Genomic DNA, 42490 nt, shown 5'->3' with positions numbered 1-42490 from the left:
GCTGTCTTGCGTTTCCGACTCTATCAGACGCTTTCCAGTGTCTGACTCCCGGTCGAAGCGGGCCGTGCAGTTTCGCTTTCCAGGTTCTTCGCTTTTGCGTTTTCCCTTTCCGGCGGTTCCAACTTTACCAGACTCTTTTCGTTCCGTTTCCGGTCCGAATGTGATTTCCGGTGGCCTGTGGAGCGGCCTTGCCTTTCGGCGGATCCGACATTATCAGAGATTCTGAGTCGGAATTCCCGCCCCGTTGAGGTGCTGCCGACGCACAGATGCGCGCGGTGCTTCCCGTTCAGGCGGAGCCGTAAACGTACTGGAGCGGGGCTCCCCGATGCAAATCGGGGGCCCCGCTCCAGGTCAGGCGGTCGTGAGGGGTCAGACCTCGACGACGACCGGAAGGATCATCGGGCGCCGGCGGTAGGTGTCGGACACCCACTTGCCGACCGTCCGGCGGACCATCTGCTGGAGCTGGTGGGGCTCCATCACGCCGTCCTGCGCCGACTTGTCCAGGGCTTCCTGGATCTTCGGAGTCACGCCGACGAAGGCGTTGTCGTCGATGCCGGAGCCCCGGGCCTGGATGTGGGGGCCGCCCACGATCTTGCCGGAGGAGCTGTCGACCACGATGAACACCGAGATGATGCCCTCGTCGCCGAGGATGCGGCGGTCCTTGAGGGAGGTCTCGGTGACGTCCCCGACGGAGAGTCCGTCGACGTAGACGTAACCGGCCTGGACCTTGCCGACGATCTTGGCCTTGCCGTCGATGAGGTCGACGACCACGCCGTCCTCGGCGATGACGATGTGGTCCTTCGGCACGCCCGTGAGCGCGCCCAGCTCGGCGTTGGCCCGCAGGTGGCGCCATTCGCCGTGGACCGGCATCAGGTTCTTCGGCTTGCAGATGTTGTAGAAGTACAGCAGCTCGCCGGCCGAGGCGTGGCCCGAGACGTGGACCTTGGCGTTGCCCTTGTGGACGACGTTGGCGCCCCAGCGGGTCAGGCCGTTGATCACGCGGTAGACCGCGTTCTCGTTGCCCGGGATCAGGGACGACGCGAGGATCACCGTGTCGCCCGGGACGATCCGGATCTGGTGGTCGCGGTTGGCCATCCGGGAGAGGGCCGCCATCGGCTCGCCCTGCGAACCCGTGCAGACGAGTACGACCTCGTCGTCCGGGAGGTCGTCGAGGGTCTTGACGTCGACGACCAGTCCGGCGGGAACCTTCAGGTAGCCCAGGTCGCGGGCGATGCCCATGTTGCGGACCATCGAGCGGCCGACGAAGGCGACCCTGCGGCCGTACTCGTGGGCGGCGTCCAGGATCTGCTGGATGCGGTGCACATGGCTGGCGAAGCTCGCCACGATGATGCGCTTCTGGGCGTTCGCGAACACCGTGCGCAGGACGTTGGAGATGTCCCGCTCCGGCGGCACGAAGCCGGGGACCTCGGCGTTGGTGGAGTCGGAGAGGAGGAGGTCGATGCCCTCCTCGCTCAGCCGCGCGAAGGCGTGCAGGTCGGTGAGACGGCCGTCCAGCGGAAGCTGGTCCATCTTGAAGTCACCGGTGGCCACGGCCATGCCCGCGGGGGTGCGGATGGCGACGGCGAGGGCGTCCGGGATGGAGTGGTTGACCGCGATGAACTCGCAGTCGAAGACGCCGATGCGCTCCCGCTGTCCCTCCTGCACCTCAAGGGTGTAGGGGCGGATGCGGTGCTCCTGGAGCTTCGCCTCGATGAGCGCGAGGGTCAGCTTCGAGCCGATGAGGGGGATGTCCGGCTTCAGGCGCAGCAGGTAGGGGACGCCACCGATGTGGTCCTCGTGGCCGTGCGTGAGGACGATGCCCTCGATGTCGTCCAGGCGGTCCCGGATCGTCGTGAAGTCCGGCAGGATCAGGTCGATGCCCGGCTGCTCCTCCTCGGGGAAGAGGACGCCGCAGTCGACGATGAGCAGGCGGCCGCCGTACTCGAAGACCGTCATGTTGCGGCCGATCTCGCCCAGGCCGCCGAGCGGGGTGACCCGCAGGGCGCCCTTCGGGAGCTTCGGCGGGGTACCGAGTTCAGGGTGCGGATGACTCAAAAGACTCTCCTTACCACGCACGCCACGTACCGCTGAGGCACGTGGCGCGCATGTCATTCGTGCACTTGCTGTTGTCTTGGGGTGGTGCTCGATGCGAGTCGCCTCGCGTATTCAGTTGTGAAGTCTGTGATTAGAGCTGTACCCCGCCGGCGGCGAGATCGATCTTGAGCTGGGCCGTCTCCTGGACGCTGAGCTCCACCAGGGGCAGGCGCAGCGGTCCGGCCGGGAGGCCCTGGAGGGTCAGAGCGGCCTTCGTGGTGATGACGCCCTGGGTGCGGAACATGCCGGTGAAGACCGGGAGCAGCTTCTGGTGGATCTCGGTGGCCTTCTGGACATCGCCGCTCAGGTGCGCCTCGATCAGGGCCCGCAGGTCGGGGGTGACCACGTGGCCGACGACGGAGACGAAGCCGACGGCGCCGACCGAGAGAAGCGGCAGGTTGAGCATGTCGTCGCCGGAGTACCAGGCGAGGCCGGATTCGGCGATGGCCCAGCTGGCGCGGCCCAGGTCGCCCTTGGCGTCCTTGTTCGCGACGATCCGCGGGTGGTCGGCCAGCCGGACGAGGGTCTCGGTGTCGATCGGCACCCCGCTGCGGCCGGGGATGTCGTACAGCATCACGGGCAGGCCGGTGGAGTCGGCGATGGCCGTGAAGTGCCGGAGCAGGCCCTCCTGCGGCGGCTTGTTGTAGTACGGCGTCACGGCGAGCAGCCCGTGGGCGCCGGTGCGCTCGGCCGTCCGGGCGAGCTCGACGCTGTGGCGGGTGTCGTTGGTGCCGATGCCGGCGACGACATGTGCTCGGTCGCCGACGGCTTCGAGCACCGCCCGTACGAGCTGGTCCTTCTCCGTGTCACTGGTGGTCGGGGACTCACCGGTGGTGCCGTTGACGATCAGGCCGTCATTGCCTGCGTCCACCAGGTGGGCGGCGAGCCGCTGGGCGCCGTCGAGGTCGAGAGCGCCGTCCGCCGTGAAGGGCGTGACCATAGCGGTGAGGACCCGCCCGAAGGGGGTCTGCGGAGTGGAGATCGGAGCCATGGGTAACACGCTACTCGCTGCTCAGCGCGCGGGGTCCCCTCGGGGGGACGAGGAAGAGGAGCCCGGCACTGCCTGCTCGGGGGTTCAAGCAGTGCCGGGTCCGTTTGATCAGCCTAGATGAACTTCTCGAAACGCCGCAATACGGACACCGCCTACGGGGCTACCCGTCCATTTTTGTTGAAGGCCGCATGAGTGAGCGGCATGAGCTGCTGCCAGTGGGCTTCCATCTGCTCGCCGACCATCTCGATCTCGCGCTGCGGGAAGGACGGGACCGTCGCCAGCTCGTGCTGGGTGCGCAGCCCGAGGAAGTGCATCAGCGAGCGCGCGTTGCAGGTGGCGTACATCGAGGAGAAGAGGCCGACAGGGAGGACCGCGCGGGCGACCTCGCGGGCCACGCCCTTCGCCAGCATCTCCTGGTACGCCTCGTAGGAGGCCCGGTAGGACTCCTCCATGGCGCGGGTCGTGACGTCGTACTGCTCCTCGGTGCCCTCGACGAACACGTACTTGCCGGGGCGGCCCTGCTGGACCAGCTTGCGGGAGGTTCCGGGGACGTAGAAGACCGGCTCCAGCTCCCTGTAGCGGCCCGATTCCTCGTTGTAGGACCAGCCGACGCGGTGCCGCATGAACTCGCGGAAGACGAAGATCGGGGCGCTGATGAAGAACGTCATCGAGTTGTGCTCGAACGGGCTGCCGTGCCGGTCCCGCATGAGGTAGTTGATGAGCCCCTTGGAGCGCTCGGGGTCCTTGGTGACCTCTTCGAGCGACTGCTCGCCGGCGGTGGAGACCCGGGCGGCGAACAGCACGTCCGCGTCGCGCGCGTCGCTCTTCACCAGCTCGACGGTGACGTCACTGCGGAAGTGGGGCTTTGCGGGTTCGGGGGTGTCGGTCACCGACGGGGGTCCTTCCAGGGGCGGCGCGGGGAGAACCCGAGGCTTCGCTCGGGCGGCGACCACTTTACGGGTCCCTTGCTTGCGTGCACGCACCCCTTGCTCGCATGCATGCACGCGGCGGCCCCGGGCAGCCGTTCGTGGAGTTCCCCCAACAAGTACGGCGATTCGGGCACCGATTCGGGCTGTCGTACGTCTGACTCAATAGCAGCACCTGTCACGCAGATCAAGGAGAGTTTCCTCATGTTCCGCCGGCGTGAAGCCGTCCCGTTCTCGTTCGTCGCGGAGTCCGACCGGTTCCGCAGTAATGTCACTCCCCCTCCCATCACCCGCGCCTCCGTTCCCGAACTGCTGGGGCGGTCGCTCGTCGGGCTGACCGTGGTCGCCGGTCTCGCGGGCTCGCTGCTGCTCGGTCTGCCGGCGCTCGACACCGGACAGCCCGCGGAGCACGGCAAGCAGTCCAACGCCTCGCAGGGCCGCTGACTCGTACGGACCCCCTGGGGTGGTCGGGTCGGGGGCGGTCTCGGTAGCCTCACCGGGCACAGCAATCGAGCGTGCTTGTGAGTGAGGATGAGTCGTGCCCCTGCCCTTTCTGACGGCCGACCGCGCATTCGACGCGAGCGCGGAGGACGTCGCGCTGCCGTTCGACGACCACGACAGCTGGCGGCGGCCCTACCGCCCCGGTCCGTGGCGGGTCGCGGCGGCGGCCACCCTGTTGTTGCTGGCCTCGTTCGTTCTGCTCGCGGCCATGATCACCGGTGTGGCCGGAGCGCCTTCGGGCGCCATCGTGTGTCTGGTGCTGGCCGGTGCGGTGATCGCCGCCGCCCTGCGGTTGCTGCGGGCCGGCGCGTGGGTCAGCCGCCACGGTGTGCGGCGCGTCGGCTTCTTCTGGACCACCACGGTGGCGTGGAGCGGGACGTCGGCGGTTCGTACGGTCCAGCAGCCCGTGAAGTGGATGGGCTTCCCCCGTACGGTCCAGGGCCAGGCGCTCGTCGTGGTCCGGCAAAGCGGTGAGACGCTGCCGCCGCTGGCCACCGACCACAACGCGGACTTCCTCGGGCGCGAGGAGGCGTTCGAGCGGGCCACGGATGCGGTGGAGGCGTGGGCGGACGAGTACCGCCAGGTGTGAGCCGTTACCTGTACGTGGATGAGCCCGGGGCCCCTGTGGGTCCCGGGCTCATCTGCGTACGGCGTGAAAGATGTCCTCAAGCGCCGGACGGGCTGGACTGGTGTCCTCAAGCGCCGGACGGGCTGGAGGGGGCGTTCGGCGGGGACGAGGGTGCGGGCGCGCTGGATCGGTGCAGTGCGATCGCCCTCTGCATGGCCTTGCGGGCCCTCGGGGTGTCCCTCGCGTCCTGGTAGGCGACCGCCAGCCGGAACCAGGTCCGCCAGTCGTCCGGAGCGTCCTCGGTCTCCTCACGGCGCTTGGTGAAGACCGCGTCGGCGGCGTCCCGGTCGATGCGCCCGGACGGCGTGCGGGCCAGGTCGTCGACCGGCAGGCCGCCCTCGGCGTCCAGCTCGGCGGCGAGCACGTTGGCGCGGCGGACGAACTGGGTGTTCTTCCAGAGGAACCAGACGCCGATCACCGGCAGGATCAGCACGGCGACGCCGAACGTGACCGTGAGCAGCGTGCCGTGCCGGATGAGCATCAGACCGCGGCCGCCGACCAGGACGAAGTAGAAGACCAGGACGGCTGCCGTGATGAAGTAGGTGATCTTTGCGCGCATGGTGGGCTCAGTCAGTTCAGGTCGAGGAAGTGTTCCAGGCCGAACGTGAGGCCGGGAGTGGTCACCACGCGGCGGACGCCGAGCAGGATGCCCGGCATGAAACTGCTGTGGTGGAGGGAGTCGTGGCGGATGGTGAGGGTCTCGCCCTCGCCGCCGAGCAGCACTTCCTGGTGGGCCAGCAGGCCGCGGAGGCGGATCGCGTGGACCGGGACGCCGTCGACGTCCGCGCCGCGTGCGCCGTCCAGGGCGGTGGTGGTGGCGTCCGGCTGGGGTGCGCTGCCGGCCTTGGCGCGGGCGGCCGCGATGAGCTGCGCGGTGCGGGTGGCGGTGCCGGAGGGGGCGTCGACCTTGTTGGGGTGGTGCAGTTCGACGACCTCGACGGACTCGAAGTAGCGGGCGGCCTGCTCCGCGAACTTCATGGTCAGGACCGCGCCGATGGAGAAGTTCGGGGCGATGAGGACGCCGGTCTCCGGGGAGTTGTCCAGCCAGGTGGTCAGCTGCGCGAGCCGTTCGTCGGTCCAGCCGGTGGTGCCGACGACGGCGTGGATGCCGTGCCGGACGCAGAAGTCGAGGTTGCCCATCACCGACGCGGGGGTGGTGAGCTCGACGACGGCCTGGGCGCCCGCGTCGGCGAGGGTCTCCAGCTTGTCGCCCCGGCCCAGCGCCGCCACCAGCTCCAGGTCGTCGGCGGCCTCGATCGCCCGGACGGCCTCGGAGCCGATGCGGCCCCTCGCACCGAGAACGGCTACGCGCAGCTTGCTCATCTTGATTCCTTAAGGGATTAAGGGCTTAGGAGACCGCTTCTTCCAGGCGGTCCGCCTGCTTGTCCTTGAGCGGGCCGATGACCGAGAGCGAGGGGCGGTGGGTGAGGAGCTCGCCCGCCACCTCCCGTACGTCGTCGGGGGTGACCTCCGCGATGCGCGCGAGCATGTCGTCGACCGACATCTGCTCGCCCCAGCACAGCTCGCTCTTGCCGATACGGTTCATCAGCGCGCCGGTGTCCTCCAGGCCGAGCACGGTGGACCCGGAGAGCTGCCCGATGGCGCGGGTGATCTCGTCGTCGTCCAGGCCGTGGGTGGCGACCCGGTCCAGTTCGTCGCGGCAGATCTTCAGGACGTCGTGGACCTGGCTGGGCCGGCAGCCCGCGTAGACGCCGAAGAGGCCGCAGTCGGCGAAGCCCGAGGTGTACGAGTACACGCTGTAGGCCAGGCCGCGCTTCTCCCGTACCTCCTGGAAGAGGCGGGAACTCATGCCGCCGCCGAGGGCGGTGTTCAGGACGCCGAGGGCCCAGCGGCGGTCGTCGGTGCGGGCGAGGCCGGGCATGCCGAGGACCACGTGGGCCTGCTCGGTCTTGCGGTTCAGCAGCTCGACCTGGCCGGCGGTGCGCAGGGTGCGGGAGCCCTCGCGGGGCGCCACGGGAACGGCGTCGTGGCGGGCGAGAGCGCCGGCGCGGTCGAAGGCCTTGCGGACCTGGCGTACGACCGTGGCGTGGTCGACGTTGCCCGCGGCGGCGACGACGAGGTGCGTGGGGTCGTAGTGCTTCTTGTAGAAGCGGGCGATCTGGCCGCGGTTCAGCGCGTTGATCGTGTCGACGGTGCCGAGGACCGGGCGGCCGAGGGGGGTGTCGCCGAGCATGGTGTGCGCGAACAGGTCGTGCACGCAGTCGCCCGGGTCGTCCTCGGTCATCGCGATCTCTTCGAGGATGACGCCGCGCTCGGCGTCGACGTCCTCGGGGGCGATCAGCGAGCCGGTCAGCATGTCGCAGACGACGTCGATGGCCAGCGGCAGGTCGGTGTCCAGGACCCGCGCGTAGTAGCAGGTGTACTCCTTCGCCGTGAAGGCGTTCATCTCTCCGCCGACCGCGTCGATCGCGGAGGAGATGTCGAGGGCGGAGCGCTTGGCGGTGCCCTTGAAGAGGAGGTGTTCGAGGTAGTGGGTCGCGCCGTTCAGGGTGGGCGTCTCGTCGCGGGAACCGACGTTGGCCCAGATGCCGAAGGTGGCGGACCGGACGGAGGGCAGGGTCTCGGTGACGATCCGCAGACCGCCGGGGAGGACGGTCCGGCGGACCGTGCCGATGCCGTTGCTGCCCTGGAGAAGCGTTTGGGTACGGGCGACGGCCCGCGCCTTGGAGGAGGCGCGGGCCGTCGTCGCGGAACTACGGGACGTCACTTGTCGGTGTCGTCCTTCTTCTCGTCCTCTTCGCCCTCGATGACGGGGATGAGGGAGAGCTTGCCGCGGGAGTCGATCTCGGCGATCTCGACCTGGACCTTGGCGCCGACGCCGAGCACGTCCTCGACGTTCTCCACGCGCTTGCCACCGGCGAGCTTGCGGATCTGCGAGATGTGCAGCAGGCCGTCCTTGCCCGGCATGAGCGAGACGAACGCACCGAAGGTGGTGGTCTTGACGACCGTACCCAGGTAGCGCTCGCCGACCTCCGGCATGGTCGGGTTGGCGATCGCGTTGATCGTGGCGCGGGCGGCCTCGGCCTGCGAGCCCTGCTGGGCACCGATGTAGATGGTGCCGTCGTCCTCGATCGTGATGTCGGCGCCGGTGTCCTCCTGGATCTGGTTGATCATCTTGCCCTTGGGGCCGATGACCTCACCGATCTTGTCCACCGGGATCTTGACGGTGATGATCCGGGGGGCGTTCGGGGACATCTCGTCCGGGACGTCGATGGCCTCGTTCATGACGTCCAGGATGTGCAGACGCGCGTCACGGGCCTGCTTCAGCGCGGCGGCCAGGACCGAGGCGGGGATGCCGTCGAGCTTGGTGTCGAGCTGGAGCGCGGTCACGAACTGCTTGGTGCCGGCGACCTTGAAGTCCATGTCGCCGAAGGCGTCCTCCGCACCGAGGATGTCGGTGAGGGCGACGTAGTGGGTCTTGCCGTCGATCTCCTGCGAGATCAGGCCCATGGCGATGCCGGCGACGGCGGCCTTGAGGGGCACACCGGCGTTCAGCAGCGACATGGTGGAGGCGCAGACCGAGCCCATGGACGTCGAGCCGTTGGAGCCCAGCGCCTCGGAGACCTGGCGGATCGCGTAGGGGAACTCCTCGCGCGTCGGGAGGACCGGCACGATGGCGCGCTCGGCGAGCGCGCCGTGGCCGATCTCGCGGCGCTTGGGCGAGCCCACGCGGCCGGTCTCGCCGACGGAGTACGGCGGGAAGTTGTAGTTGTGCATGTAGCGCTTGCGGGTCACCGGGGAAAGGGTGTCCAGCTGCTGCTCCATCCGGAGCATGTTGAGGGTGGTGACGCCCAGGATCTGGGTCTCGCCACGCTCGAACAGCGCCGAGCCGTGCACGCGCGGGATGGCCTCGACCTCGGCGGCGAGCGTACGGATGTCCGTGACGCCACGGCCGTCGATGCGGACCTTGTCCTTGATGACGCGCTCGCGGACCAGCTTCTTGGTCAGCGAGCGGTACGCGGCGGAGATCTCCTTCTCGCGGCCCTCGAAGGCCGGGAGAAGCTTCTCGGCGGCGATCTCCTTGACGCGGTCCAGCTCGGCCTCGCGGTCCTGCTTGCCGGCGATGGTGAGCGCCTGCGTCAGCTCGGAGGTGACGGCGGTCGCGAGCGCCTCGAAGACGTCGTCCTGGTAGTCCAGGAAGACCGGGAACTCGCCGACCGGCTTGGCGGCCTTGGAGGCGAGGTCCGACTGGGCCTTGCAGAGCGCCTTGATGAAGGGCTTCGCGGCGTCCAGACCGGCGGCGACGATCTCCTCGGTGGGAGCCTCGGCGCCGTCCTTGACGAGCTGGATGGTCTTCTCGGTGGCCTCGGCCTCGACCATCATGATCGCGACGTCGCCGTCCTCCAGGACGCGACCGGCGACGACCATGTCGAAGACGGCGTCCTCGAGCTCGGTGTGCGTCGGGAACGCGACCCACTGGCCCTTGATCAGGGCGACGCGGGTGGCGCCGATCGGGCCGGAGAAGGGCAGGCCCGCCAGGATGGTGGAGCAGGAGGCGGCGTTGATCGCGACCACGTCGTACAGGTGGTCGGGGTTGAGCGCCATGATCGTCTCGACGATCTGGATCTCGTTGCGCAGGCCCTTCTTGAAGGAGGGGCGCAGCGGGCGGTCGATGAGGCGGCAGGTGAGGATCGCGTCCTCGGAGGGCCGGCCCTCGCGGCGGAAGAAGGAGCCGGGGATCTTGCCGGCCGCGTACTGCCGCTCCTCGACGTCCACCGTGAGGGGGAAGAAGTCGAGGTTGTCCTTGGGCCGCTTGGAAGCGGTGGTGGCCGACAGCACCATGGTGTCGTCGTCCAGGTACGCGACGGCGGAGCCGGCGGCCTGCTTGGCCAGGCGGCCCGTCTCGAAGCGGATGGTGCGGGTGCCGAAGGTTCCGTTGTCGATAACGGCCTCGGCGTAGTGGGTCTCGTTCTCCACTAGTGATTTCTCCATACTCGTCGTCTTTCGTCCTCTCGCCCGTGTGGCGGGGGACGGTGCGGGAGAGGCGCACTGTGGATGCGGGCCGGTCTTCGATCGAAGCTCCCGGGCATGTTCCCGGGGGCCACTACCGAGGACCGGCGGCGGCGTCGTCGCGCCTCTCCCTCGTTCCTGCGGGTCGCGCGTGTTCGTCGCGCGGGTGTTGCGGGTCGTGCGGGTGTCGCTGGACCCAGGTTACTGAGCTTGACACCGGTCGTGCACGTACGGCAAAGGGAGCGGTCCCCTCAAACGCGGGAACCGCTCCCTCTCCACAGCGTCCTTACTTGGCGCCGCCGGCCGCGCCACGGCGGATGCCGAGGCGGTCGACGAGCGCACGGAAGCGCTGGATGTCCTTCTTGGCCAGGTACTGCAGGAGGCGGCGACGCTGGCCGACCAGGATCAGCAGACCACGACGGGAGTGGTGGTCGTGCTTGTGCGTCTTGAGGTGCTCCGTCAGGTCCGAGATCCGGCGGGAGAGCATGGCGACCTGGACCTCGGGGGATCCGGTGTCACCCTCCTTCTGGGCGAACTCGGACATGATCTGCTTCTTCGTAGCGGCGTCGAGCGGCACGCGTACTCCTCTTGGTGTTCGAAGCGCCCACGAGTGCCCCTGGTCTTGATCTCAGGGGAGCTTCCGTGACTCGGAGGCGAAGGTCCGATGAGCGCAGCCCCCAGGATGATCCGAGGACGCGTACACAAACGGCCACTGGTGAGAGTACCAGCCATTCAGGTCACGGCCCGCCGCCGGCGGGGCGCCCCCGCCCCGGTCAGCTGGTGAGGGCCCGGGCCCGGACGAAGACGTCGAGGACCGCCAGGCAGAGCGGGACCAGCGAGAGCAGCACCGCGCTCTCGGTCAGGTCGAGGAGGCGGCCCCAGAACGGCGAGAGCCCCTTGCGCGGGATGACCAGGCCGATCGCGGTGAGCAGGGCGGCTCCGGCGGCGACGGCGGCGGAGAGCCAGATCGTACGGATGTCCAGAGCGCCGCGGTCGCCGTAGCGGACCAGCTCGTACAGGAGGTCCGTCGGCGGGTTCAGGGAGAGGCCGAGGACGAGGAGCCCGATGGCCCCGATGCCGGCCACCAGGACGCAGGCGACCTGGGAGGTGTAGCGGAAGAGGCGGGCGCGCAGCAGCATCGCGAGGCCCGCGGCCAGGGCGAGGATCTGGCCCCAGATGTTGTCGGAGAAGCCGAGGACGGCGGCCGAGCCGACGACCACGGCCGCGCAGCCGCCGACGAGGCCGAGGAGCATCTCGTGGCCGCGGCGGGCCTGGGCGGCGATGCGGTCGGCGTCGACGGGCTCCGGGTCGCCTTCGGGAGTGTCCGGGTCCGTGTCGTCGTAGCCGCCCGGGGCGGTGCGCGGCGAGGCGTAGCCGATGGGCAGGCGCGCGAAGCGTGCGGAGAGGCCGGGCAGGAAGGCGACCAGGCCGAGAGCGACCGGGGCGCAGACGGCGGCGGTCTCGGTGGCGGATGCCTCGGTGAGGATCGCGACGAAGGTGGCCAGCATGCCGACGGTGGCCAGGAAGGTCGACGCGACGAAGGGCGCGTCGCCGCTGGGGGTCAGGGCGACCAGGACCACCGAAGCGACCAGCACGGCGACGCAGCCGAGCAGGAACTGCAGCCGGCCCGGTCCCTGGCCGGCGTCCGGGCCGATGATGCCGGAGCCGGCGATGAGGACGAGCGGGAGGGCGCCGAGGCCGAGGGCGACGGCGGTGGAGCGGTCGCCGTAGACCCGGGCGCGCACTCCGGCGAAGGCGGTGAGGAGCAGTCCGGCGGATCCCGCGATGATGCCGGGCAGGCTGTGCATGTCGTGGCGCACCGGGTCGGCGAACCAGATCACGAAGGCCATGAGGACGAGCAGCAGGACGCCGCCGACCAGGCCCGCGCCGCGCAGGAGTTCGTCGCTCCACAGGTGGCGGTCGCGGGTGACGGCGGAGGCGACGGCGTCGGAGACGTCGTCGAAGACCGCGGGCGGCAGCGACTGGCCGAAGGGGCGCAGGCTGAGGATCTCGCCGTCGAGGACCTGCTGGACGCCGAGGGTGCGGGCGCCGTCGAGAACCGTTCCGTCACGGCGGACGAGGTGGTAGCCGGTGGGTGTTCCGGCGGCCTGGGTCTGGCCCGTGAGACGCAGGATCTCGGGGTAGACGTCGGCGACGGCGATGTCCTCGGGCAGGGCGACGTCGATCCGGCTGTCGGGTGCCACGACGGTGACGCGGCAAAAGCCCGTCGCTGCGGTCGTACTCACGTGTCTGGTCCCCCTGATTCGCGGTTGCGCACGGTGCGCGCGCCACCCTACCGGGAGGGGGCCGGGTGGCCTGCAAGTAGGATCGCCGTCGCGCGGACGGAAGTTGTGCGCGCACGCAGCCACGGGGGCGTCGGTGCGGATCAAGACCGGCTTTCCGCCCGTCCGTATCGAGGGATTGATGTTCCGGTGAGCCAGATCGTCGTGAAACGACCTCCGCGGTCCCTGCCGCCGGAAGTACCGGCGGACGAGTTGACGTTGGAGCCGCCTCCGGAGCTGCCGCGCGGGCAGCAGGAGGGCATGCTGATGCAGATCCTTCCGGTGCTCGGCATGGGTTCGTCGGTGGTTTTCTTCTTCTCGCCGCAGGCTCCTCCGTTCATGCGGATCATGGGCGTTCTGATGCTCGTCTCGACGGTCGGCATGGTGGTTGCCCAGCTTGTCCGGTATCGCCGCGGTACGCAGGGGGAAATGGCAGATGTCCGCCGTGACTACCTCAAGTACCTGGCGCAGACGCGGCGCACGGTCCGGCGCACGGCGCGCAAGCAGCGCGATGTGCAGTTGTATCTGCATCCGTCGCCGGAGCAGTTGTGGTCGGTGGTGGCGGAGGGCTCCCGGCTGTGGGAGCGGCGCGTGGGTGACAAGGACTTCGCGCAGGTGCGGATCGGTCTCGGCGCGCAGCAGCTGTCGACGCCGCTGGTCGCTCCGGACACCGCGCCGGTGGACGAGCTGGAGCCGATGTGCGCCGGTGCGATGCAGAGGTTCCTGGCGGTGCACGGTTCGCTGGACGGGCTGCCGATGGCGGTCTCGATGCGGGCCTTCTACCACGTGACAGTCTCCGGTCATCCGGAGGCGGCGCAGTCCACGGCGCGTTCGATGGTGGCCCAGCTGGTGACGCTGCACTCCCCCGAGGACCTGATGGTCGCGGTGGTGGCGGCCCCGAACGCGGTGGAGCGCTGGGACTGGACGAAGTGGCTGCCGCACGCGCAGGTGCCGGGCGAGATCGACGGGGCCGGTACGAAGCGGCTGTTCGGCGACGACCTCGGCGAGCTGGAGCAGCTGATGGCGAGCCGTCTGGAGGGCCGGCCGCGGTTCGGGCGGGAGAGTCAGCCGGTGCTGGACCAGCCGCACATCGTGGTGGTCCTGGACGGCGGGATGGTGCCGCCGGACTCGCTGTTCGCGGCGGCGGAGGGGCTGCAGGGCGTGACCATCGTCGAGGTGGTCTCCGGGGATCTGGACGAGCAGCGCGGCGGTCTGTCGGTGGTGGTGCGGCCGGGGCTGCTGCGGCTGGAGTCGGGTGCGGGTCTGGCGTACGAGGGAGTGCCGGACACGATGTCGCTGCCGGCCGCCGAGGGGCTGGCGAGGCAGTTGGCGCCGCTGCGGACGGGCGGGGGCGACGACGACGAACCGCTGCTGGCGAACCTGGACTTCACGGATCTGCTGAATCTGGGGGACGCCGGTTCGGTCGATGTGGCGCGTACCTGGCGGCCCCGGTCGGTGTCGGAGCGGCTGCGGGTGCCGATCGGGATCGGCGAGGGCGGTGCGCCGGTGATGCTGGACCTCAAGGAGGCCGCGCAGGAGGGCATGGGGCCGCACGGGCTGTGTGTCGGCGCGACGGGTTCCGGCAAGTCGGAGCTGCTGCGGACGCTGGTGCTGGGTCTTGCGGTGACGCACTCGTCGGAGACGCTGAACTTCGTGCTCGCGGACTTCAAGGGTGGCGCGACGTTCGCCGGGATGTCGCAGATGCCGCACGTGGCGGCGGTCATCACGAACCTGGCGGACGACCTGACGCTGGTGGACCGGATGGGCGACGCGATCCGCGGTGAGCTGCAGCGGCGGCAGGAGCTGCTGCGGTCGGCGGGCAACTACGCCAACATCCACGACTACGAGAAGGCGCGGGCCGCGGGCGCGGCGCTGGAGCCGCTGGCCTCGCTGGTGCTGGTGATCGACGAGTTCTCCGAACTCCTCACCGCCAAGCCGGACTTCATCGACATGTTCATCCAGATCGGCCGGATCGGGCGTTCGCTGGGTGTGCATCTGCTGCTGGCCTCGCAGCGTCTCGAGGAGGGCAAGCTGCGCGGTCTGGACACCTATCTGTCGTACCGGATCGGTCTGCGGACCTTCTCGGCGTCGGAGTCGCGTACGGCGCTGGGTGTGCCGGACGCGTACCACCTGCCGTCGGTGCCGGGCTCCGGCTATCTCAAGTTCGGTACGGACGAGATGACCCGCTTCAAGGCGGCGTACGTGTCGGGGACGTACCGCACGGGCGGCGCGGATCTGTCGGTGGGGCAGTTGTCGGTCGACCGGCGGCCCGCGGTGTTCTCGGCCGCGCCGGTCCCGGTGGTGTACCGGACGCCGGATCCCGAGCTGCTGGCCGCGGAGGCGGCGCGGGCGCGGGCGGAGGACGACGCGCTGGCGGACACGGTGCTCGATGTGATCGTGCGGCGGCTGGAGGGCCAGGGGGTGCCGGCGCATCAGGTGTGGCTGCCGCCGCTGGACCGGGCGCCGACCCTGGACCAGTTGCTGCCGGGGCTCGCGCCGACGACGGACCGCGGGTTCACCTCGACCGAGTACACGCGTCCGGGCGGGCTGATCGTGCCGCTGGGGCTGATCGACAAGCCGTTCGAGCAACGGCGTGAGCTGCTGTACCGGGACTTCTCCGGTGCGGCCGGCCACCTGCTGATCGTGGGCGGTCCGCAGTCCGGCAAGTCGACGCTGGCGCGTGCGCTGATCTCGTCGTTCGCGCTCACGCACACCCCGGACGAGGTGCAGTTCTACGGGCTGGACTTCGGTGGTGGCGGCATGGTCTCGCTGGAGGGGCTGCCGCATGTCGGCGGAATGGCCTCGCGACTGGATCCCGAGCGGGTGCGCCGTACGGTCGCCGAGGTCTCGGGGATCCTGAACCGGCGCGAGGAGTTCTTCCGCGCCAACTCCATCGACTCCATGAACACCTATCGGCGCAGGCGTGCCCGGGGTGAGCTGCCCGGCGAGGCGTGGGGCGACATGTTCCTGGTCATCGACGGCTGGAGCGCGTTCCGGACCGAGTACGAGATGCTGGAGGAGGTCGTCACCGACCTCGCCTCGCGCGGCCTCGGGTACGGCATCCACCTGGTCGCCACGGCGGCCCGGTACATGGAGATGCGCGCGGCGCTGAAGGACCAGATGCTGGGCCGGCTCGAACTGCGACTCGGCGACACGATGGACTCCGAGTTCGACCGCAAGGTCGCGGCGAACGTCCCCGCGGGGGTGCCGGGCCGCGGTCAGGTGCCGGAGAAGCTGCACTTCATGGGTGCGCTGCCGCGTATCGACTCGGTCAGCGACCCGGCGGACCTGTCGGAGGGCACGGAGGCGTTCGTCGCCACGGTGCAGGCCAACTGGTCGGGCCGGTCGGCACCCGCCGTACGGCTGCTGCCGCGCAGGCTGGACGCGGATCAGCTGCCCAAGGGGTTCGAGTTCCCGGAGCGGGGCATCGCGATCGGCATCGACGAGACGGCGCTGGAGCCGGTGTTCGTCGACTTCGAGACGGATCCGTTCTTCCTGATCTTCGGCGACAGCGAGTCGGGGAAGACGAACCTGCTGCGGCTGATCGCCAAGCAGATCGCGGAGCGCTACTCCTCCGACGAGGCGAAGCTGGTCGTCGGCGACTACCGCCGGGCGTTGCTGGGCGCGCTGCCGGAGGAGTACGTACTGGAGTACGCGCCGATGGCGAGCTCGATGCAGATGCACATGGAGGCGCTGGCGGGGGTGTTCTCCCGGCGGCAGCCGCCGGCGGACGTGACGCCGCAGCAGCTGCGCGACCGCAGCTGGTGGACGGGTCCGCAGATCTTCATCATCGTGGACGACTACGACCTGGTGGCGACGAACGCGGGCAACCCGCTGGCGGCACTCGCGGAGTACCTGCCGTTCGCCCGGGACACCGGGGTGCGGTTCATCATCGCGCGCAGCTCCGCGGGTGCGTCGCGAGCGATGTACGAGGGGTTCATGCAGCGCATCAAGGAGCTGGGTGCGCAGGGTGTGGTGCTGTCCGGCGACCCGAGCGAGGGCGAGCTCATCGGCCCGGTCCGCGGCCACGCGATGCCGCCGGGGCGCGGCTACTTCGCCTCGCGGCGGCGCGGGGCGCCGATGGTGCAGATCGGACGGCTTCCGGAACAGCGCTGAGAGAACGCGAGCGGGCACGCTCGTACGGGTGATCAGTGCCGTGTCCGTGGACCGGCGGAGTCACGGGCCCGGTCATCGGGCCCGTGGCCGAACCCCGGACCGCTTCCCGGCGCACGGGGATAATCTTCAACGGGGCGACGAGCAAGCTCCCGCAGCGCGAGAGAGAGGCAACTGATGGGCACCCAGCAGGAGAAGGACGAGCTGTACGCACTCGACATCTCGGGGGTGGAGTGGCTCAGCGCCCCGGGGACGGAGGAGGCGGAGGAGCGGGTGGAGATCGCTCATCTGCCGGGTGGAGCCGTGGCGATGCGTTCCTCGCTGGATCCGGGCACCGTGCTGCGCTACACGGAGGCCGAGTGGACCGCCTTCGTGCTGGGGGCGCGGGACGGCGAGTTCGACCTGAAGTAGCGTTGCGGCACGCGAGAGGGGCACGCTCACGGTGGAGCGTGCCCCTCTCGGCCGTCCGCACGCGGTGGTGCGGAGGGTGGTTCAGAACGCCTCGGTGAACAGGCGCGAGGACTTGACGTCCGTGGAGCGGTAGCTGTCCTTGCCGTTCTCGATGATCTTCGCGACCACCTCGAGGCGCGCGTGCATGTCGTCGGCACGCTTCTTGTACTTGCCCTGGAGGACGACGTACTCGGCGTGCGCCTCACCGTCCCAGGTGCCGGTGACGACCTTGAGGGCGGCGTCCATCTCGTTCAGGTCGTGGGTAATGTTCTTCGAGACCTGGCGGATGCGGTTCGCCATCTCCTGGACGCTTGAGTAACTGACCTTGGTGTTGCTCGGATCCCCGGCCATCGGTGTTCTCCCGTGTGTGCGGTGGTGTGAGTGTGGTGGGACGGCTCAGATGCCGTTGAGCGCGGAGCTGTTCTTGGCCTTGTTGAACGCCGCGTAGACCTCTTCGTCATTGGCGTTGCTGAGGTTCTTGGTCTCGCCCACGGCGTCCATGAGCACCTGGAGAAGGCGCCGGATGACGTCGTGGTCCTCGTTGACCTTGATCTGCGCGGACGTGAATCCCGCGGCTCCGACACCCGTCCAGCCCGCGCCGGCGGTGGCGAGGATGTCGGCGAGTTCCCGGGACTGCCGGGACACGGCGTTGGCCGTCTCGATGATCTTGTTCTTCGCTTCGATGATCTTGTCGTCGGCCAGTCCGAAGTTGGCCGAGGGGTTGGGCGTACTCATCCGAGGTCCTCTCTCTCACGTTCCGGTCCTGCCCGCGCGACGCGGACAGGCTCTCTGTCCCCCGTGTGATCCGGATCAGGAGGTGGGGATCAGGCAGGTCCCTGAGGTGCGTGGTGGTGTTCCCACACCCCGGACGTCGGACTCAACCACTTCTCGTTCCCCCGTCACACACGTGAAGTCTGCTACTACCCTAGCCACTTCGTCAGCTGACCCCAACTGCGGTTTATCGGGAGAGAGCTACCTCACCCGGCGAACCTCTCCACGCAAACCACGTCGTCGCCGGACATCGCGGACGACGGTCGCGGTGCCCGCCACGACGGAGACGAGTACGGCGGCGAGGGCGAGCGCGTAGGTGGCGTAGCGCTCGCTGCGCTCCTGCGACGTCTCGGACATGGCCAGGTGGGCGGGCTCGGGGGCGGGGGGCTTCGGCATGGGCGGATCGGGCTTCGGTGCGGGCTGCGGGACGTCGTCCTTGTCGCCCGCGAGGGCGCGCACGGGGTCGACGACGCCCCATCCGACGAATGCGTCATGGCCGGTGATGGAGCGTTCGGCGGTCTGCTCGATCCGCGCGATGATCTCGGCGGGCTTCCAGGTCGGGTACTTGGCGACGAGGAGGGCGGCCACTCCGGCGACGTACGGGGCGGAGAAGCTGGTGCCGTTGTCGCTGCACTGTCCGAAGCCCGGCACGGTGGAGATGATGTCGACGCCCGGTGCGGCGACTCCGACGAACTCGCCGGCCTGCGAGAAGGCGGCCCGCTCGTTGTTGCGGTCGGAGGAGGCGACGGCGAGGACTCCGTCGAAGGCCGCCGGATAGGTCTTCTTCTGCCGGCCGTCCACGCCGTCGTTGCCCGCGGACGCGACGACCACGATGTCCGCCTGGATCGCCCGTGCCACGGCCCTGCCGAGCGGCGAGTCGGCGGTCAGCGGTTTGGTGGTGTCCTGCGAGATGTTGATGACGTCGGCCTTCTTGGCGATCGCGTGGTCGATCGCCGTGGCCATGGTGGTGTCCTTGCCGCTGTTCTTCTCGTCGTTCTGCCGGATCGGGATGATGGTGGCCTCAGGAGCCAGGCCGACGAATCCGGTGCCTTTGGCGGGCCGTGCGGCGATGATGCCGGCGACCTTCGTGCCGTGGCCGATCGCGTCGCCGGTGCCGTCCCGCTTGCCGCCCTTGAGGAGGTTGCGTCCGGCACTCGTGTCGACCGCCGGTTTGAGCTGCGGGTTGACGTTGTCGACGCCGGTGTCGATGACCGCGACCCGGACGCCCTTGCCCTTGGTGTCCTGCCACAGCTCGTCGAGCAGGACGCGCTGGAGCGACCAGGGCCGTCCCTCGAACTGCTTCTTCATCGGAAAGGAGCACTCGCCGCTGCCGTCGATCCCGAGGCCCCCGGCACCGGTGTCTTCGGCGGCGTAGGCGGCGTGCGGCGCGGCCAGGACCGCCAGGGCGGCGGCCGCCACCATGGGCAGCCGTGCGGTCATCCGGTCCAACATCTTTTCCTATCCCCCGAGTTGTACGTTTCCACGCGTCCGGCTCGTCGGCCGGTCAGGAGCCCTGCGGCTGGCGGGCGCTGTTGGTGTCGAGTCGCGGACCCTTGGACAGCCAGTCCGACCACTCGATCGGGACGAGCGGCGGTGTCACCTTCTCGTAGCCGAGGCGGATCTGGGCCTGGCTGGGCTCGGGCCGGCCGTCCTGGGTCTGCTGGCCTCCGGCGCCGATGTCGGAGCGCTCGGCGTCGCTGTCGCCGTTGGCCTGCACGGCGTACCGCAGTCCGGTGTCGGTGACCAGGAACAGCGAGCCGTCCGGCCGGGTCTGGCCGGTCCGCGTCTGCGTGTAGAGGAGACCGCTGCCCGGAGTGACGTAGGTGCTGGTGCCGCCGGCGTTGATGTCGGCCGGATAGGCGGTGCCGGCCCACGTGGTCAGCGTGGTGCGACCACGTTCGTCGACCTTGGTGAGCACATTGCAGACGGTGTCCCGACTGCCCTCGCCACCGGCCGAGTTGACCTGCTTCGCCTTCCGCTCCGGCCAGCGCTCGCCCTGTCCGGCGAACGTCGAGCCGTCCGGGACGAAGTCCTGGAGGCCGACCGCGCGGGCCTCGCTGTTGAGGTTCAGCTGGGCGGTCTGCGGCGAGTTGATGAGCAGCCAGGCGGTGAACTCGGAGATCGGCTGGACCTTGCCCGCCAGGACCACGTAGTGCTGAGTGCCTTCTCCGGTTCGGGTCTTGAGCACCATGCCGATCTTGTTCTCCTCGGCGGAGAGCTGTCCTTGGACGCCGGCCGGCTCACCGATGGCACCGGGAATCTGCGGGAAGGCCAGCGGACTGCCTTCGTGGAGGGTCGCGAGCCAGTCGTCGGTGACGGGTTGCGGCGTGCGGCTGCCGACGAGCGCGTTGGTGAGGATGCCGTTGCCGTCGGCGGTCTCGTTCACCAGGTACTTGGTGCCGGTCGCGTCGACGAGATAGCGGGCCTTGCCCTTCTGGCCCTGGACGTAGAGCACCTGACCGCCGCTGAGCTGCTTCTTGCCCTCGGTGAGCTTGTCGTCGCGGCCCGCGAAGACGAAGGCCGCCTTCTGCACGGTGTTGCCCTTGCCACCCGGCTGTACGCAGACGGCCCAGCGCTTGGCGGTGCCCGCGTCGGACGACTCCGGCAGCCGGTCCGGCGCGTACGGAATGCCGAGGATCGGGCCGCGCGGCGGCTTGCCGGCGTCCAGGATGTTGTCGGCGACCTGGATGACGCCGAACTCCTGCGGAGTGAGCAGGAGCCGGGCCGAGGCGAGGTTGAGGACGGGGTGGAGGAGGTTCTTGCGGTCCTTGCCCTTGCCGGTCGGAAGCACCACGTAACGCGTGGTGGACTTCTTGCCGACGATCACCTTGGAGCCGGCCTTGTCCCAGTCCTTGGGGGCGGTGGGCTTGAACATGCCCCAGGCGCCGAATCCCGCCAGCACGAGCGCACCGACGATCAGGCTGGGAACGACGGCGCGCAGCGGCCGCGGAGCGCCTTCCTCGGTACCGGTGGCCGACGGTTGGAGGAATGAGGCGACCGTGCGCTTCTTCGCAAAGGTGTACGCGTTGAGCTCGTCCCGCCGTGATGCCATGAGTCTGTCTGTCTCCCGTGTCTCCCCGCGCGGCCGGGAAGCGGGCGATGCCGTCGCTCCCGTGCCGGACCCCGGATGCCGGATCCTGCTGCCGGACCGGCCCCTACTATGCCTGCTGACGCCGGGCCCCGGTGGGCCGGGTAGGGTGATCCAGCCCCCAAGCCCCCGGCGGGGCAGGGGCGATCGGGTTGACTTGGGGCCTTACGAACGGGGGAATGCCGGAATGATGGCTTCCGCAACGCGGACACGTCAGGCCGGGCACAGGGCCTCTCCGGAGGCCCGGGGAGCAGGGGGGCAGCCGGCCGGACGCCGGGGTTCCCGCTCCGCCGCCCGGGGCTCGTCGGGCACTCCAGCCGGGACCGGCGGAGGGGCCGCCCCACGGCTGAGCGGACGTGTCGGACAGTTCGGCCTGTTCCGATTGCAACAGCTCGTACTCATCGAAATCGCCGTCGGCCTGCTGCTCACCGCCTGGGTGATCGATCCGCTGATGCTCGCCCCGGCCGGGGTGATCGCGGCGGTGCTGGTGCTGCTGGCCGTCGTCCGCAGGCACCGCCGGTCGCTGCCGGAGTGGCTGAGTACGGTCATCGCGCTGCGGGCCCGGACCCGACGGGCGGCCGCGTTGACGCTGCCGCCGGACACCGAGCCGGGGCTCGCGCCGGCCGTCGAGTGCGATCCGGCGCTGCGCACGCGTTCCTTCAGCGACGGTGACCGTCGGCCGGTCGGGATCATCGGCGACGGCACGTTCGTCACGACGGTCGTCCAGGTCGAGTCGGACGCCACCGCTCTGCGGCCCGACCGCTCGGCCCATCCGCTGCCGTTGACCCTGATCCGGGACGTGCTGGAGGTCGACGGCATCCGGCTGGAGTCCGCGCAGGTCGTCCAGCACACCCAGCCCGCTCCCGCACCGCACCTCCCGCCGCAGTCCGTGGCGGCGCGCAACTACGTGCCGTTGCAGGCCCAGACCGGTTCCCCGGCGCTGCGGATCACCTGGATCGCCCTGAAGGTCGACCCGGAGCTGTGCCCGGAGGCCGTGGAGGCACGCGGCGGCGGCATCGTCGGCGCCCAGAAGTGCGCGGTTCGGGTGGCGGACCAGCTGGCGAGCCGGCTCACCGGCGCGGGATTCCGGGCGACGGTGCTCACCGAGCAGGAGCTGACGTCCGCCATCGCCACATCGGCGTGCGTCAGCCCGATGGCGATGACGCACGCCAGCCGCGCCGAGACGCCCGGCCGCCGGACCGAGGAGACGGCGCGCACCTGGCGCTGCGACGACCGGCGGCACACCACCTACTGGGTGGCGCGCTGGCCGCAGTTGGGCGGCGGCGGTGCGTCGATGCCGCAGCTCGTGGCGCTGCTCACCTCGCTCCCGGCGCTGGCCACCACCTTCAGCCTGACGCTCGCGCAGGGCGACCGCTCCGAGGTCTCGGTCACCGGCCACGTCCGGATCACCGGCCGCAGTGACGAAGAACTCGTCGCCGCACGGCATGAGTTGGAACGCACCGCACGCGGTGTGAAGACGGCCCTGGTGCGACTGGACCGCGAGCAGCTGCCCGGCGTCCTCGCCACGCTGCCGCTGGGCGGAACCCGCTGATGCCGAGGGCGAGGAAGACCGAGAAGAAGGCGAAGAGGCACGCGGTCATGGTCACCGGGACGTACGGGAGCAGGTACTGATGTCCACTCCGACGAGGCCCGCCCAGGCGGGCAGCCGCGCCCGGCGCGGTTTCGGGCTGATCGGTCCCCGCCGCGGCCGCCACGCGGTCTCCCTCGACGAGCTGGCCTCGCTGGGACTGCCGATCGGCGACGACGGCACGGTGATCGGGGTCGACGCCGAGGGCCGTCCCGCGGTCCTCGGCATCAACCGGCCCACCCCGTACGAGGTGACCCTGATCGGCGGCGTCTGGACCGCGCAGGTCCTGGCGCTGCGCGCCGCCGCGACCGGGGCCCGGATCGCGGTGGAGACGGGCCGGGCCCAGGCCTGGACCTCGCTCGCGCAGGCGGCGGGCGGCGGGCAGCCGTGCGTCTCGCTGCACGACGTCGGCCGGGTGCCGCCGCAGGGTGCTTCCGCCGGTTCGCCGGTGGTCGTGATCCGCGACTGCGGGATGCGGCCGCCGCGCGGCCGGGTGGTGTCGGGGCCGTGGCAGTCCGTCGTGACGCTGCTCCCCTATCTCAGCCCGGTGGCTCCGCGACTGATGAAGAAGTCGGCGCTGGTCGGCGTCCAGCGGGTCTCTCCGGACGAGGCGGCGCAGATCGGCCGCATCATGAACCTCTCGCCCGCCGAGGCCCAGGCGCTGTCCACCTTGGCCGACGGCGTCACCCTGTGGTGCGCGGACCGGGACCGCCAGTTCGTGATGACCCAGGCCACGGACGCCGAATCCGGGCTGCTGGGCGCCGCGCGCCGGATGGACTGAGCGGGCGCGGGCCTGCGCTCCGGCCTGGCGGCGCTCGCCCCTGTCACGGTCGACTTGTGCGGGTCCTGTGGGGAACTTTGCACACGCGTGCCGCTCTTGGCCCGTTCTCGTACCGTTCCCTGTCCGCTCCTGGTCGGCCCGGTGACGTAACGGACCGGTTGAGCGATGCAGAACGCCCTGCCTGAGTTCACCGGATGGCGATTAGGGTGGGTGGGGCGCGGCAGAGGAAACCTGCGAGCAGGTGATGCGCGTCGCAAGGGGGAGAGCCGGGCGGACCGGTACATCGGGAACGGTCGCCCCCACCCACCACGGCACAAGGGTGCTCGACCACATCAGGAGGCAAAGTGAACGGCGATCGGGACGAGATCCGCGACGGATGGGACCTGCCCGTCGACGAGTCGTCCGACGCGGATCCCGCCGAGATGACGGGTGAGTTCACCATCGACTACACCCCTCCCGCCTGGTACACACAGAACGCGGCGGGGGACTCGTCGGGGGGAGCGGGCTCGCACCTGGCGCCCCCTCCGCCGCCGGTCGGGGCGCCCGTGGCCGCGCCGGACCTGTCGGCGGCGCCCGGCGGCTTCGATCCCAACTGGGCGCCGGCGCCGGCCGAGCCGGTCGCCCCCGCGGTTCCGGAGGCCCCGGTCTCCCCCGCCGCACCGCAGACTCCGCACGCACAGACCCCGCACGCACAGGCTCCGGCCGCGCCGACTCCGGCCGCCCCCACCGCTTCGGCCGCCGAGACCGAGGATGCCCGTCCGTTCGGCGGCGGTGATGTGGAGAGCGGCGCGACGATGCGGTTCTCGCCCGCCGCGCTGAAGCGGGAGATCGCGGAGCGCGAGGCGGAAGCCGCGGCCGGTGCCGGGCCCGCCGCCCAGGCCGGTTCCGAGTCCGGTTCCGGGGGTGCCGCGGACGGTGCGGCCGACGCCGGGGCGAAGGACAAGAGGAAGGCCGACGCCGGTACGGACTCCGAGGACGCGTCCCCGTCCGGTACGTCCTCCGCGTCGGCCGCCGCCCTTCCCTCGCTCGGCGACACCGGCTCCGCGGCCGCCTCCCGTACGGAGGTGAGCGCCGCGGGTTCCGAGGACAGCGACGCGGCAGGAGCGAGCACCGACGAGGACCCGGGGCCCGCTGACGCAGCCGCCGCCGATGCCGAGGCCCATCCGGGCGCGGGCGCGCAGGACGCCGTGCCGCAGGACGCGGGTCCCCAGGACGTGCCGCCGCCCGCCGCCGACGCCCCGCAGGCCGCCGCCGCACCGGTGCCGTGGTCGCCGCCCGCGCAGGGCGGCGCGCTGCCGCCCCTGCCGCCCGCCTTCCAGCCGGCCGCTCCGGCGCCCTCCGCGCCGCAGCCCGCGGCGCAGTGGCCCGGTGCCGCCCCGGCGAACGAGGCGCCCGGAGGCTACGGCTTCCCGCAGGCGGCCCAGGCGCCCCACGCCCCTCAGGCACCGCAGGCACCGCAGGCACCTCAGGCACCGCACCAGCAGCAGCCGTTCCCCGGTCAGCCCGGTCACCCGGGCCCCGGCCCGAGCGCGCCCCTGCCGCCGCAGGCCCACCCCCAGGCCCCCCAGGGCGCGGGCGGTTACGGCTTCCCGCCGCAGGACGGTTACGGCTTCCCGCCGCAAGGCGGTTACGGCTTCCCGCAGACCGGTCAGCCGGGCCAGCAGGGTCAGCACGGGCAGGCGCCCCAGCAGCAGGGGCACCCCGGGCAGGCGCCCCACGCGCCGCAGCCGCACGCGCCGTTCCCTGCCCAGGGCACCCCGAATCTCCCCGCGCCCGTCGCCCCGCAGCAGCCGGAGGCGTACGGGCAGCAGCCCCCGGCACAGGGCCAGCCCCAGGGCCAGATGCATCAGCAGCAGCCCGTCGACCCGCGTACGGGCGCCGCCTGGCCCACCCCGGTCGCGCACGACCAGCGCGAGCGGTCGGTGCCCGGCGCCCCGCTCGGGTACACCGCGGCCGTCGAGCTCTCCTCCGACCGGCTGGTGCGGGGCAAGCAGAAGGCCAAGAGCAGCCGTCATCCCTCCGCCGCCTCCCGGTTCAAGCTGGGCGGCAAGAAGGAGGAGGCCGAGCGGCTGCGCAAGCTGGAGCTGATCCGCACCCCGGTGCTGTCCTGCTACCGGATCGCCGTCATCAGCCTCAAGGGCGGCGTGGGCAAGACCACCACGACCACCGCCCTCGGTTCGACGCTGGCCACCGAGCGGCAGGACAAGATCCTCGCCATCGACGCCAACCCGGACGCGGGCACGCTGGGCCGACGGGTGCGCCGCGAGACCGGGGCGACCATCCGCGACCTGGTCCAGGCGATCCCGTACCTCAACTCGTACATGGACATCCGTCGGTTCACCTCGCAGGCGTCCTCCGGTCTGGAGATCATCGCCAACGACGTGGACCCCGCCGTCTCGACGACGTTCAACGACGAGGACTACCGGCGGGCGATCGAGGTGCTCGGCAAGCAGTACCCGATCATCCTCACCGACTCGGGCACCGGCCTGCTCTACAGCGCGATGCGCGGGGTGCTGGACCTCGCCGACCAGCTGATCATCATCTCGACGCCCTCGGTCGACGGCGCGTCCAGCGCCTCCACGACGCTGGACTGGCTCTCGGCGCACGGCTACGCCGACCTGGTGCAGCGTTCGCTCACCGTCATCTCCGGTGTCCGCGAGACCGGCAAGATGATCAAGGTGGACGACATCGTCCAGCACTTCGAGACGCGCTGCCGCGGCGTCGTCGTCGTGCCGTTCGACGAGCACCTGGCGGCGGGCGCCGAGGTCGACCTCGACATGATGCGGCCCAAGACCCGCGAGGCGTACTTCCACCTCTCGGCGCTGGTGGCCGAGGACTTCTCGCGGGCCCAGCAGCAGCAGGGACTGTGGACGGGGGACGGCCAGAACCCGCCGCCGCAGTACGCCCCGCCGCTGCCCGGCCAGCAGGGCTACCCGGGACCGGGCCAGCAGGTACCGGGCCAGCCGATGCCGGGCCAGCCCCTGCCGGGACAGCAGGGCGGCCCCGGCCAGCAGGCCCCCGGTCACCCCGGCCAGCAGATCCCCGGGCAGCAGCCGTACGCGCCGCAACAGCCCGGCCCCGGCCGGCCCTACCCGCAGCAGGCCCCGCAGCAGCAGCACCCCGGGCAGCCGCACCAGACGCAGCAGCCGTACGCGGGACAGCAGCCCTACGGCGGACAGCCGCCGTACGGGGGATATCAGACGGCCGGTCAGCCGGGGGCGCCCCAGGCCCCCTATCCGCCGCAGGCGGCCCCGGGCGGACCGCAGCACGGCTGGCAGCAGTCGCCTCCCCCGCAGCCCGGGCCGGGTACGCCCGGGGCCGGCGTGCCGCAGCAGGCGCAGCCGGAGCAGCAGGGCGGCCAGGCCAACCCGGCAGGCCAGCCCGATCTGCAGGGGCCGGTGCCGCCCGCCGGCTGGCAGCAGTCGCCTCCGCAGCCGCCGCCGGCGCCCCGGCAGTAGGACCGGCCGCAGGGCCGCCGACACGGCGGAAGTGGTTTAGACCAATGAGGGCTCGCATCGCTCACGCGGTGCGAGCCCTTCCGCATTCCCGCAGCCCACACACGGTTTGACACACCGTTGACGAGGCTCGACCACCGCTGATAAACCTTCGCTTCACCAACTGGCGAACCAGAGATCTGCCCGCCTTCTTCAGCGAGTGATGACGCGAGGTCCCCGTCCATGGTCACAAGAGTTCCCCACCACTCCTTCCGGCCACGCCGACGCCTGCGCCTCCTGCTGGCTTCCGGCGCGGCCGCCCTGGCGCTCACCGCCGGTTCCGTGGTGCCCGGCAATCTGCTCGCCCCCGCGCCCTCCGAGGCCCGCGCCGACGACGGGAAGACGACGCTCACGGTCGCCGTCGCGCAGAGCGTCGACTCCCTCAGCCCGTTCCTGGCGCAGCGGCTGGTCAGCACGAGCATCCACCGGCTGATGTACGACTACCTCACCAACTACGACGCCAAGGACAACAAGGCGATCCCGGGCCTGGCCACGAAGTGGGAGCCCTCGGCCGACAAGCTGACGTGGACCTACACGATCCGCCCGGACTCGAAGTGGTCCGACGGGCAGCAGGCCACCGCCGAGGACGCCGCCTGGACGTTCAACAAGATGATGACCGACGAGGGCGCCGCGACCTCCAACGGCAGCTTCGTCGGCAACTTCGAGGAGGTGACCGCGCCCAGCAAGGAGCAGCTGGTCATCAAGTTGAAGGAGCCGCAGGCCACGATGGCCGCACTCGACGTGCCGATCGTCCCGAAGCACGTCTGGGAGAAGGTCGGCGACTTCTCGAAGTTCAACAACGACAAGGACTTCCCCGTCGTGGGGAACGGTCCGTTCATCCTGACGGACTACAAGGTCGACAGCTATGTGAAGCTGAAGGCCAACAAGGACTTCTGGCGCGGGTCGCCCAAGTTCGACGAGCTGGTCTTCCGCTACTACAAGGACCAGGACGCGGCCGTGGCCGCCCTGCGCAAGGGTGAGGTCTCCTTCGTCGCGGGCAGCCCCAGCCTGACCCCCGCCCAGTCCGCCTCGCTGGAGAACGCCCCGGACATCAAGGTGAACGACGCGCCGGGCCGCCGCTTCTTCGCGCTCGCCGTCAACCCGGGAGCCCGCACCAAGGACGGTCAGAAGTTCGGCGACGGGCACCCGGCGCTGCTGGACCAGAAGGTGCGGCACGCGCTGTTCATGGCGGTCGACCGCAAGACCATCATCGACAAGGTCTTCCAGGGTCACGCCGTCGAGGGCGAGGGCTACATCCCGCCGCGCTTCGCCGACTACTTCTGGAAGCCGGCGGACGGTCAGAAGCTCGCCTACGACCCGAAGAAGGCCGCCACCCTCCTCGACGAGGCCGGGTACGAGAAGAACGGCCAGGGCAAGCGCGTCGGCAAGGACGGCAAGCCGCTGGACTTCCGTATCCTCTGCCACGCCACCGACCCCAACGACAAGGCGATCGGCAAGTACCTCCAGGAGTGGTGGGGCGAGCAGGGCATCGGGCTGAAGGTCGACTGTCTCGACAACGTTTCCGACCCCTGGTACGCCGGTGAGTACGACCTCGCCTTCGACGGCTGGTCCGTCAACCCCGACCCCGACTTCGTCCTCTCCATCCACACCTGTGCCGCGCTGCCGACGAAGGCGAAGGAGACGGCCGCGACCGACAACTTCATCTGCGACAAGCAGTACGACGAGCTCTACAAGAAGCAACTGGCGGAGTACGACCCCGCCAAGCGGGCGGATCTGGTCAGGCAACTGGAGTCGCGGCTGTACGACACCGGGTACATGAACGTCATGGCGTACCCGAATGCCGTCGAGGCCTACCGCACCGACCACATCGCGTCCATCACCACCATGCCGTCGGCCGCGGGCAACATCTACGGCCAGGACGGCTACTGGAGCTGGTGGTCGGCGGCCCCGGCCGCCGGGGCCTCCTCGTCCGGTTCCTCCGACTCCGGTGGGTCCTCCACCGGGGTGCTCATCGGGGTCGGGATCGCCGTCGTCGTCCTCGCCGGTGGCGGACTGCTGTTCGCCATGCGTCGCCGCTCCACCGCGGAAGACCGTGAATAGTCCATGAGCTCAGAAAGCACTCCCGCCCTGCTGAAGGGCGCGGCGGGCGTGGAGAGCACCGAATCCGGCGGCCCGGCTCCGGCCGGGCCGTCGGCCCGCTCCCCACGCTCCCGCAGTACGGCCGCCTACGCCCGCTACGCGGCGGGCAAGCTCGCCGGGGCGGCCGTCTCCCTCTTCGCCGTCCTCGTCACCAGCTTCTTCCTCTTCCGGCTGATCCCCGGCGACCCGGTCAAACAGATGACCGGCGGCCGTCAGGTGTCGACCGAGCAGATCGCGGCGATGCGCCGTGAGTTCGGGCTCGACCTGCCGCTGTGGCAGCAGTTCACGCAGTACTGCGGCAAGGCGCTGACCGGCGACTTCGGTACGTCGTACCAGTTCCGCGCCCCGGTCGTCGACAAGATCGCCGAGGCGCTGCCCGCCACCCTGCTTCTGACCGGCACCGCTTTCGTGATCTACACGCTGCTCGGCATCTGGCTGGGCGCCCGGTCCGCCTGGCGCAACGGCAGTGCCGGGGACCGGGCCAACACGGCGTTCGCGCTGACGCTGTACTCGGTGCCCTCGTTCTGGCTCGGTCTGCTCCTCATCATCACCCTGTCGGTGGGGATCGGTCCGATCCCCGGGCTCTTCCCGACCGGCGGCATGGAGTCCGGCAACACCGAGGGCTTCGACCGGGTGCTGGACATCGCCCATCACCTGGTGCTGCCCGTCATCACGCTGGTCGCCGTGGAGTACGCGCGCACCCTGCTGGTGATGCGCTCCTCGCTGCTGGACGAGATGGGCAGCGACTATCTGACGACCGCCCGCGCCAAGGGGCTGCGCGACGACCTCGTACGCCGGAAGCACGCCGTGCCGAACGCGATGCTGCCGACGGTGACGCTGCTCTTCGTGAACCTCGGTACGACGGTGGCGGGGGCGATCCTGGTGGAGACGGTGTTCTCCTGGCCGGGCCTCGGCGGCCTCTTCTACCAGGCACTGAGCGTGCCCGACCTGCCGTTGGTACAGGCGCTGTTCTTCGTGTTCGCCGCCGCGGTGATCCTGATGAACACGCTGGCCGATGTGATCTATCCGCTGCTCGATCCCCGGGTGGGCCGATGACGACGTCGATGCAGAAGCCCTCCGAACCGCGGGAGCCGGGCCAGCCGGACGCCGGGAAGCTCTCCGGGCGACCGGAGAAGAGCGCCCCCGCGCTGAGCCCGCGTGCCCTCACCCGGGCCCGGCGGCGGCAGGCGGTGTCGCGCTTCTGGCGGCAGTACCGCACGCACCGGGCCGGCCTCGTCGGTCTCGCCGTGCTCGCGGTGATCGCCCTGCTCGCGCTGACCGCCCCGCTGCTGGTCGGGGCCGACTCGCAGAGCGTGACGAACGCCCCGGGCGGCCCGCTGGAGGAGCCGAGCGGTGAATTCCCGCTCGGAACCGACCAGTTCGGGCGCAGCCTGCTGGCCCTGATGCTGTGGGGCACGCGCGTGTCGCTGACGGTCGGGCTGCTCGCCGCCTTCCTCTCCGTGGCGATCGGCACCCTGATCGGGATCACCGCGGGCCACTTCAAGGGCTGGTACGCCACCATCATCATGCGGGTGACGGACTGGTTCCTCGTCATGCCGACCCTGGTGCTGGCCATCGCCCTCGCCACCGTGCTGTCCCGGTCGATCTGGACGACGATCCTGGCGATCGGCGTGACGACCTGGCCGACGACCGCCCGGCTGGTCCGCGCCCAGACCCTGTCCGTCGAGTCACGCCCGTACATCGAACGGTCCCGGGCGCTCGGCGGCGGCCACGGCCACATCATGTCGCGTCACGTCCTGCCCAACGTCATGCCGCTGGTGCTCGCCCAGACCACGCTCGTGATCTCCACCGCCATCCTCACCGAGGCGACCCTCGCCTTCCTCGGGCTCAGCGATCCCACGATCGTCTCCTGGGGCGGTCTGCTCCAGGACGCCCGGGAGGCCGGCGCGGTCTCCTCCGGCAACTGGTGGTACCTCGCTCCGCCCGGACTCGCCATCGCCGTGGTCGCCCTCGCCTTCACGCTGTGCGGCCGCACCATCGAGTCCGTGCTCAACCCCAAGCTGGGGGTGTCCCGTTGACCGCCACGACCACGACCACCACGCCGAACCCGGACCCGTCCGGCGCGCCCGGCCCGTCGAAGCCGGTCGGTGACCCCCCGCTCCTGGAGGTGCGGAACCTGACCGTCACCTACGGCGGCGGGGCCGACGCCGTCCCCGCCGTACGGGGCGTCGACCTGCGGGTCGAGGCCGGGCAGAAGCTCGGCATCGCCGGGGAGTCCGGCTGCGGCAAGTCCACCCTGGCCCTCGCTCTGCTGCGGCTGCTGCCCGCGACGGCGAAGCTGACCGGCGAGATCCTGCTGGACGGCGAGGACGTCCTGACCATGAAGTGGGGCCGTCTGCGTGCGGTCCGCTGGGCGGGCGCGTCGATCGTCTTCCAGGGCGCGATGCACTCGCTGAACGCGGTGCACCGGGTCGGCGACCAGATCGCCGAGCCGATCCTGCTGCACAGCAGGGCCACCCCGGCGGCCGCCCGCAAGCGCGCCGGTGAGCTGCTGGAGCAGGTGGGCCTGCCCGCCGCCCGCGCGCAGGCGTATCCGCACGAGCTGTCCGGCGGGCAGCGCCAGCGCGTGATGATCGCGATGGCGCTGGCCTGCGATCCGCGCCTGATCGTGGCGGACGAACCGACGACCGCGCTGGATGTGATGATCCAGGCGCAGATCCTGCGCCTGATCGAGCAACTGGTGTCCGACCAGAACGTCGGCCTGATCATGATCAGCCACGACCTCGCGGTGCTCGCCGACACCTGCGACCGGCTCTCGGTGATGTACGCGGGCCGGGTCGTCGAGGAGGGCCCGGCGCGGCAGGTGTACACGGACGCCCGCCACCCGTACGGCCGGGCGCTCTCCGCCGCGTTCCCGAGGATCGGGGACCTGTCCTCGCGGCACGCCCCGCGCGGGCTGCCGGGCGACCCGCCGGACCCGGCGGCACTGCCGGGCGGCTGCACGTTCCACCCGCGCTGCCCGGTGGCGCTCGACTCCTGCGACACCGAGGACCCGGAGCTGCGGGACGCCGGGGCCGAACGCCGGGCGGCCTGCGTCCTGGTGGACGCGGACGGCGCGCCCACGGACGGCGCACGGCCAGAAGCGGACGGCACGCACGCGAACAGCACGCACGCGGACGGCGCACGGCCCGGAGAAACAAGGAGCACCTCTTGAGCACCACGCCCCTCGTCAGCACCGCGCCCCTCCTCAGCGCCGAGGAGCTGAAGGTCGCGTTCCCGGGCCGGCGCGGGGCCGCCACCGCCCGCGCCGTCGACGGCGTCGACCTCGACATCCGGCCGGGCGAGATCGTCGCCCTGGTCGGCGAGTCCGGCTGCGGCAAGACGACGCTCGCCCGGTCCCTGCTCGGCCTGGTCCCGCCCACCTCGGGCCGGGTCACCTTCGGCGGCGCCCCGCTCGACTACTCGGGCCGGGCGCTGAAGGCGTACCGGAAACGCGTGCAGCTGGTCCTCCAGGACCCCAGCGGCTCCCTCAACCCCCGGCACACGGTGTACGACGCGGTGGCGGAGGGCCTGCGCATCCACGGGTACGCGGGCGACGAGCGGGCGGCCGTCTCGGACGCCCTCTCCCGGGCCGGCCTGCGGCCGCCGGAGCGGTTCTTCCTGCGCTTCCCGCACGAGCTGTCGGGCGGTCAGCGCCAGCGTGTCGTGATCGCCGGGGCGCTGGTGCTGGAGCCCGAGCTGATCGTGGCCGACGAGCCGGTGGCCTCGCTGGACGCGTCGGTACGGGGCGAGATCCTGGCGCTCCTGCTGCGCCTGCGGGACGAGCTGGGGCTCTCGGCGCTGGTGGTGACCCATGACCTGGGGCTCGCGTGGAACATCGCGGACCGGGTGGCGGTGATGTATCTCGGCCGGATCGTCGAGACGGGCCCGGTCGAGCAACTGCTCACGGCTCCTCAGCACCCGTACACCCGGGCCCTGTTGTCCGTGCTCCCGGAGGCGGAGGGCGAACCGGTGGTGCTGGCCGGGGAGCCGCCGGACCCCTCGAAGGTGCCCGCCGGCTGCCGCTTCCACGTCCGCTGCCAGGTCCTGGCCTCGGGCGAGGCGGAGCGGGCGGGGGTGGCTCAGGCGTGCCGCACGTTGGATCTGCCGGTGCTGAACGGGGGCGGCGGGGACGCCCAGGTGGCCTGCCACTGGGCGGCGGCGTGCGGCGGGTAGGCCTGAGAAGCGTCCCGCGTCGCCGCCGCTCCGCGGAGGGCGGAGTTCCGCGTCAGCGCCGGGCGAGGACGCAGAACTCGTTGCCCTCCGGGTCGGCCAGAACGACCCAGGAGGCGTCGCCCTGCCCCACGTCGGCCCGGGTCGCGCCGAGACCTTCGAGCCGGGCGACCTCGTTCGCCTGATCCACGACCGGGCCGGGCCTCACATCGAGGTGGAGGCGGGTCCACACGACCTCGTCATCCGGCGTACGGCGGAGCTCCAGGTACGGCCCGACGCCCTGGGCGGTGCGCAGCAGCGCGCGGTCGTCGGTCAGCTCGTGGACGGTCCAGCCGATCGCCTCGCCCCAGAACCGGACCATGGCCCGCGGGTCGGCGCAGTCGACGACCACGGTGGCGATCGGCCCGGTGTCCCGGTGGAGCTCGCGGGGCTCGAGGACGCTGAACACGTTGCCTTCCGGGTCGGCCATCACCGTCCACGGCGCCCCGTCCCGGCCCGTGCCGACGATGGTCGCCCCGAGCTTCTCCAACCGTGCGACCAGCTCGGCCCGATGGGCTTCGGATGCGGTGGCGAGCTCGATGTGCACGCGGTACCGCACCGACTCCGGGTCCGGCACGCGGACGAGGTCGACGCAGACGGCGGACGGATCCGGCCAGTCGAAGCCCACGGGTTCCAGGTTGGTGACCCCGGGCGCCTCGCTGTCCAGTCCCCAGCCGAGCGCCTCCGCCCAGAATGCGCCGAGCGCGATGTCGTCGCGGGCCTTGAGGTTCACCTGAACGAGTTGCAGCGTCATGCCGCACACCTTAAGGGGTGCCCGTCTGCTCCTGATCATGGCCGGGGACGCGGTAGCGCGCATAGATCAGCCCACTGCCGAAAGCACGCTCCTCGACCAGTTCGAGATCGAGACGCACGCCGTCGGGAAAGAACCGCTTGCCGCCGCCGACCACGCTCGTGGTGATGAAGAGGTGGTACTCGTCCACCAGCCCGGCCGCGATCGCCTGGGCCGCGAGGTTCGGGCCGTCGACGGTGAGGTCGGCCTCCGCCTCGGCCTTGAGCCGGCGCACCGCGTCCGGGTCGAAGGACCGCTCGATCCGGGTCTTCGCGCTGGACACCGAGTCGAGCGTCGTCGAGTACACGACCTTCTCCGCGGCCTGCCAGTCGCGGGCGTACCGCAGGATGTGCGGCGGCTGGTCGGGCTCGGTGTGCGCCGTCTCCCAGTAGACCATCGTCTCGTACATCCGCCGCCCGTAGAGGTAGGTGCCGACCGGCCGGAAGAGATCGTTGACGAAGGTGTGCGCCTCCGGGTCCCCGGCCCCGGTGCCGAGGCCGCCCTCCGTCGCCTCGGCGTAGCCGTCGAGCGAGGTGATCATGGAGTAGACGAGTCTGGCCATGGCGTCCCCTTCGGTACGAACGCACGCGTTACGGCGGTCCCGCACATGATGACCCTCGCGCACGTCGGAACTCATCGGTCGGCGTGCGTCGGTACGAGCCCCGCGAGAAACCGCAAAGAGTCCTTCGCAAAGAGACCTTTGCGAAGAACTCTTTGCGGTCTAGGGTCTGCCGCATGACAGACAACACGCCACCCCCTTCCGACGACCCGTCACCGGATGAGGGATCGGTCGTCCTGGACGCCAAGGGGCTGCGCGCCCTGGCGCATCCGGTCCGTGTGCAACTGGTCGGACTGCTGCGGAAGTACGGCCCGTCCACGGCCACCCGTCTCGCGGAGCGGCTGGGGGTGAACTCCGGGACGGCCAGCTACCACCTGCGCCAACTGGGCGCGGCCGGCTTCGTCGAGGAGGACACGGAACGCGGCAACGCCCGCGAACGCTGGTGGCGTTCGGTGCACCGGACGACCTGGTTCAACGACCCGGAACTGGCCGAGCGGGAGCCCGAGGCCGCCCTCGCCTACCAGCAGTCCGTCGCCTCCATCTACGCCCTGCGCACCCAGCAGGCGCTGAACGGCCTGCAGACGATGCCCCGCGTCTGGCGGGAGAGGTTCGACCTGAGCGACTGGGTCCTGCGGCTCACCCCCGAGGAAACGACCGCGCTCTACCAGGAGTTGTGGGGCGTCATCGGCCGCTACCGGCGGGACACCCCGGAGAACGCGGCGACCGCTCCGGCGGGCGCGGAGCGGGTCGGCGTCATCACCCACCTCCTGCCCGAACTGGACGCCCCCGCCCCGGAAGCGGAGGCACCGTGAGCGCCGGGGACCCGGGCGGCACCGGCGTCCTACCCGCCGAACGGTCCTTACGGCCGCTGGTAGGGGTGCTGGCCGCCATCGCCGCGTCCGTGACCGGCACCCGGATCTCCCTGATCGCCCTGCCCTGGTTCGTCCTCGTCACCACGGGCAGCGCCACCCGGACCGGGCTGGTCGCCTTCTGCGAGATGGCACCGTACGTCCTGTTCAAGGCCTTGTCCGGCCCGCTGGTGGACCGCACGGGCCCACGGGCCGTCTCCTGGACCACGGACCTGGCGAGCGCGGCCGCCGCCGCGGCGATCCCCCTGCTGCACACCCTGGACCTGCTCTCCTTCCCTCTCCTGCTGGGCCTGGTCGCGGTGATCGGGGCCGCTCGCGGCCCGGGCGACCTGGCAAAAGAGGTCATGGTCCCGGAGGCCGCCGAGCGCGCCGGAACCCCTCTGGAGCGGGCCATGGGCCTGTCCGGCGTGATCGAGCGGCTCGCCTCCACCGTCGGCCCGGCGGCGGGCGGCGCCCTGGTGGCGCTGCTCGGCCCCATGACCGGTCTGGTCGTCAACGCGGGCTGCTTCGTCCTCGGTTCGGTGATCGTCGCCGTCGCGCTGCCGCGCGGGACGGGACGACCGGCCGTCGACCCGTCCGCCACGAAGGACGCGGACGGCGCAAAGGAGGCGGGCTACTGGCGGCGGTTCGGCGAGGGCTTCACCTTCCTGCGCGGCGATCCGTTGCTGCTCGCCGTCATCGTCGTGGTCGGGATCACCAACCTGCTGGACGCGGCGCTGAGCACCCTGATGATCCCCGTCTGGGCCGGGGAGTCCGGGAACGGCCCGGCCGCGATCGGCCTGGTCGGCACGGTGATGGGGGCCGCCGCGGCCGGCGGGAGCCTCATCGCCGCGATGGCCGCCCACCGGCTGCCCCGCAGAGCGGTGTTCCTCGTCGGGTTCCTGCTGGCCGGGGCCCCGAGGTTCCTGGTCCTCGCGGTCGACGCCCCCTTGGGCGTGGTGCTCGCCGTCTTCGCCGTCAGCGGCTTCGGGGCCGGGTTCATCAACCCCGTGCTGGGCGCCGTCTTCATCGAACGGGTGCCGCGCCGGATGCTGGGCCGGGTCAACGCCCTCGGCGACTCGCTGGCCTGGTCCGGCATCCCACTCGGCGGGCTGCTCGCCGGGGCGGCGGTGACGGCCGCCGGTCTGACGCCGGTCCTGCTCGTCTGCGGGGCCGCGTACTTCCTCACCACCACCCTGGCCGGACTGCGGCCGGAGTGGCGGGCCATGGACAGGCCCCGCGGGGACGTCGTACCGCGGGAGGCGACTGAGGACCGTGCGCATCGGGACGGTACGAGGACGGTGCCCTGATCACCGCGCCGCGGCCGGCCCGCCGTGGTGGTGGATCGCTCCCGTCAGCTCGCCGAGCGGCCGTCCCGTCCCGCCCCAGCGGTGCTGGATGATCTCGGCCGCGATGGACACCGCCGTCTCCTCCGGCGTACGGGCTCCGAGGTCGAGGCCCACGGGTGAGGCGAGGCGGGCGAGTGCCGCCTCGTCCGCCCCGGCCCTGCGCAGTCGGGCCAGTCGGTCGTCGTGGGTGCGGCGGCTGCCCATCACCCCGATGTACGCGGCGGGCGTGCGCAGGGCCGCGAGGAGCAGGGGGACGTCGAACTTGGGGTCGTGGGTGAGCACGCAGATCACCGTGCGGGCGTCGGCCTTGGTGGACTCCAGGTAGTCGTGCGGCCAGGCGCACACCACCGCGTCCGCCGTGGGGAAGCGCTCGCGGGTGGCGAAGGCGGGGCGGGCGTCGCAGACGGTGACCCGGTAGCCGAGGAACGAGCCGATGCGGGCGGTGGCCGCCGCGTGGTCGATCGCGCCGAAGACGAGCATGCGGGGCGGTGGGGCGTACGTCCGGACGAAGACGGCCACCTCCTGCATCCGGCGCTGGCCCTGCGCCCCGTACCACTGGATCGCGGTGTGCCCCTGGGCCAGCAGACCGCGGGCGTCGTCGGTGACGGCCGCGTCGAGCCCCTCGTCGCCGAGCGTGCCGGTGGTGGGCCCGGCGTCGGAGGGGCGGATCACCAGGCTGGCCCCGGTCTCCCCCGCGCCGGACAGGACCGTGGCCTCGGCCACCGGCCGGTCCGCGGCGATCAGGTCCAGGACAGCGGCGAGTTCGGAACGCTCGGCACCGGTCGCGTACGCGCGCACGAGCACCTCGATCGTGCCGCCGCACGTCAGCCCGACGCCGAACGCCTCGTCGTCGCTGATCCCGTACGACACCACGCGCGGCCCCGCCCCGGCCAGCACCTCGCGGGCGACCTCGTACAGATCGCCCTCCACGCAGCCTCCGGAGACGCTGCCGACGACTGTGCCCGCTTCGTCGACGGCCAGGACCGCGCCCGGGTCGCGGGGCGCGCTGCCGTGCACGGCGACGACGGTCGCCAGGGCGAAGGGAACGCCGTCGGCGCACCGGGAGCGGAGGTCGGGCAGGATGTCGCGCACCCTGTCAGCATCCGCCGTCCCCGGGCGGACCGCACGAGGAGAGGCGGTGTCAGCGCGTGCGGGCGTAGGCGGCGGTCAGCTCGCTGGAGCGTTTGACGTCCGCGGCCATCGCCACCAGCAGCTCGTCGATCGAGTCGAACTTCAGCATGCCGCGTACGTACGCCAGGAAGTCGACGGCCACGTGCAGCCCGTACAGGTCCAGGTCGACCCGGTCGATGGCGTACGCCTCGACCGTGCGCTCGGTGCCGCCGAACTGCGGGTTCGTGCCGACCGAGATCGCGGCGGGCATCGACTCGCCGTTCACCTCCAGCCAGCCGGCGTAGACGCCGTCGGCGGGGATCGCCGTGTGCGGCAGGGTCTCGACGTTGGCCGTCGGGAAGCCCAGCTCACGGCCGCGCTGCGCGCCGCGCACCACGATGCCCTCGACCCGGTGCGGGCGGCCGAGGATCTCGGCGGCCCCGGCGACGTCGCCCTCGGCGATCAGCCGGCGGGTGAGCGTGGAGGAGAACGGCTGTCCGCCGCCGGCCTCCCCGGTGACGTACAGGTCGATGACCTCGACGGTGTAGTCGTAGGTGGCGCCCAGCTCGGTCAGGAGCGCGACGTTCCCCGCGGCCCGGTGGCCGAAGCGGAAGTTGGGGCCCTCGATGACGGCCTTCGCGTGGAGGCGGTCGACGAGGACCTTCGCGATGAAGTCGGCGGGCGACAGCTTGGAGAACTCCGCGGTGAACGGCAGGATCAGCAGGGCGTCCACGCCCAGCTCCGCCATCAGCTCGGCGCGGCGGTGGTGCGGGGCGAGCAGCGGCGGGTGGCTGCCGGGGCGGACGACCTCGCTGGGGTGCGGGTCGAAGGTGACGACGACCGAGGGGATGCCCAGCTCACGGGCGCGCTCGACGGCCCGGCCGATGATCAGCTGGTGTCCGCGGTGCACGCCGTCGTAGGAGCCGATGGTGACGACGCTGCGTCCCCAGTCCTGGGGGATGTCCTCCAAGCCACGCCAGCGCTGCACTGTGACCGCTCCTCGCCCGAACCTGTGTACGTGTGTATGTCGATTACGCAGGTCTAAGACTGCCATGCTCACGTCCCGCCGCCTGCATCGGCATCGGCATCGGCGGACGTGATGTCTCCAACGCCTCGACCGTGCGCCGGGCGCTCGGGCCCACGACCGCCGCCCACTCCTCGGGGGCGTCGGCCAGCCAGCGGGTGACGAGAGCGGCGAAGCCGGGAACGGCGCGGGCGAGCTCGACCAGGCCGCGGTCGAAGCGGGCGGCTCCCTCGGGGGTGCGGACCAGCAGCATCCCGGTGCGGTGGACGAGCGCGCGGGTACGGATCTCCGGGCGGCGCTCCGAGCCCTCGGCGGCGGCCCGCAGCAGGGCCTCCAGCACGTCCGGGTTCCGGCCGGTGACCTGCTCGAACTCCAGCAGGACCTCCAGCAGCTCGGCCCGCAGCGGCCGGGAGTCCGCGCTCCCGGGACCGGCGAGGACCCCGGCGAGCGCGGCGCGCACCGGCGGCGGAGCGGGGCGGTCCCGCAGCAGCCCGGTGACCAGGGGCAGCAGCAGGGCGCGGGCGGCCGGGCCGTGCTCCAGGCGGAGGTCGACGTACTCGGCGGCGTGCGTGCCGTCCTCGGGGTGGGCGTCGATGTACTCCCGTACGAGCCCGGCGACGTGCAGCGCGAGCGCGGGCGTGTCGAGTCCGGCCAGGGCCCGCAGCACCGCTCCCCCGCCGTCCCCGGGGCGGGCCAGACGCACGCGGAGGGCGGCGAGGACGGGCTCCTGGTGGGCCGGGAAGACCTCGGCGAGCAGTTCGACGGGCAGCCGGGGGTCGCCGGCGGCGAACGCGCGCAGGGCTGCCGGGAGGTGGCGGGTTCTGCCCTTCGGATCGCGGACGAGAAGGGTGTGGGCGGCGGAGTGCAGTTCGGCGTCCTCGGGCCGCTCCAGCAGGATCTCGGCGGCGGAGCGCAGCAGGGCCCGGTCGCCCTCGGCGGTGACCCGCTGCTGGAGGAGTCCGGCGTAGCGGGCGGCGGCGGAGCGGCGGGCGGGGCGGTCCTCGTCGCGGGCCCAGCGCTCGACGGCCCGGCAGAGCGCGGTCGGTTCGCCCTCAGCGAGGGCCGCGAGCAGTTCCCCGGCGCGCTGGTGCGGGGTCGCGATGAGCGCGTCGGCCAGATCGTCGAGGGCGAGATCGCGGCGGGCGTACAGCAGCGCCTGCGCGGTGGCGGCGACGGTGGGGCGCAGGGGCACGTCCGGGGCGTCGGGGCCCACGAGCAGCGGGCGTTCGTCGGTGAACCAGCGGCACAGCAGGGGCTGCACGGCCGGGGCGTCGAGGGCGAGGCGGCGGGCGACCGCGTCCAGATACCGCTCGTCGCCGTCGGTGCGGGGCAGCCCGTCGGCGGGCACGAGGCGGCGGAGCAGGTCGATCCGGTCCTCCTCGGGCAGCCGGAGCCGCCGCCAGAACCAGGGCCCGAACTCCCCGTACGCCCCGAGGTCCCCGGGTCCTTCGGGGGCGGCGGAGCGGCGGGTGATGCGCCCGGCCAGGACCCGCAGGACACCGAGGTAGGGGCGGGCGTCGGTCACCCGCAGGAGGCTGCCGTTCAGCAGGTGGGCGGCCCACCAGGCGGCGTCCTCGTCGCGCGGTCCTTCGTCGGTCCAGAGCCGGTCCAGCGCCTCGATCAGGTCGGCCATCCGGTGCGCGAGGGCCGCGGTGCCCTGGCGGCGGCCGAGCAGCACCATCGCCTGGATCACCGGCCCGATGCGGTGCCGGGGCACGGGCAGGCTGCGGGGTTCGCCGGAGCCGTCGGGGTGCGGGGTCCGGTCCGGGGTGCCGCTCCCCCGGTGCCAGCGGTGCACGAGGGAGCGCAGGGCCGCGTCGAGGTCGAGGTGGGCGCCCTGCACCCAGTCGCCGAGCTCCTCGTGGGCGAAGCGGTAGCCCGCTCCTGCGGGGACGAGGAGGCCCTCGGTGAGCACGGCGGAGGCCCAGCCGGTGCGCCAGGGGAAGATCTCCTCGAACGCCACCCGGGCCAGCTCGCCCTGGCCCGGGCCCAGACAGCGGCGGGCAGCCTCGTGGACCTGGCCCGCCACCCGGGCGGCCAGCCGGCGCACGGCCGCGCCGCGTGGCTGTTCGTCGGCGGCGGCCGCGATCCGGACGGCGGCGCGCACGCACAGCAGGTCGAGGTGGGCGCCGAAGACGTCCTCGGTGTCGGGGCGGCCCGGCACACCCGGCGGCAGGGCGGCGCGGACCTCGGCGAGCAGCCGCAGGGTCAGCGGGTGCCGGTCGTGGCCGGGGGCGAGGGCGGCGGGCGGGATGCCGTACGCCTCCTTGGCCCGCTCGGCCTGCTCCGGGGTGAGGTCGCCCAGGCGCAGGGCGGGCGGCAGCCGGCGGGCGGGGCGGTGCGGGCGGTGCAGTGAGCCCGGCGGGTAGAGAGTCCCCGCGGTCTCCCAGTGCTCGGGGCGGCAGGCGACCACGAGCCGGACGGCGTTCGCGCGCAGCCAGGCGAGGGTGCCGCACGTCCAGTCGGCCAGCCGGTGGGCCAGCAGCGGCGGCATCTCCTCGGGGCCGTCGAGGACCACGAGGAGCGGGTGCCCGGCGTCGGCGGCGAGCCGGGCGACCCGCTCCGGGGTGGCCGTGCTCATGTCGCCGTGGGCGCCCGCCGCGGTGACGATCCGGGCGGAGCGGATGAGCGTACGGCTCGCGGCGTCCGCGATCGAGGTGTCCTCGGCCAGCAGGTCCGCGCCGCGCAGCCAGAGGGTGGGGGCGGGCGCGCCGCCGTCGGCGCGGCGGGCGGCGAGGGCGGCCAGCTCGGTGGTGCGGCCGGTGCCGGGGGCGCCGACGAGACCGAGGACCAGGCCCGTACCGGCGGCGAAGGCGGCCAGCTCGGCGTGGACGTCCTCGCGCTCCACCGGGGCGGTGCGGGCCTTCGGACCGTCGGCCGAGCCGACGGATGTGGCGGTGAGCTGGAGAGCCCCGGCGAGGTTGAGGTGGGGGCCGTAGGCGGGGGCGACGGCGGCGTTGCGGCGGAGCAGGGCGTCCAGCGTGTCGTCCGCGCCCCGGGGGATCGGGAGCGCGAGGCCGGCCGCTTCGTGCGGGGCCGTGAGCGTGGTGCTGAGGATGCCGAGGACCGTGCCGGTGGCCGGGTCGGTGACCGGTCCGCCGACGGCCGCGCCGCCGGAGCGCAGGGCGTCGCGCCCGTCGGTGCCGAGGGCCAGCTCCAGGGCGGCGGGGATGGGGTGGCCGACGCCGTCCGGTGCGGTGTAGGTGGCGGGGGTGGTGCCCAGCACGCGGGCCTCGCGCCGTCCGTGGGCGGCGAGGTCCACGTAACCGCCGGGCTCGGCGCGGTCGCGTCCGGCGATGGGCAGCGGCTCGGCGTCGAGGGCGTCCGGGCCGCCGGTGCGCAGCAGGGCGAGGCCTAGGGCGGGCAGCGCGGTGATGTCGTCGGGGGCGACGGTGCAGGTGCGGCCGTCGGTGCCGTGGAGGAGGAGCGGGCCCGGGGAGACGACGGCCTGATGGGCGGTGACGACCGTGCCGCGCTCGTCCGCGACGAATCCCGTCCCTCGCGGCCGGCCGGCCTGATCGCAGATTCTTACCAGCTTCGACCGGTCCCCACTGCCCATGGTCCGACGGTAGGCCGCCGGTGATCTCCGAGAGCGCGAGGACGGGGAAAGCGCCCCCCGCGCCCCCGGTATTCACTCCGAGCGCCCGTCCAATGGGGTGAATACCCGTGTCCCCGGCGGAGCAGGGATGGTGCCGGGGAGGGGAACGTGGAGCGGGCACCGGGTGGGGGGGGGTGCCCCCGCCACCACAAGGAGGGTGGGGCGGCGGCCGAGGGTCAGGCGAAGAAGGCGAGGCGCGTGGCCCGGTGTCGTATAAACAAA

32 protein-coding genes are annotated in these 42490 nt (G+C 71.6%); 14 read left to right on the top strand and 18 right to left on the bottom strand.

Annotated features, from left to right (window positions below; translation table 11 throughout):
- Positions 1–369: 369 nt before the first annotated feature.
- The 3 genes from ACFWRV_RS28505 to thyX all read right to left on the bottom strand — a co-directional run bounded on the left by ACFWRV_RS28505 (position 370) and on the right by thyX (position 3975).
- A complete protein-coding gene (locus ACFWRV_RS28505; protein ID WP_103511627.1) occupies positions 370–2055 on the bottom strand; it encodes a ribonuclease J in 1686 nt (561 codons plus the stop codon).
- A 130-nt stretch (positions 2056–2185) separates the two neighbouring features.
- Complete coding sequence (gene dapA / locus ACFWRV_RS28500; protein WP_384338593.1) at positions 2186–3085, bottom strand: 4-hydroxy-tetrahydrodipicolinate synthase; 900 nt, start codon at positions 3083–3085, stop codon at positions 2186–2188.
- Positions 3086–3237: 152 nt separating this feature from the next.
- Positions 3238–3975 (bottom strand): FAD-dependent thymidylate synthase, encoded by a 738-nt coding sequence (thyX, locus tag ACFWRV_RS28495; RefSeq protein WP_384338592.1) that lies wholly within the window; start codon positions 3973–3975, stop codon positions 3238–3240.
- Between the two features lie 240 nt (positions 3976–4215).
- Between thyX and ACFWRV_RS28490 the strand changes: the two genes are divergently transcribed.
- Together ACFWRV_RS28490 and ACFWRV_RS28485 are read left to right on the top strand one after the other, a co-directional pair.
- The gene (locus ACFWRV_RS28490; RefSeq protein WP_384338591.1) at positions 4216–4455 is read left to right on the top strand and encodes a hypothetical protein; all 240 of its coding nucleotides are present in this window, start codon (positions 4216–4218) and stop codon (positions 4453–4455) included.
- 94 nt (positions 4456–4549) lie between these two features.
- Entirely contained in the window at positions 4550–5101 is a 552-nt protein-coding gene (locus ACFWRV_RS28485; RefSeq protein ID WP_384338590.1) for a hypothetical protein, read from the top strand.
- Positions 5102–5207: 106 nt separating this feature from the next.
- On the opposite strand, the gene ACFWRV_RS28480 is transcribed toward ACFWRV_RS28485, so the two are convergent.
- From ACFWRV_RS28480 to eccD, 6 genes are all read right to left on the bottom strand, one after another.
- Positions 5208–5699 carry a hypothetical protein gene (locus ACFWRV_RS28480; protein ID WP_384338589.1) on the bottom strand — a complete coding sequence of 164 codons (492 nt, stop codon included), beginning with the start codon at positions 5697–5699 and terminating at the stop codon, positions 5208–5210.
- A gap of 11 nt (positions 5700–5710) precedes the next feature.
- Positions 5711–6463, bottom strand: coding sequence for a 4-hydroxy-tetrahydrodipicolinate reductase (gene dapB, locus ACFWRV_RS28475; RefSeq protein ID WP_384338588.1), 753 nt, complete (start codon positions 6461–6463; stop codon positions 5711–5713).
- 25 nt (positions 6464–6488) lie between these two features.
- Entirely contained in the window at positions 6489–7868 is a 1380-nt protein-coding gene (locus ACFWRV_RS28470) for a M16 family metallopeptidase (RefSeq protein ID WP_384338587.1), read from the bottom strand.
- On the bottom strand, positions 7865–10078 hold the full coding sequence (locus ACFWRV_RS28465; RefSeq protein ID WP_384338594.1) for a polyribonucleotide nucleotidyltransferase: 2214 nt from the start codon (positions 10076–10078) through the stop codon (positions 7865–7867). Before ACFWRV_RS28465 ends, ACFWRV_RS28470 begins: the two co-directional genes overlap by 4 nt.
- A 319-nt stretch (positions 10079–10397) precedes the next feature.
- Complete coding sequence (gene rpsO / locus ACFWRV_RS28460) at positions 10398–10688, bottom strand: 30S ribosomal protein S15 (RefSeq protein ID WP_003965855.1); 291 nt, start codon at positions 10686–10688, stop codon at positions 10398–10400.
- A gap of 196 nt (positions 10689–10884) precedes the next feature.
- Positions 10885–12357, bottom strand: coding sequence for a type VII secretion integral membrane protein EccD (gene eccD / locus ACFWRV_RS28455; protein ID WP_384338586.1), 1473 nt, complete (start codon positions 12355–12357; stop codon positions 10885–10887).
- A gap of 186 nt (positions 12358–12543) precedes the next feature.
- Between eccD and eccCa the strand changes: the two genes are divergently transcribed.
- Both eccCa and ACFWRV_RS28445 read left to right on the top strand, forming a co-directional pair.
- A complete protein-coding gene (eccCa, locus tag ACFWRV_RS28450) occupies positions 12544–16509 on the top strand; it encodes a type VII secretion protein EccCa (RefSeq protein ID WP_384338585.1) in 3966 nt (1321 codons plus the stop codon).
- A gap of 174 nt (positions 16510–16683) precedes the next feature.
- Positions 16684–16917, top strand: a complete 234-nt coding sequence (locus ACFWRV_RS28445; protein WP_384338584.1) for a DUF397 domain-containing protein — start codon at positions 16684–16686, stop codon at positions 16915–16917.
- An 81-nt stretch (positions 16918–16998) separates the two neighbouring features.
- Here the strand turns inward: ACFWRV_RS28445 and ACFWRV_RS28440 are convergent, their stop codons facing one another.
- The 4 genes from ACFWRV_RS28440 to eccB form a co-directional block, all read right to left on the bottom strand.
- Positions 16999–17307: a WXG100 family type VII secretion target gene (locus tag ACFWRV_RS28440; protein WP_384338583.1), complete on the bottom strand. Its 309-nt coding sequence runs from the start codon at positions 17305–17307 to the stop codon at positions 16999–17001.
- 45 nt (positions 17308–17352) lie between these two features.
- On the bottom strand, positions 17353–17691 hold the full coding sequence (locus ACFWRV_RS28435; RefSeq protein ID WP_384338582.1) for a hypothetical protein: 339 nt from the start codon (positions 17689–17691) through the stop codon (positions 17353–17355).
- A 237-nt stretch (positions 17692–17928) separates the two neighbouring features.
- Positions 17929–19179, bottom strand: coding sequence for a type VII secretion-associated serine protease mycosin (gene mycP / locus ACFWRV_RS28430; RefSeq protein ID WP_384338581.1), 1251 nt, complete (start codon positions 19177–19179; stop codon positions 17929–17931).
- A gap of 52 nt (positions 19180–19231) precedes the next feature.
- The gene (eccB, locus tag ACFWRV_RS28425; RefSeq protein ID WP_384338580.1) at positions 19232–20779 is read right to left on the bottom strand and encodes a type VII secretion protein EccB; all 1548 of its coding nucleotides are present in this window, start codon (positions 20777–20779) and stop codon (positions 19232–19234) included.
- A gap of 226 nt (positions 20780–21005) precedes the next feature.
- Here eccB and eccE point away from each other — a divergent pair, with 226 nt between their 5' ends.
- The 8 genes from eccE (at position 21006) to ACFWRV_RS28385 (ending at position 32954) form a co-directional block, all read left to right on the top strand.
- Positions 21006–22367, top strand: coding sequence for a type VII secretion protein EccE (eccE, locus tag ACFWRV_RS28420; RefSeq protein WP_384338579.1), 1362 nt, complete (start codon positions 21006–21008; stop codon positions 22365–22367).
- Positions 22368–22446: 79 nt separating this feature from the next.
- Complete coding sequence (locus ACFWRV_RS28415) at positions 22447–23184, top strand: hypothetical protein (RefSeq protein ID WP_384338578.1); 738 nt, start codon at positions 22447–22449, stop codon at positions 23182–23184.
- 344 nt (positions 23185–23528) lie between these two features.
- Positions 23529–26642, top strand: coding sequence for an SCO5717 family growth-regulating ATPase (locus ACFWRV_RS28410; protein WP_384338577.1), 3114 nt, complete (start codon positions 23529–23531; stop codon positions 26640–26642).
- Positions 26643–26861: 219 nt separating this feature from the next.
- On the top strand, positions 26862–28739 hold the full coding sequence (locus ACFWRV_RS28405; RefSeq protein WP_384338576.1) for an ABC transporter substrate-binding protein: 1878 nt from the start codon (positions 26862–26864) through the stop codon (positions 28737–28739).
- A gap of 3 nt (positions 28740–28742) precedes the next feature.
- A complete protein-coding gene (locus ACFWRV_RS28400; protein ID WP_384338575.1) occupies positions 28743–29834 on the top strand; it encodes an ABC transporter permease in 1092 nt (363 codons plus the stop codon).
- Positions 29831–30817 carry an ABC transporter permease gene (locus ACFWRV_RS28395; protein ID WP_384338574.1) on the top strand — a complete coding sequence of 329 codons (987 nt, stop codon included), beginning with the start codon at positions 29831–29833 and terminating at the stop codon, positions 30815–30817. Before ACFWRV_RS28400 ends, ACFWRV_RS28395 begins: the two co-directional genes overlap by 4 nt.
- A complete protein-coding gene (locus tag ACFWRV_RS28390) occupies positions 30814–31953 on the top strand; it encodes an ABC transporter ATP-binding protein (protein WP_384338573.1) in 1140 nt (379 codons plus the stop codon). The genes ACFWRV_RS28395 and ACFWRV_RS28390 overlap by 4 nt, the downstream gene beginning before the upstream one ends.
- Complete coding sequence (locus ACFWRV_RS28385; RefSeq protein ID WP_384338572.1) at positions 31950–32954, top strand: oligopeptide/dipeptide ABC transporter ATP-binding protein; 1005 nt, start codon at positions 31950–31952, stop codon at positions 32952–32954. The genes ACFWRV_RS28390 and ACFWRV_RS28385 overlap by 4 nt, the downstream gene beginning before the upstream one ends.
- Before the next feature lie 52 nt (positions 32955–33006).
- On the opposite strand, the gene ACFWRV_RS28380 is transcribed toward ACFWRV_RS28385, so the two are convergent.
- Positions 33007–33744, bottom strand: coding sequence for a VOC family protein (locus tag ACFWRV_RS28380; RefSeq protein ID WP_384338571.1), 738 nt, complete (start codon positions 33742–33744; stop codon positions 33007–33009).
- Between the two features lie 10 nt (positions 33745–33754).
- Positions 33755–34342 (bottom strand): dihydrofolate reductase family protein, encoded by a 588-nt coding sequence (locus tag ACFWRV_RS28375; RefSeq protein ID WP_384338570.1) that lies wholly within the window; start codon positions 34340–34342, stop codon positions 33755–33757.
- Between the two features lie 173 nt (positions 34343–34515).
- Between ACFWRV_RS28375 and ACFWRV_RS28370 the strand changes: the two genes are divergently transcribed.
- Positions 34516–35151, top strand: coding sequence for an ArsR/SmtB family transcription factor (locus ACFWRV_RS28370; RefSeq protein ID WP_384338569.1), 636 nt, complete (start codon positions 34516–34518; stop codon positions 35149–35151).
- On the top strand, positions 35148–36497 hold the full coding sequence (locus ACFWRV_RS28365) for an MFS transporter (protein WP_384338568.1): 1350 nt from the start codon (positions 35148–35150) through the stop codon (positions 36495–36497). Before ACFWRV_RS28370 ends, ACFWRV_RS28365 begins: the two co-directional genes overlap by 4 nt.
- Here the strand turns inward: ACFWRV_RS28365 and ACFWRV_RS28360 are convergent, their stop codons facing one another.
- From ACFWRV_RS28360 to ACFWRV_RS28350, 3 genes are read right to left on the bottom strand one after another with little or no spacing between them, the layout of a single operon-like run.
- A complete protein-coding gene (locus ACFWRV_RS28360; RefSeq protein WP_384338567.1) occupies positions 36498–37628 on the bottom strand; it encodes an XdhC family protein in 1131 nt (376 codons plus the stop codon).
- 49 nt (positions 37629–37677) lie between these two features.
- Complete coding sequence (locus tag ACFWRV_RS28355) at positions 37678–38634, bottom strand: bifunctional riboflavin kinase/FAD synthetase (RefSeq protein WP_384338566.1); 957 nt, start codon at positions 38632–38634, stop codon at positions 37678–37680.
- 43 nt (positions 38635–38677) lie between these two features.
- Positions 38678–42229, bottom strand: a complete 3552-nt coding sequence (locus ACFWRV_RS28350; RefSeq protein ID WP_384338565.1) for a trypsin-like peptidase domain-containing protein — start codon at positions 42227–42229, stop codon at positions 38678–38680.
- Positions 42230–42490: the final 261 nt, after the last annotated feature.

This window comes from Streptomyces sp. NPDC058576 (assembly GCF_042718715.1).
In the GTDB taxonomy this organism is placed as follows: domain Bacteria; phylum Actinomycetota; class Actinomycetes; order Streptomycetales; family Streptomycetaceae; genus Streptomyces.
Note: the sequence above shows the minus strand (reverse complement) of the source record. Positions and strands in the feature narration are given on the sequence as shown.

What these genes read in the sequence shown, in the direction of transcription:
- ACFWRV_RS28400 (WP_384338575.1), top strand. Translation starts at nt 28,743, where the DNA reads ATGAGCTCAGAAAGCACTCCCGCCCTGCTGAAGGGCGCGGCGGGCGTG.
- eccB (WP_384338580.1), bottom strand. Translation starts at nt 20,779, where the DNA reads ATGGCATCACGGCGGGACGAGCTCAACGCGTACACCTTTGCGAAGAAG.
- ACFWRV_RS28490 (WP_384338591.1), top strand. Translation starts at nt 4,216, where the DNA reads ATGTTCCGCCGGCGTGAAGCCGTCCCGTTCTCGTTCGTCGCGGAGTCC.
- eccE (WP_384338579.1), top strand. Translation starts at nt 21,006, where the DNA reads ATGGCTTCCGCAACGCGGACACGTCAGGCCGGGCACAGGGCCTCTCCG.
- dapB (WP_384338588.1), bottom strand. Translation starts at nt 6,463, where the DNA reads ATGAGCAAGCTGCGCGTAGCCGTTCTCGGTGCGAGGGGCCGCATCGGC.
- ACFWRV_RS28415 (WP_384338578.1), top strand. Translation starts at nt 22,447, where the DNA reads ATGTCCACTCCGACGAGGCCCGCCCAGGCGGGCAGCCGCGCCCGGCGC.
- ACFWRV_RS28395 (WP_384338574.1), top strand. Translation starts at nt 29,831, where the DNA reads ATGACGACGTCGATGCAGAAGCCCTCCGAACCGCGGGAGCCGGGCCAG.
- mycP (WP_384338581.1), bottom strand. Translation starts at nt 19,179, where the DNA reads ATGTTGGACCGGATGACCGCACGGCTGCCCATGGTGGCGGCCGCCGCC.
- dapA (WP_384338593.1), bottom strand. Translation starts at nt 3,085, where the DNA reads ATGGCTCCGATCTCCACTCCGCAGACCCCCTTCGGGCGGGTCCTCACC.
- ACFWRV_RS28440 (WP_384338583.1), bottom strand. Translation starts at nt 17,307, where the DNA reads ATGGCCGGGGATCCGAGCAACACCAAGGTCAGTTACTCAAGCGTCCAG.
- ACFWRV_RS28480 (WP_384338589.1), bottom strand. Translation starts at nt 5,699, where the DNA reads ATGCGCGCAAAGATCACCTACTTCATCACGGCAGCCGTCCTGGTCTTC.
- ACFWRV_RS28445 (WP_384338584.1), top strand. Translation starts at nt 16,684, where the DNA reads ATGGGCACCCAGCAGGAGAAGGACGAGCTGTACGCACTCGACATCTCG.
- ACFWRV_RS28380 (WP_384338571.1), bottom strand. Translation starts at nt 33,744, where the DNA reads ATGACGCTGCAACTCGTTCAGGTGAACCTCAAGGCCCGCGACGACATC.
- ACFWRV_RS28350 (WP_384338565.1), bottom strand. Translation starts at nt 42,229, where the DNA reads ATGGGCAGTGGGGACCGGTCGAAGCTGGTAAGAATCTGCGATCAGGCC.
- ACFWRV_RS28435 (WP_384338582.1), bottom strand. Translation starts at nt 17,691, where the DNA reads ATGAGTACGCCCAACCCCTCGGCCAACTTCGGACTGGCCGACGACAAG.
- ACFWRV_RS28375 (WP_384338570.1), bottom strand. Translation starts at nt 34,342, where the DNA reads ATGGCCAGACTCGTCTACTCCATGATCACCTCGCTCGACGGCTACGCC.
- ACFWRV_RS28405 (WP_384338576.1), top strand. Translation starts at nt 26,862, where the DNA reads ATGGTCACAAGAGTTCCCCACCACTCCTTCCGGCCACGCCGACGCCTG.
- ACFWRV_RS28370 (WP_384338569.1), top strand. Translation starts at nt 34,516, where the DNA reads ATGACAGACAACACGCCACCCCCTTCCGACGACCCGTCACCGGATGAG.